The organism is Actinomadura rifamycini DSM 43936 (genome assembly GCF_000425065.1).
GTDB classification, from domain to species: Bacteria; Actinomycetota; Actinomycetes; order Streptosporangiales; family Streptosporangiaceae; genus Spirillospora; species Spirillospora rifamycini.
The window spans coordinates 1-56,254 of sequence record NZ_AULB01000021.1; the positions used below are offsets into that span (position 1 = coordinate 1).

At 74.6% G+C, this 56,254-nt stretch carries 51 protein-coding genes, 1 tRNA gene and 1 pseudogene (1 of these 53 cut by a window edge); 17 read left to right on the forward strand and 36 right to left on the reverse strand.

All coding sequences use genetic code 11. The features are described 5' to 3' along the window. Together H505_RS50645 and H505_RS0120425 are read left to right on the forward strand one after the other, a co-directional pair. Positions 1-652 (forward strand): annotated as a pseudogene (locus tag H505_RS50645) (aminopeptidase); the annotation flags it as partial. 507 nt (positions 653-1,159) lie between these two features. Beyond that, complete coding sequence (locus tag H505_RS0120425; protein WP_026403462.1) at positions 1,160-1,378, forward strand: DUF2277 domain-containing protein; 219 nt, start codon at positions 1,160-1,162, stop codon at positions 1,376-1,378. A gap of 54 nt (positions 1,379-1,432) precedes the next feature. On the opposite strand, the gene H505_RS0120430 is transcribed toward H505_RS0120425, so the two are convergent. The 9 genes from H505_RS0120430 to H505_RS0120470 all read right to left on the reverse strand — a co-directional run bounded on the left by H505_RS0120430 (position 1,433) and on the right by H505_RS0120470 (position 15,128). Continuing rightward, positions 1,433-2,458, reverse strand: coding sequence for an aspartate-semialdehyde dehydrogenase (locus tag H505_RS0120430; RefSeq protein WP_026403463.1), 1,026 nt, complete (start codon positions 2,456-2,458; stop codon positions 1,433-1,435). 79 nt (positions 2,459-2,537) lie between these two features. After that, positions 2,538-3,509, reverse strand: a complete 972-nt coding sequence (locus H505_RS0120435; RefSeq protein WP_026403464.1) for a coiled-coil domain-containing protein — start codon at positions 3,507-3,509, stop codon at positions 2,538-2,540. Further along, entirely contained in the window at positions 3,506-4,744 is a 1,239-nt protein-coding gene (locus H505_RS0120440) for a hypothetical protein (RefSeq protein WP_026403465.1), read from the reverse strand. The genes H505_RS0120435 and H505_RS0120440 overlap by 4 nt, the downstream gene beginning before the upstream one ends. Beyond that, entirely contained in the window at positions 4,741-7,497 is a 2,757-nt protein-coding gene (locus H505_RS0120445) for a hypothetical protein (protein ID WP_157433069.1), read from the reverse strand. Before H505_RS0120445 ends, H505_RS0120440 begins: the two co-directional genes overlap by 4 nt. A 91-nt stretch (positions 7,498-7,588) precedes the next feature. Then, positions 7,589-8,596 (reverse strand): hypothetical protein, encoded by a 1,008-nt coding sequence (locus tag H505_RS0120450; protein WP_157433070.1) that lies wholly within the window; start codon positions 8,594-8,596, stop codon positions 7,589-7,591. Positions 8,597-8,676: 80 nt separating this feature from the next. Next, the gene (locus H505_RS0120455) at positions 8,677-10,485 is read right to left on the reverse strand and encodes a serine/threonine-protein kinase (protein WP_026403468.1); all 1,809 of its coding nucleotides are present in this window, start codon (positions 10,483-10,485) and stop codon (positions 8,677-8,679) included. Beyond that, positions 10,475-13,012, reverse strand: a complete 2,538-nt coding sequence (locus H505_RS0120460) for an AAA family ATPase (protein WP_026403469.1) — start codon at positions 13,010-13,012, stop codon at positions 10,475-10,477. The genes H505_RS0120455 and H505_RS0120460 overlap by 11 nt, the downstream gene beginning before the upstream one ends. After that, positions 13,009-14,409 (reverse strand): hypothetical protein, encoded by a 1,401-nt coding sequence (locus tag H505_RS43270; protein ID WP_157433071.1) that lies wholly within the window; start codon positions 14,407-14,409, stop codon positions 13,009-13,011. The genes H505_RS0120460 and H505_RS43270 overlap by 4 nt, the downstream gene beginning before the upstream one ends. Further along, complete coding sequence (locus tag H505_RS0120470) at positions 14,406-15,128, reverse strand: 4Fe-4S single cluster domain-containing protein (protein WP_026403470.1); 723 nt, start codon at positions 15,126-15,128, stop codon at positions 14,406-14,408. The genes H505_RS43270 and H505_RS0120470 overlap by 4 nt, the downstream gene beginning before the upstream one ends. 631 nt (positions 15,129-15,759) lie before the next feature. Here H505_RS0120470 and H505_RS47870 point away from each other — a divergent pair. Together H505_RS47870 and H505_RS43280 are read left to right on the forward strand one after the other, a co-directional pair. Next, on the forward strand, positions 15,760-17,223 hold the full coding sequence (locus tag H505_RS47870; RefSeq protein ID WP_084550569.1) for a DUF4407 domain-containing protein: 1,464 nt from the start codon (positions 15,760-15,762) through the stop codon (positions 17,221-17,223). A 58-nt stretch (positions 17,224-17,281) separates the two neighbouring features. Beyond that, on the forward strand, positions 17,282-17,599 hold the full coding sequence (locus H505_RS43280; protein WP_245592585.1) for a PspC domain-containing protein: 318 nt from the start codon (positions 17,282-17,284) through the stop codon (positions 17,597-17,599). Here H505_RS43280 and H505_RS43285 read toward each other — a convergent pair. Both H505_RS43285 and H505_RS0120495 read right to left on the reverse strand, forming a co-directional pair. After that, positions 17,596-18,912 (reverse strand): MFS transporter, encoded by a 1,317-nt coding sequence (locus tag H505_RS43285; protein ID WP_051300950.1) that lies wholly within the window; start codon positions 18,910-18,912, stop codon positions 17,596-17,598. The genes H505_RS43280 and H505_RS43285 overlap by 4 nt on opposite strands. Positions 18,913-19,018: 106 nt before the next feature. Continuing rightward, positions 19,019-19,360, reverse strand: a complete 342-nt coding sequence (locus H505_RS0120495; protein WP_026403474.1) for a metallopeptidase family protein — start codon at positions 19,358-19,360, stop codon at positions 19,019-19,021. A 53-nt stretch (positions 19,361-19,413) separates the two neighbouring features. Between H505_RS0120495 and H505_RS0120500 the strand changes: the two genes are divergently transcribed. Both H505_RS0120500 and H505_RS0120505 read left to right on the forward strand, forming a co-directional pair. Further along, positions 19,414-21,105 carry a metallophosphoesterase family protein gene (locus tag H505_RS0120500; RefSeq protein WP_084550610.1) on the forward strand — a complete coding sequence of 564 codons (1,692 nt, stop codon included), beginning with the start codon at positions 19,414-19,416 and terminating at the stop codon, positions 21,103-21,105. Positions 21,106-21,176: 71 nt separating this feature from the next. Beyond that, positions 21,177-21,252 (forward strand) — tRNA-Glu (locus H505_RS0120505). 287 nt (positions 21,253-21,539) lie between these two features. On the opposite strand, the gene H505_RS0120510 is transcribed toward H505_RS0120505, so the two are convergent. Continuing rightward, complete coding sequence (locus tag H505_RS0120510) at positions 21,540-22,454, reverse strand: GntR family transcriptional regulator (RefSeq protein WP_026403476.1); 915 nt, start codon at positions 22,452-22,454, stop codon at positions 21,540-21,542. A 134-nt stretch (positions 22,455-22,588) separates the two neighbouring features. On the opposite strand from H505_RS0120510, the gene H505_RS43290 reads away from it, so the two are divergent. Beyond that, a complete protein-coding gene (locus tag H505_RS43290) occupies positions 22,589-24,001 on the forward strand; it encodes an amidohydrolase family protein (protein WP_051300951.1) in 1,413 nt (470 codons plus the stop codon). Then, positions 23,998-24,552, forward strand: coding sequence for a GNAT family N-acetyltransferase (locus H505_RS0120520; protein WP_026403477.1), 555 nt, complete (start codon positions 23,998-24,000; stop codon positions 24,550-24,552). The genes H505_RS43290 and H505_RS0120520 overlap by 4 nt, the downstream gene beginning before the upstream one ends. 24 nt (positions 24,553-24,576) lie before the next feature. Here the strand turns inward: H505_RS0120520 and H505_RS0120525 are convergent, their stop codons facing one another. After that, positions 24,577-25,305, reverse strand: a complete 729-nt coding sequence (locus tag H505_RS0120525; protein ID WP_026403478.1) for a hypothetical protein — start codon at positions 25,303-25,305, stop codon at positions 24,577-24,579. A gap of 340 nt (positions 25,306-25,645) precedes the next feature. Here H505_RS0120525 and H505_RS0120530 point away from each other — a divergent pair, with 340 nt between their 5' ends. Then, positions 25,646-25,843, forward strand: coding sequence for a hypothetical protein (locus H505_RS0120530; RefSeq protein WP_026403479.1), 198 nt, complete (start codon positions 25,646-25,648; stop codon positions 25,841-25,843). Positions 25,844-25,871: 28 nt separating this feature from the next. Here the strand turns inward: H505_RS0120530 and H505_RS0120535 are convergent, their stop codons facing one another. The 12 genes from H505_RS0120535 to H505_RS0120590 form a co-directional block, all read right to left on the reverse strand. Then, positions 25,872-26,351 (reverse strand): hypothetical protein, encoded by a 480-nt coding sequence (locus H505_RS0120535; RefSeq protein ID WP_026403480.1) that lies wholly within the window; start codon positions 26,349-26,351, stop codon positions 25,872-25,874. Between the two features lie 230 nt (positions 26,352-26,581). Next, positions 26,582-30,031, reverse strand: a complete 3,450-nt coding sequence (locus H505_RS43295) for a phosphodiester glycosidase family protein (protein ID WP_051300952.1) — start codon at positions 30,029-30,031, stop codon at positions 26,582-26,584. A 131-nt stretch (positions 30,032-30,162) separates the two neighbouring features. Then, complete coding sequence (locus H505_RS0120545; RefSeq protein WP_026403481.1) at positions 30,163-31,773, reverse strand: class I adenylate-forming enzyme family protein; 1,611 nt, start codon at positions 31,771-31,773, stop codon at positions 30,163-30,165. Then, a complete protein-coding gene (locus tag H505_RS43300; RefSeq protein WP_064743683.1) occupies positions 31,770-32,555 on the reverse strand; it encodes an ABC transporter ATP-binding protein in 786 nt (261 codons plus the stop codon). Before H505_RS43300 ends, H505_RS0120545 begins: the two co-directional genes overlap by 4 nt. A gap of 25 nt (positions 32,556-32,580) precedes the next feature. Next, positions 32,581-33,393 carry an ABC transporter ATP-binding protein gene (locus H505_RS0120555; RefSeq protein ID WP_051300953.1) on the reverse strand — a complete coding sequence of 271 codons (813 nt, stop codon included), beginning with the start codon at positions 33,391-33,393 and terminating at the stop codon, positions 32,581-32,583. After that, a complete protein-coding gene (locus tag H505_RS0120560; protein WP_026403483.1) occupies positions 33,390-34,286 on the reverse strand; it encodes a branched-chain amino acid ABC transporter permease in 897 nt (298 codons plus the stop codon). The genes H505_RS0120555 and H505_RS0120560 overlap by 4 nt, the downstream gene beginning before the upstream one ends. Continuing rightward, positions 34,286-35,170 carry a branched-chain amino acid ABC transporter permease gene (locus tag H505_RS0120565; protein ID WP_026403484.1) on the reverse strand — a complete coding sequence of 295 codons (885 nt, stop codon included), beginning with the start codon at positions 35,168-35,170 and terminating at the stop codon, positions 34,286-34,288. The genes H505_RS0120560 and H505_RS0120565 overlap by 1 nt, the downstream gene beginning before the upstream one ends. 18 nt (positions 35,171-35,188) lie before the next feature. Further along, positions 35,189-36,361, reverse strand: a complete 1,173-nt coding sequence (locus H505_RS0120570; RefSeq protein WP_026403485.1) for an ABC transporter substrate-binding protein — start codon at positions 36,359-36,361, stop codon at positions 35,189-35,191. Positions 36,362-36,389: 28 nt separating this feature from the next. Next, entirely contained in the window at positions 36,390-38,060 is a 1,671-nt protein-coding gene (locus H505_RS0120575; protein ID WP_026403486.1) for an alpha/beta fold hydrolase, read from the reverse strand. A gap of 1 nt (position 38,061) precedes the next feature. Continuing rightward, positions 38,062-38,613 carry a LeuD/DmdB family oxidoreductase small subunit gene (locus tag H505_RS0120580; RefSeq protein WP_233618059.1) on the reverse strand — a complete coding sequence of 184 codons (552 nt, stop codon included), beginning with the start codon at positions 38,611-38,613 and terminating at the stop codon, positions 38,062-38,064. Then, complete coding sequence (locus H505_RS0120585) at positions 38,610-39,995, reverse strand: 3-isopropylmalate dehydratase large subunit (RefSeq protein WP_211238521.1); 1,386 nt, start codon at positions 39,993-39,995, stop codon at positions 38,610-38,612. Before H505_RS0120585 ends, H505_RS0120580 begins: the two co-directional genes overlap by 4 nt. 13 nt (positions 39,996-40,008) lie before the next feature. After that, entirely contained in the window at positions 40,009-40,875 is an 867-nt protein-coding gene (locus H505_RS0120590) for an isocitrate lyase/PEP mutase family protein (RefSeq protein ID WP_026403489.1), read from the reverse strand. 259 nt (positions 40,876-41,134) lie between these two features. On the opposite strand from H505_RS0120590, the gene H505_RS0120600 reads away from it, so the two are divergent. From H505_RS0120600 to H505_RS0120610, 3 genes are read left to right on the forward strand one after another with little or no spacing between them, the layout of a single operon-like run. Beyond that, on the forward strand, positions 41,135-42,778 hold the full coding sequence (locus H505_RS0120600; RefSeq protein WP_084550578.1) for an FAD-binding protein: 1,644 nt from the start codon (positions 41,135-41,137) through the stop codon (positions 42,776-42,778). A gap of 42 nt (positions 42,779-42,820) precedes the next feature. After that, the gene (locus H505_RS0120605; protein ID WP_026403491.1) at positions 42,821-43,600 is read left to right on the forward strand and encodes an IclR family transcriptional regulator; all 780 of its coding nucleotides are present in this window, start codon (positions 42,821-42,823) and stop codon (positions 43,598-43,600) included. 58 nt (positions 43,601-43,658) lie between these two features. Next, on the forward strand, positions 43,659-44,066 hold the full coding sequence (locus tag H505_RS0120610) for an organic hydroperoxide resistance protein (protein WP_026403492.1): 408 nt from the start codon (positions 43,659-43,661) through the stop codon (positions 44,064-44,066). Here H505_RS0120610 and arsB read toward each other — a convergent pair. After that, positions 44,056-45,147: an ACR3 family arsenite efflux transporter gene (arsB, locus tag H505_RS0120615; RefSeq protein WP_026403493.1), complete on the reverse strand. Its 1,092-nt coding sequence runs from the start codon at positions 45,145-45,147 to the stop codon at positions 44,056-44,058. The two genes, H505_RS0120610 and arsB, sit on opposite strands and share 11 nt — an antisense overlap. After that, positions 45,144-45,458 carry an ArsR/SmtB family transcription factor gene (locus tag H505_RS0120620; protein ID WP_026403494.1) on the reverse strand — a complete coding sequence of 105 codons (315 nt, stop codon included), beginning with the start codon at positions 45,456-45,458 and terminating at the stop codon, positions 45,144-45,146. Before H505_RS0120620 ends, arsB begins: the two co-directional genes overlap by 4 nt. Before the next feature lie 64 nt (positions 45,459-45,522). Between H505_RS0120620 and H505_RS0120625 the strand changes: the two genes are divergently transcribed. Beyond that, positions 45,523-45,945, forward strand: coding sequence for an arsenate reductase ArsC (locus H505_RS0120625; RefSeq protein WP_026403495.1), 423 nt, complete (start codon positions 45,523-45,525; stop codon positions 45,943-45,945). Between the two features lie 27 nt (positions 45,946-45,972). Here the strand turns inward: H505_RS0120625 and H505_RS43305 are convergent, their stop codons facing one another. After that, positions 45,973-46,335, reverse strand: a complete 363-nt coding sequence (locus tag H505_RS43305; RefSeq protein ID WP_233617960.1) for an ArsR/SmtB family transcription factor — start codon at positions 46,333-46,335, stop codon at positions 45,973-45,975. Between the two features lie 94 nt (positions 46,336-46,429). On the opposite strand from H505_RS43305, the gene H505_RS0120635 reads away from it, so the two are divergent. Then, positions 46,430-47,491 (forward strand): flavin-containing monooxygenase, encoded by a 1,062-nt coding sequence (locus tag H505_RS0120635; protein ID WP_034518999.1) that lies wholly within the window; start codon positions 46,430-46,432, stop codon positions 47,489-47,491. Between the two features lie 12 nt (positions 47,492-47,503). Here the strand turns inward: H505_RS0120635 and H505_RS0120640 are convergent, their stop codons facing one another. Continuing rightward, positions 47,504-47,878: an ArsR/SmtB family transcription factor gene (locus H505_RS0120640; RefSeq protein ID WP_026403497.1), complete on the reverse strand. Its 375-nt coding sequence runs from the start codon at positions 47,876-47,878 to the stop codon at positions 47,504-47,506. Positions 47,879-47,971: 93 nt separating this feature from the next. Here H505_RS0120640 and H505_RS43310 point away from each other — a divergent pair, with 93 nt between their 5' ends. Continuing rightward, positions 47,972-49,438, forward strand: a complete 1,467-nt coding sequence (locus H505_RS43310) for an FAD-dependent oxidoreductase (RefSeq protein WP_084550579.1) — start codon at positions 47,972-47,974, stop codon at positions 49,436-49,438. Between the two features lie 18 nt (positions 49,439-49,456). Here the strand turns inward: H505_RS43310 and H505_RS0120650 are convergent, their stop codons facing one another. The 7 genes from H505_RS0120650 to H505_RS0120680 all read right to left on the reverse strand — a co-directional run bounded on the left by H505_RS0120650 (position 49,457) and on the right by H505_RS0120680 (position 54,833). Next, positions 49,457-50,605: a sulfotransferase family protein gene (locus tag H505_RS0120650; RefSeq protein ID WP_026403498.1), complete on the reverse strand. Its 1,149-nt coding sequence runs from the start codon at positions 50,603-50,605 to the stop codon at positions 49,457-49,459. Between the two features lie 11 nt (positions 50,606-50,616). Beyond that, on the reverse strand, positions 50,617-51,414 hold the full coding sequence (locus tag H505_RS0120655) for an SDR family oxidoreductase (protein WP_051300954.1): 798 nt from the start codon (positions 51,412-51,414) through the stop codon (positions 50,617-50,619). Further along, complete coding sequence (locus H505_RS43315; RefSeq protein ID WP_245592586.1) at positions 51,414-52,676, reverse strand: hypothetical protein; 1,263 nt, start codon at positions 52,674-52,676, stop codon at positions 51,414-51,416. Before H505_RS43315 ends, H505_RS0120655 begins: the two co-directional genes overlap by 1 nt. Before the next feature lie 124 nt (positions 52,677-52,800). Beyond that, on the reverse strand, positions 52,801-53,274 hold the full coding sequence (locus H505_RS0120665; protein ID WP_026403500.1) for a nuclear transport factor 2 family protein: 474 nt from the start codon (positions 53,272-53,274) through the stop codon (positions 52,801-52,803). 97 nt (positions 53,275-53,371) lie between these two features. Continuing rightward, positions 53,372-53,863 (reverse strand): WXG100-like domain-containing protein, encoded by a 492-nt coding sequence (locus H505_RS0120670; RefSeq protein ID WP_026403501.1) that lies wholly within the window; start codon positions 53,861-53,863, stop codon positions 53,372-53,374. Between the two features lie 30 nt (positions 53,864-53,893). Then, on the reverse strand, positions 53,894-54,319 hold the full coding sequence (locus tag H505_RS43320) for a YbaB/EbfC family nucleoid-associated protein (protein WP_026403502.1): 426 nt from the start codon (positions 54,317-54,319) through the stop codon (positions 53,894-53,896). Between the two features lie 181 nt (positions 54,320-54,500). After that, positions 54,501-54,833, reverse strand: a complete 333-nt coding sequence (locus tag H505_RS0120680) for a WXG100 family type VII secretion target (RefSeq protein ID WP_026403503.1) — start codon at positions 54,831-54,833, stop codon at positions 54,501-54,503. A 388-nt stretch (positions 54,834-55,221) separates the two neighbouring features. Between H505_RS0120680 and H505_RS0120685 the strand changes: the two genes are divergently transcribed. Both H505_RS0120685 and H505_RS0120690 read left to right on the forward strand, forming a co-directional pair. Further along, a complete protein-coding gene (locus tag H505_RS0120685) occupies positions 55,222-55,839 on the forward strand; it encodes a nucleic acid/nucleotide deaminase domain-containing protein (protein WP_026403504.1) in 618 nt (205 codons plus the stop codon). 21 nt (positions 55,840-55,860) lie between these two features. Next, positions 55,861-56,254: the 5' portion of an SUKH-4 family immunity protein gene (locus tag H505_RS0120690; RefSeq protein ID WP_026403505.1), read on the forward strand. It continues 260 nt past the right edge of the window; the window shows 394 of its 654 coding nt (coding positions 1-394); it begins with the start codon at positions 55,861-55,863; the stop codon falls past the right edge of the window.

Below are 56,254 nucleotides of genomic sequence, written 5' to 3' on the forward strand. Positions count from 1 at the left end.
CTACCACGCGTACTGCGACACCACCGCGAACATCGACGACACCGCCCTCGACCGCAACGCCGACGCCATCGCCCACGCCGTCTGGACCCTCGCCGGCACCGGCGGCCCGCCCGACGGCGAGATCGTCCACGCCGACGACCTCGAAACCGACCAGGGCTGGACCGTCGACCCGGACGGCACCGACACCGCCACGTCCGGCGCGTTCGAGCGCGGCACCCCGCAACCCACCTCCTGGTCCGGCGTGAACCTCCAGCTCGGCGCCGCCGGCGGGTCGAACGCCCTCGTCACCGGCGCCGCCGCCGGACCCGACACGGGCGCGAACGACCTCGACGGCGGCACCACGACCGTCCGGTCCGGCCCGATCGCGCTCCCCGCGGGCACCCGCACCCTCGCGCTCACCTGGTACCTCGCGCACCTGAACAACGCCTCGTCCGACGACCGCCTGCGCGTCGCCGTCGTCGGCCCGAACGGATCCACGACCGTCCTCGACCGGCGCGCGGCGGCCGCGAACGCCCCCGGCGCCTGGACCCCGCACACCGCCGACGTGTCCGCGCACGCCGGCACGACCGTCCGCGTCGTCGTCACCGCCGCCGACGCCGGCGCCGCCAGCCTCGTCGAGGCGGGCGTCGACGACCTCGCCTTCACCAAGTAGCCGCAGGTCGGCCCACGGTTTCAGTAGTTTCAGAAGCTTGTTTCACAAGGATTGAAAATCCAACACCGACTGGACTCGTTGACACCGGGCACGTCCCCGCGATGTCCTTTTTGGGACGCCCTTCCCGGTCCCGGCGCACATCGCGAGGACCCGGGTCGGGTCCGACCGCACGTTCCCCCCGCTCCGAACGTGCGCGGAGCGCGGCCGACCCCCGCCCGGCCGCGCGGCGAGCCCCCTGTGTGCAGGGCTCGCCTCAGGAAGGCCGTACGGGACGACTCTCGGCCCGTCCCGTACGGCCTCTTGCTTATTTGCAAGGCCCTCGGCGTCAGGCCGCGAGGCGGCCTTCCTTCAACGGGCCTTGCGTGCGATTGCTGCATCGCTCCGACTCGCCCCAGGGGGCTCGCTGCGCGATCAAGTTCTCGCTTCGCTCGAACTTGGCTTCGCTCGCAATCGCAGCGGTACCGGCCCGCTCTGGCGGGCTTTGGTGGGGGGTGATGCAATGGAGGTATGTGCCGCAGCATTAAGACGCTTCGCCCGCCGTTTACCGAGGACGCCACCGACGAGGATGTGCGGGCGGCCGCGCTCCAGTACGTGCGGAAGATCTCCGGGTTCCGTGCTCCGGCCGCGCACAACGCCGAGGCGTTCGACCGGGCCGTCGAGGAGATCGCCGCCAGCACGGCCCGCCTCCTGGAGACGCTGGAGGTCCGGGGCGCGCGCAGCGCCTGACGGAACGCCGACGGCCCGCGCACACATGGTGCACGGGCCGTGTCGACCTGCGCGTCAGCTCTTCTCGGCGGCGATGAGTTCGGCGATCTGGACTGTGTTGAGGGCGGCGCCCTTGCGGAGGTTGTCGCCCGAGCAGAACAGCGACAGCCCGTTCTCCACCGTCTCGTCGCGGCGGATGCGGCCCACGAAGGTCGGGTCCTTGCCGGCGGCCTGGAGGGGGGTGGGGACGTCGCTCAGCTCGACGCCCGGGGCGGCGGCGAGCAGCTCGGCGGCGCGCTCCGGCGTGATCGGGCGCGCGAAGCGGGCGTTGACCTGCAGGGAGTGGCCGGTGAAGACCGGCACCCGGACGCAGGTGCCCGAGACCTTGAGGTCCGGGATCTCGAGGATCTTGCGGCTCTCGTTGCGGAGCTTCTGCTCCTCGTCGGTCTCGTTCAGCCCGTCGTCCACGATCGACCCGGCCATCGCCAGGACGTTGAACGCGATCGGGCGGACGTACACGTCCGGCTCGGGGAACTGCACCGCGGAGCCGTCGTGGGTGAGCTTGTCGGCGTTCTCGACGACCTTGCGGCTCTGCTCGTGCAGTTCCGACACGCCCGCGAGGCCGCTGCCCGACACCGCCTGGTACGTCGAGACGACCAGGGCTTCCAGGCCCGCCTCGGCGTGCAGGGGGCGCAGCACCGGCATCGCGGCCATCGTGGTGCAGTTCGGGTTGGCGATGATGCCCTTCGGCCGGTTCGCGGCGGCGTGCGGGTTCACCTCGGACACCACCAGGGGGACGTCCGGGTCGAGCCGCCAGGCGGACGAGTTGTCGACGACGACGGCCCCGGCGGCGGCGACCTTCGGCGCGAGTTCCTTCGAGGAGCCCTTGCCCGCGGAGAACAGGACGATGTCGAGGCCCGCGTAGTCCGCGGCGGCGGCGTCCTCGACCGTGACCTCGCCGTCCCCCCACGGCAGCTTGCGTCCCGCGGACCGCGCGGACGCGAACAGGCGCAGCTCGTCGACCGGGAAGGCGCGTTCCGCGAGGATCTCCCGCATCACGCTCCCGACCTGGCCGGTGGCCCCGACGATCCCGATTCTCATGCGACTCCCTACGATCGCTTGACCTGCGTCTCTGCCGTTCACCCTACGCAACGCCGCAAAGCGGCGGTCAAGCCGGGCGTCAGCCCGTCCAGCCGAGGACGGCCCGGGCGCCCTCCTGGGCGCGGGCGTGCTCGTCGAGCGCGCGGCCGAGGGCGGCGTCGATCGCGTCGAGCCGGTCCTCGAGATCGGCGAGGTCGCGGTCGGCACGGTCGAGCCCCGATTCCTTGATCAGGGAGGGCGGGCCGCCGGAGGCGGCGGCGAGTCCCGCGGCGAGCGCGCGGTCGGCGCGCAGGTAGGCGCGGAGGGGGCCGCGGACCCGGTCGCGGAGGTCCGAGAGCCGCTCGAATCCGCGTTCCGCCTCGGCGAGCCGGGCGCGTTCGCGCTCGGTCGTCCCCTCGGCGTCGTCGAGCCGTTCGCGCAGGCCGGCCAGTTCGGCCGTCGTGTCGGCGGCCTCGCGGAGGGCGTCCCGGACGCGCGGTCGCAGCAGTTCGAGCTGCTCGCGGGTGAGCCGGACGACGCCGTCGGCCGCGTCGCCGACGGCCCGTTCGGCCGCGGCCGACTCGGCGAGGGCGGCCTGGCGGGTCTCGAGCGCGTCCCGCTGGGCGCGCAGGTCGTCGACCTCGTCGGCGAGGCGGCGGAGGCGGCGCAGCTCGGCCACCCGGTCGCGGAGCCGCTCGTGCTCGTCGGCGAGGCCGGCGAGTTCGTCCCGCACCTGGCCGAGCTCGGCGAGGACGGCCCGGTCGGCGGCGAGGTCCGCCCGGGCGGCGGCCAGCGCGGCGTGCCGCTCCCGCAGGTGGTCGCGGACGGGCGCGCCCGGCGCGGCCGCCTGGACCAGGGCGGGGACGCCGCGTTCCAGTTCGGTGATCCGGTCGAGCGCGTCGTCGAGTTCGGCCACCGCCCGGAACGCGGACACGTCGTCGTCCGGGGCGGTGCCGAGGGCGCGGGCCGACCAGTCGGCGGCGAGGCGGAGCGCGGTCAGCGCGGCGACGGGCCCGTCGTCGGCGAGGACGGCGGCGAGGCGGGTCTTGAGGTCGTCCGTGGCTTGGGTCATCGGGCGGCTCCGTCGGTCACGGGGGCGGGCGGAATCGGGCAGGGGCGGGGCTCCCCGGCACCGCCCGCCGGATACAGCACGAGGGCGCCCGGCCCCGCGTGGGACGGGCGCAGCCCCAGCAGGTACTCGCCGGGCGGGACGTCCGGCGGCGGGAGGGCGACGTCGCGGCCGTCCACCCGGACGTGGAACGGCGCGGTGCCCCGGTCGGGGATCTCCACCCGGACGGGCCGGCCCTCGTGCCGGGCGATGTCGGCGCCCGGGTCGAGCGGCACCTCCCGGACCTCCAGCAGCCCGCGGCGCAGGCGGTGCAGCGGCAGCGTCACGGCCGGGCGCGCGGGCGGGGCGGCGGTGACCGCGCCCGCCGCGATCAGCAGCGCGCCGCGCACCGCCGCCGCCGGGCCGAGCCGGGACGGGTCGGGGAGCCCGAACGTGTCCGCGAGCACCCGTCCCGCCAGCGGGAACATGCCGAAGCCGCCCGCGAGCGCGACCCCGGCGGGCGTCCCGTCCAGCACCCGGCGGACGACGTCGGTGAGCGCCTCGGCGGTGTCGGTGAACGCGCCGACGAGCGTCCCGGCGGTGATCTCCGCGTCGCCCAGCCGGTAGACGGGCGCCTCCCGGTAGCGGGGGTGCGTCCACGCGCGGGACAGGACGGCCGCCGCGCGGCGCGCCTGCCGGGTGCGGGCCTCGGCGAACAGCGCGTCGAAGGCGGGCACGGGGGTCGCGGCGGCGACGGCCTCGGCGAACGCCCGCCCGGCGACCCGGTGCCGGTCGGCGACCGCGACGGCGTCGGCCCGCACGGTCCCGGGGCCGGCCGCGCAGCGCGCCGCGGCGATCGTCCGGGCGCCGAGGTCGCAGACGAGCAGCGGGCCCTGGACGGACGGCGCGGCGCGGCCGTCGTGGGAGGCGGCGGCGGCGATGCAGTCCACCTGGTCGAGCCAGGTCACCTGCCCCCAGCCCAGCTCGGCGAGCAGGACGCGGCGCAGCCGCTCGTGCGCGCGGACGCCCTCGGCCGTCCCGTCCAGCCAGCGGGCGGGCATCGTGACGGCGATGTCGCCGAGCGCGCCGGGCGCCCGCTCGCGTCCGGTGGCGAGCAGCTTGGACAGGAAGACGGGCAGGTCGGCGGGGTCCGGGGTCGGCTCCACGACGGTCGCGAGGGGGCGCCCGCCGGGGCCGCCGACGGCGAGCGCGGTGGTGGCCGAGCCGACGTCCAGCGCGACCGTCAGCTCCCCGCTCATCCGTCGCCCGACCTGCGCTTGCCGCGTCCGAGGCCGGGCAGTCTCTTCCCGCGCCCCCGCTTCGCCACGTGGTCGATCCGGTCCTTGGCCTCGTCGAGCCGGACCCGGACGGGTTCGGTGGGCTGCCACGCCTCGTCGCCGAGCGCCGCCGTCTCCAGCAGCAGCGCCCGGCGCGAGATCTGCGCGCTGAGCGCGTCCGCGAGCGCGTCCCGGAACTCCGCGGCCGCGGCGGGACCCGGGGCGCCGTCGAGGACCGCCCGGACGAGCTGTTCGACCCGGCTCGCGGCTTGCGCGGCGTCGTAGCGGCCGCCGACCTCGTATTCGACCCGCCGCGCCAGTTCGAGGATCTCGCGCGTGGTGAGGGGCCGGCCGAGGTCGGCGAGGTGGCGGAGCGCGTCCGGGGCCGAGCCGCCGACGAGCACGCTGGCGAGGTAGGCGGCGGCGACGTCGTCCATCCCGGAGTCCGCCCTGATCCGCCCGAAGGCGCCCTCGGTGGACGGCGGGGCGGTGCCGTTGCCCTGCCCGTACAGCGGCGCTATGGCCGGGCCGGGGGCGGGGCCGTGTTCCGCCATCGGGTCGCCCGCGCTCGGAGGCGGCGTGAACTGGACGGCGCCGTGCCCGCGCGGGGCGGCGTGCTCGGCCCCACCGAAGGCGGACGGTGCGCCCCCTCGCGCCGCCGGATGGGCGGCCTCGTCCGGCACCAGCAGCGCGCGGAGCGGGCGGTACGCGGGACGGTGCGCGAGCAGTTCGTCCGGCGGTTCGGTGGCCAGCACCGTGGCCAGCGGATCCCAGTCCCGGTCGACGCCGCCGACCAGGTGCCGGGCGAGGTTGAGCACGTTGTCGGCGCCGGCGGTTCCGGCACCGGCCCAGGGGCGCATCCGGAGCGCGTGGGTGAGCCCCACCACCAGCTGCTGCTCCATGCCCGGCGTCGGGCGGTGCCGCCACGCCTCAAGGAACCCGTCCTCGTAGCCCCGGAAGTCGGCGTGGCCCACCGTGTCGGCCAGGAAGCGCGCGGACGACCCCAGCATGAGGAGCACGGCGTCCGACGCGCCCTGCGCCCACGGGTCGGGCGGCTCGGCCCGGTTCAGCGTGGCGGCGGCGAACTCGCAGGCCGCGCGGGACGGCTCGCCGTGCCGCCCGAGCCAGTCGACCAGTGCGGGGAGGACGCACCGGAGCCGCTCCAGCCGCGCCGCCACCCAGACGAGCGCCGCCACCATCGTCCGCTCGGTCTGCGCCATCCCCCCGATGGTCTCGACGGTGACCTGCCGACCGTCGAGCACCGTCCGGAACGGGTCCATCAGGTCGCCCCGCACGTTCTCGAGCCAGGCCACCCAGGCCGCGACGCGCCGCTCCCCCGCGGTCTCCCCGATCAGCAGCGCGGCGGCCACCCCGCGATCCTCGACCACGTTCACGACGAGCGGGGAGAAGATCTCCTCCGGCCGGAACGGGTCCACGGCGTCCCGGATCAGGTCGGCGACCATCGTGCGCGCGGCCCGGTACTCGGGGCCCTGGAGGTCGGGGTCCGCCCCCCACCGGACGAGTTCCGCGAGGAACTCCCCGGCGAAGCGACGGCGCCGGGCGACCTCGAGGTACCGCGAGATCCGCCCGTCCGGCTGCTCCCGCCACAGCAGCACGGCCGCCGCCTCCACCAGCGCCGCCAGCGGGTCGCCGGGGCCGCCCGGCGGGGCCAGGTCGTCCCAGCGCCGCTCGATCAGTTCGAGGTCGTCGGGGTCGGCGGCCCGGACGAGGTGGTCGAACACGCGGGGCCGGTCGGCGGGGTGGAGTTCGTGGATGCGCTGCCCCCGCACGAGCCGCCGCACGTCGTGCAGGTTCGCCCGGCCCGCCCGGACGGCCGCGGCGACCTCGCTCGGCCATTCCACGTCGGCGAGGCTGCGCAGCGCGTGCCCGGGGTCGCTGAACTCGCAGGGCGTCCCGTCCGACGCGAGGTAGGAGACCAGGCCCGCGAGGTCCGGGAAGCGGTGGTTCAGCAGCTTGTGCAGGTGCCGCAGGTAGTCGGTGGCGGTCGGGGAGAGGCGGACCGGTTCGTCCGGACCGTGCCAGGACAGTTCGCGGTTGCCGCCGCGCGCGCGCCGGGTGAACAGCAGGCGGATGTTGGGCGCCGGGCCCGTCGCCCAGGTCGCCCCGGTGAACCCGGCGCGGTACCCGTACGGGAGGAGGGCGGCGACGGCGTCCAGGAACGCGAGCCGGTCCCACAGGGTGGCGTCGCCCGCCTGGACGACGTCGACGTTCCCGTCGAGCAGCATCGCGGCGGCCCGCATCACCCGCTCGGTGCCGAACCGCTCGATGTCGCGGGCCGGCGCGACCGGGTCGTACTGCGGCAGGGTCAGCTCGACGCCGCCGGTCGGGCCGCCGTCCATCGGCAGGTCGAGCCGCTGCACCTCCCGGAACAGCGCCGTGTACGAGACGGGCTCGGCCTGCACCTGCCGGTACGGGACGCACACGTACTTCGTGAACGCGACCTGGCGGCCGGCGCCGTCGCGGTGCTCGCTCCACGTCTCCACGGAGATGCCGAGGTACCGGTCGGGCTGCTCGCCGACCCAGCTCACCGCGACCCACGGCAGCGCCCCTTCGCCCGCCGTGTGCGCGGGCGGGGTGCCGAGGGCGTAGCGGTGCAGGATCTTCCCGTAGGACGCCCGGTCGTACGGCTCCCGGCTGAAGTTCAGCACCCCGTAGTCGTCGCTGCTGCCGGGGCGCTTGCCGACCAGCGCCCAGCCCGCGGTCACCCGTGCCATCGCTGCCGGCCTCCCGTCTCCCGGTGTCCCGTCCCCGTGCGTCCCGTCCCCGTGCGTCCCGCCGCCGGACGTTCCGGACTCGTCGCCACGGTCAGTGCCCGGTGCCGTTCGCCGCGCCGTCCAGCCGCCGGCCGAGCCACAGCACCGGCTCGACCACGTTGATCGGCCACACCTTGCCGCGGATCTCTATGCCGCCGTCGGCGTTCTTGGCGACGTTGCTGTAGTCCTTCTCGGTGAACCGGTCCGAGTCGCCGAGGTAGAACCCGACCGCGGACGTGGCGAAGTACCGCACCCGGTCCGGATGAAAGTACTTCTGGATGCTGCTCAGCACCAGGTCCGCGTTGCCGACCTCGGAGTCGCGGCACAGCTCGGCGAAGAAGTGCCCGGCGGAGTCCTCCCGGACGCGCGGCAGCATCTGCGGCGAGTCGTCGTAGGTGAGGTACCCGCCGACCCGCGCCTTCCGGTACACCTCGGGCGCGTCGAACTTCGTGACGCACACGGCGAGGTGCTGCGGCAGCCGGTCGTCCACCGAGCCGCGGTCCCGGAACACCTGCCGGGACAGCTTCAGCAGCGTCCGCTGGAAGTAGCTGTAGGAGTCGCCGCGGCGGCGCTCGCGGGTCGGGTCGAACAGGTAGACGATCCCGTCGCAGCCCGCGAGGTGCTCGATGACGTCGTCCTCCTCGATCTCGGACGGGCGCTCGTCGGGTTCGTCGAAGCCGAGGTTGTCGCCGCCGCCCGCCATCGCCTCGCCGGGGACGCCCTTGCTGGCGAAGACGGCGCCGGGCGTGTCGACGAGGTCGATGTTGAACTCCATCGGGACGGCCTTGGTGCGGCGGCCGAACCTCTTGCCCGTCTCGACGGTGGTGGTGCCGCGCAGCGTCCAGCTCAGCGGGTTGGAGAAGCGGGTCGCGGGCGGGAACTGGCGGTGCTGGGTGAGCATGCTGGTCTGGGTGTCGAGGAAGTCGTTGGACTCCTCGTTGACCCCGAACAGCATCCACTGCTCGGGGCTGCGCAGCACCGCGACCTGGAGCGCCGCGAGGAACGTCGTCTTGCCGCTCTCCGGCGCGCCCCACAGGCCGATGCGGCGCAGCTCCCGCACCGGCCGCTCCACCCGGGGCGGGTTCGGGCCGGGGCCGTTGGGCCCACCCTGCGGGGGTGGGGCAAATTGGGAGGATTCGGTCACCGGGCACCTCGTTCCGGATCGGCCAGCGGAAGGTCGAGCGTCTGCGGCGCGGACGGCAGCAGGCCGAGGCCCGCACCGAGCCGCGTCGTGTCGGTGTCGTCGAGATCATGCCGGAGGAGCGCGCCGAGCTCCGCCCACGCCCGGTGGTCCGGGTCGGGGGCGCGGGCCGCGTCCACGACGGCCGCGCACTCCACCCCCGCGCGGACGAGCCCGCCGAGCGCCGTCCGCCAGGACAGCTCGAACTGGCACGGCAGCACGTCGTCGTCGCCCTGCACCGCCGGGTGCGGGGGGCGGGCGCCGACCGTGAGCAGGACGGTCCGGGCCGCGCGCGCCGCCGGGGGCGGGAGCCGGCCGGCGACCTCGTGCAGGACGTCCTCGACGGGCGCGGCCTCCGGGTAGGCGACCGGCGACGCCCGCAGGCCCGACAGGGCCCGGAGGGCTTCGGCGGGCGCGGCGAGCCAGGCGCCGGACACGGTCTTGCGGCGCTCCCGGCCGCGCCCGTAGGCGTGGTCGCCGTAGCCGAACACCGCCGCCCGGACCAGGCCCGGCCGGGGGCGGGACCCGTAGCGGAGGTCGAGTTCGGCCAGCAGGTCGCGCAGGAGGGCGAGGCGCCGCGCGACGGCGGCGCCCGGGCCGCCCAGCTCCACCGCGCAGATCAGGTCGACCGGTTCGGTGAGGATTTCCAGCCTGTCGGGCACCCCGGCGAGCAGGTCGGGGAGCCGGGCGGTGACGGGGCTCAGCGGGCCGGGGGCGGTGAACCGGACGGCGCCCGGTCCGTCCAGGACGGCCCGCACGTCGGTACGTCCGGCGGCGGGCAGCTTCGCGGCGCCCGCGGTGAGGACGGTCCAGCCGTCCGGGGCGGCGGCGACGGCCGCGAGGACGGTCGAGTCGGCGTCCCCGGGCGGACGGGCGAGCGGCACCGCGCTCTCCGCGCCCGCCCGGCTCCCCGCCGGGAACAGCGGGAGCAGCCGCGGGCGGAGGCGGCGGGTGCCCGGCTCGACGCCCACCGCGAGGAGGCCGATGTCGTGGGGGGACGGGAGGGCGGCGAGGAGCGGGGCCAGCAGGTCCGACACCGTCCGGGACCCGGCGGGGACGACCCGGGCGCGGCCGTTGGCGCGCCGCAGGATCCGCACCGTCCGGTCCGGGACGGGCCAGCCGATGTCGCGGTGCACGAGCAGGACGTCGTCGCCCGGGTCGCCGAGCCGCGCCGGGAGCGCCTCCCGCAGCGCCCGCCACAGCATGTCGCGGTCGACGTCCGCGAGGCCGCCCGCGAGCTGGAAGCGCCGCTCGTCCGGGTCCCGCGACAGCATCGGCAGCGCCGCCTCCCAGGCCAGCGCGGTGTCCGCCGCCGGGGGCACGCGCGGGACGCCGAGCGCGTCCGGCTCGATCCGGACGACCGTCAGCCCGACGTCCGCGCCGACCTCGGCGACGACCAGGGCGCGCCCCCGGCGCGGCGGCTCCAGCGCGGCCGCGAGCTGCGCCGCCAGGGCGTCGTCCGACACCGGCGGCGCCGCCGCGATCCGGGCCGCCTCCGCCCACTCCCGCTCGGTCGGCTCCCCGCCCCGCACGAACGGCGCCGCGGACCGCCCGGCGCGGACCGCCGCCCGCAGGTCCCGTTCGCGGCGCGCCGCGGCGAGGCGCGCCTCGAAGTCGCGGACGTCGCCGGCGCCGGGCGCCCCGAGCCGCCACCCGCCGTGCAGCGGCCACCGGCACTCGGCGCACAGCGTCTCCTCGTGCGCGATCGGGCACCCGCAGACCGGGCACCCCGGCCGCCCCCGCGCCTCCGCCGGCCGGTCAGCACGCATCGGGCACGTCCTCGGGGAGGAAGGTGTCCACGTCGGCGTCGTGCGCGTCGGCGGTGCGGGCCGCGAGCCGCGCCTCCATCGCGGGCAGCAGCCGCTCCCGGACGGCCCGCGCGTTGCCGAAGTCGCCCGGGCTGGCGCGGCGCTCCGCGGCGAGCCACGCCATCGCCCGCACCCGGGTCGCGGACGGGACGCGGTACCCCTCGTCCGACGCCATCGCGTCCAGGATCCGCACCAGCTCCTCCGGGGAGTAGTCGGGGAACTCGACCTCCTGCGTGAACCGGGACCGCAGACCGGTGTTCGCCGCCAGGAACCCCCGCATCTCGCCCGGGTACCCGGCGGCGATCACCGTGAGGCGGCCGCGCAGGTTCTCCATCTCCTGCGTCAGCGTGTCGAGCGCCTCGCGGCCGAAGTCGCGGCCGTCGTCGCCGCGCGCCAGCGCGTACGCCTCGTCGACGAACAGCACGCCGTCCAGCGCCTCCTGGACCTTCTCGCGCGTCCGCGGCGCGGTGTGCCCGATGTACTGCCCGACGAGGTCGGCGCGGCCCGTCTCCACCACGTGCCCCTTCGCGAGCAGCCCGAGGTCGCGGAAGATGCTCCCGATGAGCCGCGCCACGGTCGTCTTGCCCGTGCCCGGCGGGCCGAGGAACAGCAGGTGCGGCGCGACCACCTCGCCCTTCCCGCGCCGCTGCTTCAACCGGATCTGCTGGACCAGCGACCGGACCGTCCGCTTCACCGGGACGAGCCCCACCATCGCGTCCAGCTCGGCGAGCAGCGCCTCCAGGCGGGGGACGTCCGGGCGCAGGTGCGTCCGGAGCCGCTCGGGCAGGTCGGCGGACTCCAGCGGGCGGTCCACGGCGGCGCGCGTCCGGACCGCCCACCGGCGCTTCAGCTCGTCGGCCAGGTTGCGCATCTCGCCCGCGTTGCCGAATCCGGGGCCGCGCGTGCGGTGCATCCCCTCGACCGCGCGGCGGACGTCGGCGTCGAACCCGTCCGTCCAGTCCAGGCCCTGTTCGCGCAGCCGCCCGAGGACGATCCCGGCGAGCGTCGCCGCGTCGTAGTCGGGGAACGTGATGATGTTCGCCTCGGGGAAGCGGCGGCGCAGGCCGGGGTTCGCGTCGAGGAACTCCGCCATCCGGTCCGGGTAGCCGGCGGCGATCACGACGAGCCGGTCGCGGTCGTTCTCCATCCGGGTCAGCAGCGTGCCGATCGCCTCCCCGCCGAACCCGTCGCGCTGGTCGGCCAGCTCGTACGCCTCGTCGATGAACAGGACGCCGTCGAGCGCGCTGTCGATGACGGCGCCGGTCTTCTGCTTCGTCTCGCCCACGAACTGCCCGACGAGCGCCGCCGCGCTCGCCTCCACGAGCTGCCCGCGCCGCAGCACCCCCAGCTCCCGGTACATCTCGCCGACCAGCCGCGCCACCGTCGTCTTGCCCGTCCCCGGATTCCCCGCGAACACCAGGTGGTGCGCGGCGGGCTCGGCGGCGCCGCGGCCCTGCTCCCGCATCCGCGCCTCCGCCTCGATCAGCAGCCGCATCTCGGCGAGGCGCTCCTTGACGGCGTCCAGCCCAGCGAGCGCGTCGAGCCGCCGCCACACGTCGCCGCCGCGCCCGGCGGCGGACACGATCCAGCCGCGCTCGCGCAGCACCGCCGCGTCCAGCGGGACGCCGTCGGCGGCGAGCCGCCGCAGCCGCCGCTCCCACACCCGCACCGGCTCCCCGGCCGCCGCCATGGCCCGCACGACCTGCCCGAGCCCGGCCCAGTCCCCGATCCGCAGCCGGCCCCCGCCGCCGGTCAGGCGGACCGCGTGGACGAGGCGGGCGAGTTCCGTCTCGTCCGGTTCGCCGACCCGTCCGGGACGGTCGCCGCGGGCCGCGAGGCGCCGGATGTTCTCCTCCAGCGTCGGGAACCGCCGGAGGTCGCGGACGAACTCGCGCAGTTCGTCCAGCGACGCCCGCCCCGACACCAGCACGCACTTGTTCTGCGCGCTGCCCCGGTAGGCGACCCATTCGGCGAACACCGTGGCCAGGGCGCGGCCCGCGCCGGTGTGGCTCAGCACCTCCTCCGCGTGCAGCACCACGACCGCCGTGCGGACGGCGTCCTGCCGCATGAGGTGGTCGAGGGTCATGACGGCGTGCGCGTCCGTCATCCCGGACGGCGCGGACGGCGCGGACGGCGCGTCCGGTTCGGGCGCCGCGTCCGTGACCACGCGGTCGCCGAGCGGCCCGGCGAACCCGGGACGCATCCGGCGCTTCCCCCGCGCGCCCGCGGCACCGCCGTCCCCCGGACGGGCGAGGCGGCGCGACTCGGCGTCGCGGAAGTAGAGCTTGCGCTGCAGCGAGTAGAAGACGATCCGCTCGTATCCGGCCGCGTGCAGGGCCTCCCACAGGGCGATCTCGATGCCGTACGCGCGGTGGGCCTCGTCGACGAACGCGTCGTCCGCGCAGGGGCCGTGCACGATCGTCACCGGGTCGCCGTCCGCCGCCGTCCCGCGCAGCGCGGCGAGCCGTTCGCCGGGCGCCGCGCTCACCGCCGCCCGTCCGTGCGGGAACGCTCCGCCTCGGCGGCGCCGCCGGCGCGGGCGGTGAGGCCGTCGGCGCGGACGGCGTCGAAGTCGGCGAGGGCCGGGTCGGGGCGGGACGCGTCGGCCGCGGGGTCGCCGACCGGCAGCCCCCGCTCGCGCAGCCCCGTGGCGATCTCCCGCGCGCGCTCCGCCAGCTCCTCCTCCGAGGCGGTGTCGCGGTCGAACGACAGGATCCGGACCGACAGCTCCCCCGGCCCGCCGTCGTCGTCGGCGTGCGCGACCTCGATGACGATCTCGTTGTCGTTGAGGTGCCGCAGTTTGCTGTAGAACGCGGCGCGCTCGTCGTCGCCCGCGTACGTGTTCTCCGCCCAGGCGAACCCGGTGGCCTCCTCGACGGCGTCCACGACCTGCTCGGCGACGTTCACCCGGGCCTGCGACGCCAGCAGCGCGGCGGACGCGCGCACCACGACCGCGTCGAGGCGGCGCTCCAGCTCCGGCGCCTCCCGCCGGACGACCTCGCGCAGCTCGTCCGTCCCGGGCGGCTCGCCGGTGTCGCGCAGCGCCTCCGCGCGGGCCTCGATCTCCGCGCCGAGGCGGGACAGGTCGCCCTCCGACCAGTGGTCCACGTCGAACGTGACACCGTCGAGGAGTTCGCCGGCCGCGCCCGGCGCGGGAAGCGTCGCCGCGAACCTGACCCGTTCGGCGGCGATCGTCAGGGCGTCCAGCGCCGCCACCCGGGCCGCCTGCCACTCCTGCTCCAGCAGCACCAGCTCCGCGCGCAGGTCGGACAGGTCGAGGAACGTCTCCTGGAGCAGGCTCAGCGACTCGCCCGCGAGCCCGCCCGCGACGTTCGCCTCGGCCGTCGACAGCCGCCGGTCCAGCGCGTCGAGCCGGCCGGGCGCGAACCGCTCGTGGGGCAGCTCGGCGCGGATCACGTCCCGCATCAGCCGCGCGTCGTCGAGGACTTGCCGCGCGGCCGCCGCGGCGCGGTCGCGGTCGGCGCGCAGCTCCTCCAGGCCGCGGGCCAGCTCGGCGTTCTGCGCGCGCCGCTCCGCCCGCTCCGCCGCGACGGCCGCGCGGACGCTCTCGGCCTGCTCGGCGCGCAGGTCCGCGACGGCCTCGGCCATCCGGCCGCGCATCCGGTCGGCGTGCTCGCGGAGCCGCCGCGCCGTCCGCCGCTCGGCCTCCTTCGCCTGCTCGCTCAGCCCGCCGAGCGCCGCCTCCACCCGCTCCTGGCGGCCGGCGACCTCCCCGAACGCCCGGTCCAGCTCGGCCCGATGCTCCCGCCGGACGGCGTCCAGCAGTTGCGGCACGTCCCGCCGGACGGCGTTCAGCCGGGCCGCCGCCCGGTTCGCCTCGCGCCACGCCCGCTCGTCCACCGTGATCCGCTTCGCACCGCTCACCGCGCGCTCCTCTCCCCGCCGTCGCACCGCCCGGACGGCCCGGCCCACTCGGATGTGACGCCGGACGCGGCCGGGGTGTTCACCGCTCGTGCGGGCGGCGCGACGCCCGGTGGGTCCGGGTCCGGGTACGCCGCCGCGATCGCCCTGCTCGGCACCCCCACGTACAGGGCCGCGCGGTCGCGGACGCGCACCTCGACGCGGCGCGGGCCGTCCGCGAGCGCCGCCGCGTGCTCCCGCAGCCGCCCGGTCAGGTGGTGGACGCGCTGGTTCGCGCTGCCGCGCAGCCCCCGGTCGTCGTTGCGGCCCGCGACGTACAGGCCGTCGATCAGCACGTCGGCCGCCGCGAGCAGCTCCGCCACGCCCGGCCCGGGCGGGCGGTCGCGCAGCCGCTCCAGCCGGTACCCGGTGAAGCAGATCAGCGTCAGGTCCGGGCGGACGGCGCGGGCCGCCCGGACGGCCTCGGCCAGCCCGGCCGCCTGCGCCATCGGCTCGCCGCCGGAGAACGTCAGCCCGGTCACCGCCGGGTCGGCGAGCAGCTCCGCCGCCAGGTCCGCGGGGGACACCCGCCGGGCCGGACGGTCCGGGATCCACTCGGGGGCCAGGCAGCCCGGGCAGCGGAACGGGCAGCCCTGCACCCAGACCGCCGACCGCGTGCCGGGCCCGAGCGCGCGGGTGCCCACGCACGTCTCCGCGACGTTGAGCGGCTGGTGAGGGGGCATGGGCGACCGTCCGGTGAGGGGCGACCGGATGACGAGCAACCGGAAGGGGCCGTTCGGGGGAAAGACGCGGATCAGGACCTGTGGCCGGATTGTACGGGAGCGCCGGATGGCTTCTTCATGGCACAGGACACAGAACTCCGATCGCCGGTCGGATATTTTCAAGCCCGATGTCCGAATGCGGACACCTTAACGCAATGTGATCAACGCGGCACGGGCTTGTCGCGATTGGCACGCTATTCTGCCCCCCTGACCCTCTGGCCCCCGCAGCCGGTCGTCACCGACTCTCCTCGTCGCCCCCTCGTCCGAATGAAGAGGAACGGCCCCGACATGATCCCCGCCCCAGAGGATCCCCCGCGCCCGCCGACGCCCCGCGCCCCGCGCATCGCGGACGGACGCGCGCCGCGCGCCGCGCTCGGCCGGGCCGCGTTCGACCGCCGGGACACCGCCCTGCGGGGCGTCCTGCGCGCCCTGCGGGCCCGCGCCGGCCGCGTCACGGCCGGCCTGTCCGCGCGGCGGCCGCAGCCGCCGCGCGTCCCGTCCCCACCCGGCGGGCCCCGGCCGTCCCCGCCCGTCCCGGCGACGCCTTTCCTCCGTTCGGGCATCGCTCCGAACGTCTCCGAAAGGGCCGTGCATGACCGATAACCGGCAGAAAGCCCGTTTCAGCGTGCTGATCTGGCTGTCCGGCGCACAACCCGAAATCCTCCGGCAGTGCCCCACGGAACGCGCCAAGTACCAGGGCATCGGCGCCGCGGTGCTGATCACCGCCGGAATGGCCGCGGTGTCGATGGCGTTCGCGCTGTCCATGGCGGTCAAGGCGCCGCTGCCCGTCGCGCTCGTGTTCGCGGCGCTGTGGGGCGTCGCGATCATGCTGCTGGACCGCTGGCTCGTCACCACGATCCAGCGGCAGGAGCGCAAGCGCCACGCGTTCTACCTCGCCGCGCCGCGCGTCCTGTTCGCCCTGCTCATCGGCTTCGTGATCTCCACCCCGCTGGTCCTGCAGATCTTCAAGCCGGAGATCGACGTCGAGTTGCAGCGGATGAAGGCGTCCGCCGCCGACAGCAACGCCCGGGCGGCCGAGTCCGGCGACCTCGGCAAGCGCATCGCCGAACTCGACGCCGAGGCCAAGCGGCTGGAGGGCGTCATCGCCAGCGGCGGCGACGCCGGCACCGATGTGAACAGCGACCCCACCATCGCCGGCCTGCGCAAGCAGGAGGCGGCCGCGCTGAAGCGCGTCACCGAGGCCCGCGAGGAGCTCATGTGCGAGCTGAGCGGGCGCGGCGAGTGCCAGGCGGGCGACGGGCCGCTCGCGGAGCAGCGCAAACGGCAGCTCGCCGACGCGGAGGAGCAGCTCGCGACCGTCCGCCGGCAGATCACCGAACGGCAGGAGGCGCTGAAGCGGCAGGGCGCGACGGCCCGCGAGGAGAACGTCGCCGCCGCGAAGGAGCGGCTGCCGCGCGTCCGCGCGCAGCTCTCCGCCGCGCAGGAGCAGCGCGACGCCCTCGACAGGGGGTTCGCGTCCACCAACGCCGAGTCCGACGGGCTACTGCTGCGGCTCAAGGCCCTCAACCAGCTCACCGAGGACGACGGGACGCTCGCCGCCGCGCACCTCCTGCTGTTCCTGCTGTTCACGTCGATCGAATGCCTGCCGATCTTCGTGAAGCTGCTCCTCGTGCTCGTCCCCAAGCGGAGCCTGTACGAGGAGATCCTGGAGATCGAGGAGCGGCGGCGGATGCGGGTCGCGGCGGAGACGGCGCGCCGCGAGCAGAACGCGCAGATCCTCGCGGCGGAGGACATCATCTCCCAGGCCCGGCTGCTGCGCGAGGCCCGCGACGCCGCGATCCCCCGCATGGTGGAGCAGACCGTCCGCGTGGAGATGGAGGTCGCCGAGGCCGTCCTCACCGAGTGGCGGAACCGGGAGATGCGCAACGTCCCCGGCAACCTCGACACCTACATCGCCGCGGACGCGTTCCCGCACGCCGACGTCCGCCCCTACCCGGCGCAGAACGGCAACGGCCGGCCCCCGTCGGGCCCGCCCCCGGCAGGACGGGGCCCCGCCGGGCCTCCCCCTACCGGACCAGGGGGGTCTCAGGGGTGAATCAGGGCGAATCCCGGATGTCAGGCACGGCCTCGGCGGGCATGCTCAAGGTATGGACATGGAGAAGACCACCGCAAGCAAGTCGCTGAGACGCGTCCACGAGGGGCGCCTGGTCGCGGGCGTCTGCGCGGGCACCGGACGGTTCCTCGGCGTGGACCCCAACATCGTCAGGCTCGGCCTCGCCGTCTTCACGCTGTTCGGCGGCGCCGGCATCGCCCTCTACGTGATCGGCTGGCTGCTGATGCCCGACGAGGGCGCGCCGAAGTCGATCGCCGAGGACCTCGCGAAGAAGGCCGGCGACTCCCCGGCGTTCCAGGACGCCTTCCAGAAGGCGAAGGACGCCGTGAACAGCAAGCGGGACAAGACCTCCGTCTAGGAGGCGGGGGCCGATCTGCGGGCGTCGTCGCCCGCCTTGGCGACGACGACGGACGCGGCGTCCGTGAACGCCGTACCGCGGATCTGGTGCCACGACAGGGCGAGCGCCGCCGCGGCCGACAGGCCGAGGGCGCCCGCCAGCGCCACGACCGTCTCCGGGCCGAGCACCTCGGCGACGGCCCCGCCGACCAGGATGCCCAGGCCCTGGCCCGCCAGGATGCCCGACTGCGCGAGGCCGAACGCCTGGCCGCGTCCGCTCGGCGGCACCGCCGCGACGAACGCCGCGTTGGCCGCGAGCTGGTACGCGCTGCCCACGCCCGACAGCGCCCACAGCAGCAGCACCGCCCACAGCGGCGGCTGCAGCCCCGACCCGACGAGCGGCACGCACGCCAGCATCGCCATCCACCCCATCGACCGCAGCCGGTTCGCCGGACGGACGAACCGGCTGTACAGGAACGCGCCGACCACCATGCCCGTCGGCATCGCCGACATCAGCAGCCCGACCGTCACCGCGCTGTCGTCGAACGTCGCCGCGTACGGGGCGGCGAGCCCCTCCGGGATCGTGTAGAAGGCGCACAGCCACGCGAACGACACCAGGGACCGCAGGGTCGGGTCCCCGAACACGAGGCGGGCGCCGTCCCGCATGCCGCGCCACAGGCCGAGCGACTGGGCGTCCCGCTCCTTGGGCGCCGGGCGGCGCCGCAGCCCCCCGACCAGGATCACCGCGGACGCGCCGAACGTCAGCGCGTTCAGGGCGAGCGCCTCCCGGGCGCCGACCGCCGCGACGACCGCCCCGCCCGCCAGGAACCCCAGCATCTGCGTGACCTGGTGGGTGATGTTGTTGATCGCCGTCCCGGCGACGAACCGGTCGCCCTCCAGGACGTCCGGGAGCACCGCCGCGCGCGCCGCCGTGAACGGCGTCCCCAGCAGCACCGTGAGGAACACCAGGACGCACAGCGCCCCCAACGGCAGCGCCAGCACGGCCATCACCGCGACCAGCACCGCCCGGACGACGTCGCAGACGATCATCACGGTGCGGCGGGGGAACACGTCGGCGAGGCCCGACAGCAGGGGGCCGCCGACGATCGGCGGCAGGTACGTCAGCGCGTAGGTGGCGGCGGTGAGCAGGGCGTTGCCGGTGCGCTCGTACACCAGGACGGCCAGCGCCACCTGCGCGAGCTGGTCGCCGATGAACGACAGCGCCTGCGCCAGCCAGAGGGCGCGGAACTCCCGCACCGCGAACACCTCGCGGTAGGTCGCCTGCGCCTCCGGCGGGCGCCGGTGCCTGCCGGTCCGTCTCTGCCTACCCGCCACGCGCGCTCCAGGTCGGGCCGCCCCGGGTTGGGCGACACTCCTATTAACTCACGCTGCGTGGCAGTTATGTGACCTACAGTGCCCGATTGCCGTGACTTATTCGCGATCAGTAGCCCAGCTCGTGCAGTCTGTCATCGTCGATTCCGAAATGGTGGGCGATCTCATGGACCACGGTGATCCGCACTTCGTCCACCACGTCCTCCTCCGTCTCGCAGATCCGGAGGATCTCCCGACGGTAGATCGATATGTGATCGGGCAGGACACCGCCGTACCAGTCACCGCGTTCGGTTAGGGGTACGCCTTGGTAAAGACCGAGCAGGCCGTCCTCGGGCGCGTCATCCTCGACCACGATGACGACGTTGCGCATGTGGGCGGTCAGCTCGGGCGGGATGCTGTCGAGGGCCTCGCCCACCAGGTCCTCGAACGCCTCGCGCGTCAACTCGATCACACCGGCCATTCTGCTCGACAGGAAGGGGACCCGTGCCCAAGGTCCGCGCCTCGATGGCCCAGACCCGTTCCCGGCTCGGCACCGGCCTGCGCCGCCTCGGCGGCTCCCCCGCCGCCCGCCGCGCCCGCACCGCCCCCGCCCCCGCCGCCCGCCGCACCGCCGCGGGCGCCCGACGCACCGGCCGCGTGCTGCGCAGCCGCCCGTCCCGCGTCGTGTACGTCGTCCTCGCCGGCCTCGCCGCCGGCTACGTCGGCCTCCTCCTCGGCGGCCGCGTCGTCACCCCCGTCGGCCCCACCAACGTGCAGCTCAGCCTCCAGCCGTCCCTGCACGGCGGGACGGCCCTCGAACTGCCGCCCATCGGGGCGCTGCGCCTCGACACCCACTGGGGGCCGCTCGCGCTCGAGGCCAAGCTCACCGAGGTCCGCCCCGACGAGGCGCAGCGGCTCATCGAGGACGACGTCGAACTCGCCCGGGTCACCGACAGCATCGCCGGCGAACTCCGCGACGGCGTCAAGGACCTCCTCGTCCGCGCCGCCGCCCTCGCCCTCGCCGCGAGCTTCCTCGCCACGCTCGTCCTGTTCCGGTCGTGGCGGCGGGCCCTGCTCGGCATGGGCTCCGCGGCCGCCGGCGTCGCCGCCGTCCTCGTCCTGACGTGGACGACGTTCAACCCGCGCGCCATCAGCGAGCCCCGCTACACCGGCCTGCTCGCGAACGCGCCCCAGGTCGTCGGCGACGCGCAGAACCTCGTCGACCGGTTCTCCGCGTACCGCGAGCAGCTCGCCAAACTCGTCGGCAACGTCTCCGAGCTGTACGCGACGACCTCCACCCTGCCCGTGTACGAGCCCGACCCGTCCACGATCCGGGTCCTGCACGTGTCCGACGTCCACCTCAACCCGGCCGCCTGGAGCGTGATCGACTCCGTCGCGACGCAGTTCCAGGTCAAGTTCATCATCGACAGCGGCGACATGATGGACCACGGCAGCGAGGCCGAGAACGAGTTCGCGAACTCCATCGAGGACCTCGACGTCCCCTACGTCTACGTCCGCGGCAACCACGACTCCGAGGGGACCGCCGAAGCCGTCGCCGAGCAGGACAACGCGATCGTCCTCGACGACGAGACCCGCGAGATCGAGGGCCTGCGCGTCTACGGCGTCGGCGACCCCCGCTTCACCCCCGACAAGTCCACCCGCGACGACGGCGTCGGCGCCGAGCAGCTCTACGCGCAGGGCGCCGTCCTCGCCGAGAACCTGCGCGAGACCCGCGCCAACCCCGACATCGCCGTCGTCCACGACCCCACCGAGGGCAAGGCGTTCTCCGGGCTGACCCCGCTCGTCCTGTCCGGCCACACCCACACGCGCAAGACCGAACTCCTGCCGACCGGCACCCGCCTGTTCGTCCAGGGCTCCACCGGCGCCGCCGGCCTGCGCGGCCTCGAGCACGAGGAGCCGACGCCGTTCGAACTGTCCGTCCTGTACTTCAACCGCTCCAGCAAGCGCCTGCAGGGCTGGGACGACCTGCGCCTCGGCGGCCTCGGCCTCACCTCGGCCCACATCGAGCGCCAGCTCGAACCCGAACCCGACCGCGCGATCTCGCCGCGCCCGCCCGCGATCGCGCCGCCGTCCTCCCCGACCTCCCCGTTCCCGTCCGAGTGGCCGTCCGACTGGCCGTCCCGCACCCCGTCCCCGCCGCCCTCGCCGACCCCGTTCGGCGCCTCCCCCCGCGCGTCCGCGTCGGAAGGGGGATAACCGTTTGTGCGGGCGCCCACGTTGTCCCCTACACTTGTCACGGTCGAGTGGCGTGCACGCCACGGCACCGGGCCCCCTTCGTCTAGCGGCCTAGGACGCCGCCCTTTCAAGGCGGTAGCGCCGGTTCGAATCCGGTAGGGGGTACCACACACCTGGCTGCGGGCCGGGGAGCTCTCCTTCGCCGCTCAGGCTCACCTGCTGGTTGCAGCGGCGCCTTCCGTCCCTCTGGCCGCACGCATGCGCCCCGCCGGGGTCCTGCGGGCTGGAGGACTCCGGCGGGGCTCGGTTATGCGGAACTTCGCGCTCCGAACGGCACGGCGATTGGGGATGTCGCCGACCGCCCGTCCAGTCTCCCCGGACGGGTCACGCCGGCCAAGGGAGCATTGATCGGAATGCGCGGCGGATTGATCGGCGGCGCCGGATCAATCCGCCCGTCACCCCGCGCTCGCGCGTTTCGCTAGGCCGTCGAGGTAGCGCGTGAGGGAGTGCTCGAACAGGTCGTCCAGATCGTCCGCGACCACGATCTCCTCCACGGCCGAGAGGTAGGGGAAGCACCCGGACCGGAAGTGCCGCCGCGCCTCGACCTCCATCGCCGCCCACCAGTCGGTCGTGCGCATGCGCGTCTCGTGCGCCATGCGCAGCTCGTCCGCCGCGGTCAGGGCGAGGCCGCGCACGAGCGCGGGGAGGGCGACGGCGGCCCGCCACCGCTCGGCCCCCGCCAGCCCGAGCCGCGCGAGCGCCCGGAGGGTGCGTTCGCTGTGCTCCATCGCCTCGGGCACGTACGGCGGCCTCATCGGCGACAGGAACCCGGCCAGCCACGGGTGGCGGCGGTAGAGGCGCCACTGCAGCCGGTAGACCTCCTCCAGCTGCGCGCGCCACCCCTCGGGCGCGACGTTGGCCAGCGGTTCGGTGCGGAACACCGCGCGGATCATCAGCAGTTCGAGCTCGTCCCGGCCCGCGACGTGGTGGTACAGGGACATCGGCGTCACGCCGAGCCTGCCCGCGAGGCCGCGCATGGAGACCGCGTCCGTCCCCTCCCGGTCGGCGAGCGCGACGGCGGCCGCGACGATCCTCGCCCGCGTCAGGTCGCGCGGCGCGAGCCGCGGAGCGGGCGGCGGGCGCCGCTCGGCGGCCCTGACCACGCTGCCCGAACCGGGCGTCGTGACGATCAGCCCCTCCTCGCGCAGCCGGGCGAGCGCGCGGCTCGCGGTCGCCATCGCGACGCCGAAGTCGCGCACGATCCGGCGGGTCGAGGGCACGCGGTCGCCGGGGCGCAGCTCGCCGTCGGCGATCCGCCGGCGCAGCTCGTCCGCGACACGCCGCGCCGGTCGTCCGTCCTCCGCGTCCATGCCGCAGACTGTACTAGTACGGTCGGCGGCGCGGTGTAGGCACAGGGCGCCTTTTCCTGCCATGCGGGCAGTACGGCTGGGGAAGTGTACTCGCGTGACGGGCTCGCGGTTCAGCTCGTCCATACGGTGTACAAATGAGCTTCGACGACAGAGCCCTGGCGCTCACCGATGTCACCGTGATCGACGTCACCGGCGGACCGTCCCTGCCCGGCCGGACCGTCCTCGTGGCGAACCGGACGATCACGACGGTCGGTCCCGCGTCCGAGGTCGCGATCCCGCCCGGCGCCCGCGTCCACCACCTCCCCGGGCGGTACGTGATGCCGGGCCTGACCGACATGCATGTGCACAGCGACACCGACGCGTCCCTCGAACGGCTGTTCCCCGCGCTCTACATCGCCGGCGGGGTGACGACGGTCCGCGAGATGTGGGGGAAGCCGCAGCTGCACGAGTGGCGGAGACGGACGGCCGCCGGAAAGATGATCGGGCCGCGTTCGGTCATCGCAAGCCCGATCGTCGACGGCGCGCCGACCCTGTGGCAGGACATCCCCGTCGACTCGCCGATCGCCGCGGTCACCACCGGGCCGGACGCCAGGCGCGCGGTGGGCGAGGCGAAGGACGGCGGCGCGGACTTCGTCAAGGTGTACTCCCGGTTGGAGCGGGAGCCGTACTTCGCGCTGCTCGACGAGGCGGCCCGGCTCGACATGCCCGTGGTCGGGCACCGCTCCGACCGGGTGCCGTTCGGCGAGCAGATCGGCGCGGGCCAGCGCTCGTTCGAGCACGTCCACGGGCTGTGGCCGGCGACCTCCGCCGACGCGGACCGGCTGGAGGCCGCGATGGCGCGGATCTCCACGCGGGACGGGTCCCACTACGCCGACTGGTTCAGGCAGGTCACCGACGTGGAGTGGGAGTCGCTGAACCGCTACAGCCGCGCATCGGCCGCGTCGCTGTTCGAGCGCATGGCCGCCGCCGACGTCGCCTACTGCCCGACGCTCGTCATGCACGCGACGATCGAGCTGGCGGAGTGGATCCGCCTGGACGACGAGCGGTTCGCGTACATGCCCCCGGACACGCGGGACATGTGGGCGTTCGTCCGGGACGAGATCTTCCACGGCGGGGGGCGCAGCACCGAGGAGGCCGCGAGGCGGCGCACGATGTTCGACCACCGGCGGGCGGCGGTCGCCGCGATGGAGGAGGCGGGCGTGCGGCTGCTCGCCGGCACCGACACCGGAGGCCCCGGCCTGTTCCCCGGCTTCGCGCTGCACGAGGAGCTCGAGTTCCTCGCGAGCGCCGGGCTGACGCGGCTGCGCGCCCTCCAGGCGGCGACGATCGAGCCCGCCCGGTTCCTCGGCCGCGAGCGGACCTCCGGGTCGGTCGAGCCGGGCCGGCTGGCCGACCTGCTGGTCCTGGACGCGGACCCGCTGGCGGACATCCGGAACACGCGGCGCATCCACGCGGTCGTCGCCGACGGCCGCTACATCGGCCCGGACGAGCGCCGCCGCCTCTTCGACGACGCGGCCGCGGACGTGAAGGAGGCGCAGGGCGCGTGACGAACGACGCTTCGCCGCGGACCGACCGCGCCGTCCGCGTGCTCCTGGCCGCGTTCCGCGACGACGACGTCATGACGTGGCTCACGACCGACGTCTCGGCCCGGCTGTTCGAGTTCGTGGTGACCGAGTCGGCCGCGGCCGGGGGCCTCGACGTCCTGGACGACACCGCGGTCGCGGTCTGGTTCCCCTCCCCCGCACCGGACGCCGAGGAGCCGCCGCCGGGGCTGCCGGACAGGCTCCGGGCGTTCCTGGAGACCACGGCCGCGCGCCATCCGGTGGACCGCCCGCACTCCTACCTGCAGTTCCTCGGCGTGCACCCGGCCCACCAGGGCCGCGGCACCGGCTCCGCACTGCTCGCCCGCGGCCTCGCGCGTGCCGACGCCGCGGGCCTGCCCGCGTACCTGGAGGCGACGTCGCCGCAGAACCGCGGCCTGTACGAACGCCACGGTTTCGCGCCGTTCGGCGCCCCGATCGTCCTGCCCGACGGCCCCGCCATCTGGCCGATGTGGCGAGAGCCCCTGGCCCCGCCCTCGAACCCGGCGAACGAATGACTCGACGCCTTGCGGCTCCGAGGGTCAGCCCTGCGGGCTCTCGGAGCCCGACGTTGCGTCGGGCATCGGCAACGGCCATGACTCCGGAGCCGGGCCGAAGGCGCGACGGCTGGACCTGACGGTCAGAGAGCCGATGGCGGCGTTGGCTCCGCCACCGATCACGGCGCCGATACCGAACGGCGCCACCCGACCGAGAACGATGATCCCCTGCTTGGTCCCGTACTTCGTGATGAAGTTCTTGCCCAAGATCTTGTTGATCTGACGCAGTGTCTCGACGGGCACCTTGGCGACGATCTGACGTCCCCAGTGCTGCCCCGTACGCTCGGCGACCTTGGAGATGGTGGCGGAGCCGGACCCGCCGAGCATGATGCCCATCACGATCGTCCGGCGGCGCTCGATCTCGTCGATGGGGACTCCGTGGACTTCGGCGACCGAGAGCGCGAACAGCGCGCTCAGCTCGAGGGACGAGAAGGTCTCGCCCGCCGTCAGCGCCAGCGCGACACCCGTGCCGACGCCGGGCGCGGCCGCGGTGCCTCCGACCGCGGCACCCGTGCCGGTCAAGGCGCTGACGTACATGCGCTCCAGAGACCGGATCACCTGTGCCGGCGTCGCCTCCGGGTTCCGCTGGCGAGCCCGGGCGATGTTCTTGCGCACCAGGGCGCTCTGGGCGTCGATCGCCTTGTCGAGGAGGTCGAGGACCCGCTGCCCTTGTCCGCCTGACGCCGGAACCGGGTCGAGGGCGTCTGCGGTCATGCCTTGATCTCCTTCGGTCGTCACATCCCGGCCGAGTCTCCCACTCGACCGGCCGCCCGGACCTCGCGGCGAATGGAGGAGGCCACCTCCGGACAGGAGGTGAACCTCGTCTCCGCACCTCGGCCGAGCCGAGCCCGCTCAGGCGATCTGGAGCCGGCACTGACTTCCACAGCGTCGACCCCCGTCAGCCCGACTTCGTCGCTCGTTCGTCCCGGACTGCGGGACGTACGCCGAGCCGGGTGCCCGTAGCCGGTGGTCGGGCTGGCCGGTGGGGGCGAAGTCAGGCTTGGGGTTCTCGCTTGGGGAGGGGCTGTCGGCCTTGGGGGTTCGGCTGACCGCAATGCTGTCGGCGCTGGGGGAAGCGGGCCGGCGGGCGGAGCGGGAGCGCAAGGAGGACGTCGAGGCCGCGCGCCGGGAACTCGCACCGGTCTTCGAGGCCGTCGTCGCCGCCGGCGGCGGGGACCGGGAGGCGCGCGGCGCCCTTGAGGACATCTGCCCGCTCCTCAAGGAACTGCGCCCGCCCGGTCTGTCCCTCTGAGCGCGGCACGTGCGGTGGGCACGGTGGGTCAGCCGCAGTACCTCCACTGGGTGGTGGTCGTCCCGATGATCCCGCCGCCGTAGATCGCCTTGATGGAGCCCGTCCACCGGATGCAGGTGCCCGGGGCGTAGCCGCTGACCGCCGCGTAGTGCGCGTAGCTCCCCTCGTCCGTGAGCGTCGCCTTGCCCTGGCGCTCCAGGACGGCCTCCGTGTAAGTGGCGACGCCGTGCGCCCGTCCGACCCGCAGGGTGACCACGCAGTTCTCCTGGTACGTGCCGTTCCAGAGCACGTAGACCTCGCCCAGGGGCATGTTGTTGCGGTCGTCCCAGAGGTCTTCTCTGGTGAGGATGCGGTAGTCGCCGTTCGGCCAGCCGCATCCTTGCTCCGATACGACGGCCTGCCCGATGGTGTGGGCCGACGCGGGCGAGGCCGCGAACGTGAGTGCGGCGAGCACAAGGCCGAAGGCCGAAGCGATGCGCACGAGCATGCGCCGGTACGTCCGGGTCATGGCTGTTCCTCTCCGGTGCATCCGGCAGGAGCCGCCCGGCCACCCTTGCGGCGAGCCGAACCCCCGCCGGCTCGACTCCAGCAGGCTAGGACGCACGCGCGCGCGGCCCTTGATGCTGCGTGCACACGTGCTTGACGCCCCCTCCACATCCGGGACGGCGCCCTATCGGCCTGCTCGTGCCCGCCGCCGGGCAGGCCCGGGCGGGCGCCCCGCCCGGGCTCGGCCGCGGGTCAGGGGGCCGCGCCGGTGACGGTGACCGGGGTCGCGCGGGCGACGCCGTTGACCTCGACCGCGAGCGTCGCCGTGCCGGGACGCAGGCCCGTGAGCTTCCCGGTGGACGGGTCGAACGCGGCGACGTGCCACCGGCGGGCGTCGTCCGGGTCGCCGATGTGCAGGGACGGCGACCCGGTCCAGTCGGCGCTCATCGGGTAGGCCAGCGGCAGGTCCCGGTCGTTCTGCCGTACGGTGACCGCGACGCCGGCGGTCGAGCCGTCCGGGACGGTGCGGGGCGCCGCGAGCGTCAGCCCGTCCACGTGCGGGCGCACCTCGGCCCGGAGCCACTGCGGGCCGGCGGCGTACGGGTCGCGGCGGGTGCGGGCGATGTCGGGCCGGGACGGCGGGGTCGCGCCGAACATCGTCCAGCCGGTGAAGCCGCCGTCGGCGGGGGACGCCGCCGCGTTCTTGCCCGAGTTGCCGTTGATGAACGACGGGACGCCGTCCACCCGGGACGCGTGGAACACGCCGACGTGGGCGTTCACGACGGCCGCGCCCTTGCCCGTCCGGGCCCGGAACTCGGCGAGCCACTCTTCGAGCATCGCCGCCTCCTTCCGGTCGGAGAGCCGGCTGTTCTTGGCGGGCAGCGGGTCGCGGGACGGGTGGTGGCCGAACACGACGACGGAGCGGACGGACGGGTCGCGGCGGGCGTCGTCCAGGGCGGTCCGCAGCATGCGGATCTGGTCGAACGAGCTTGTGCGGTACGTGCCGGTGGACGAGTCCAGCAGGACGAACCGGGTGCCCTTGTGATCGAACGTGCGGGACGGCTCGCCGAACGCCTTCCGGAAGTTGCCGATGGTGCCGGGGCCGTAGATCTCGTGGTTGCCCGGGACGTAGTGGTACGGCAGCTTCCCGCCGAGTTCCTCGTCGAGGATCCGCCGGGCGAGCGCGAAGTCGGCCTCGGTGCCGGTGTCGACGAAGTCGCCGTTGATGACGAGGAAGTCCGGCTCGGCGGCGAGCACCTCGCGGAGGGTGCGGCGGGCGCGCCGCACGTGGGCGCTGTCGGGGTCCGCCGCGACGAACTGGGCGTCCGACAGCACCGCGAACCGGTACCGGGCGCCGTCGACGGTGCCGTCCCGGACCACCATCGGGTCGGGGGGCCGCCGCTGCGCGGGCGGCGTCTCCACCGACGGCGGCACCTTCGCGACGAAGTCGTCGATGAGCACCTCCCCCGTGTACTGACGGTCCGCGGACGTCTCGATGGTGTAGAAGCGGTTCACCTTGATCGGGTACGCGACGGAGGCGGGCACCTGCATCTCCAGGTAGCGCCACCCCTCCCAGGTGATGTACGGGCCGTACAGCGAGTACGTCTGGTCGTTGGCGTCGGTGATGGTGAACGCCGTCCACTCGCCCTTGCCCTGGCCGCGGACCCAGGCGCCGAGGGCCTGCGGCTGCCCCTCGATCTCGATGGGCCGCGGCGGGTACGCGTACGCGGTGCGGGTCGCGGTCGACCGGGTGAAGTCGTACGACAGCCGCAGCCCGGCGCCGGTGCGGCCCTCGGCGACCGGTTCGACGGCGCCGGACCCCCGCGCGGTGCCGAACCGCCAGTCGGCGGCGTCGTCGAACGCCGCGATCGTCCGCCGGTCGAGGCCGACGCCGACCGGCACGGTCGTCCGGTGGCCCCGCACCTCGACCGTGACGAGCGCGGACCCGGACGCCTTGCGCGGCGTGACCGTGAACGCGCCGCCCGCGCCGGGCGCGATGTCCAGCAGGGACGTGTCGTAGGTCAGCTTCGTGTCGGACGGTTCGATGGGCGCGGTGAAGCCCTGCCCGTCGAAGCCGACGACGCCGAAGGAACCGGTGCCGTCCGGGCCGGGGATCGTCACCCGGTCGGTGGTGGCGCCGACGCGGGCGAGGTCGCCGAGCACGGTGAGCGTGGCCTTGCCGCGGGCGCGCCCGTCGACGGCGTGCACCGTGACGGTGCCGGAGCGGCGGGCTCGGAACACGCCGTCGCGGGTCACCCGGCCCTGCGGCCCGGCCGCGATCCAGCGCGGGTCGCCGTCGGCGGGGCCCTGGGCCTCGTCGTGGCCGCGCGCGACGAGGCGGCGGGTCAGCCCGGGGAACACCCGGTCGGGACGGCCGCCGCGGGTCGGGCCCGTGCCGGGCGCGTCGGCGGGGTCGGCGGCGGGCTCCACCCGGAAGCCCCGCAGCTTCCCGCTGCCCTCGGCGAACAGCCCGATGCCGTTCGGGGTGGGGCGCTCCGCCCCGTCGGACGGCCGGTTCTCCACCTGGCCGCGGGCCTGGCCGGGCTCGCGGGCCAGCAGCGTGGAGGAGCCGCCGCCGTCGAGGTTGACGGCGTTGTGGGCGCCGGCCTCCTTCATCAGCGCGCCCATCTCCGCCAGCGTCACGCCGCGGCTGTCGATCTGGCGGCCGTCCACGGTCATGAGGATCATGCGGCGGCCGTCCGCGCTGAAGCCCACGGCGGTGCGGGGGTGGACCGCCGGGTCGCCGATCGCGGGGACCTTCCCGTCCCGGACGAGGACCTGGTTGCCGCCGACGGCGAACTCCGCGTCCGTCCCGGACGAGCGGGCCTTGGCGGCCATCGCCACCGGGTCGCCGGGCTTCAGCGTGCGCAGCAGGTCGCCGCCCGCCTCCCGGCCGAGCAGGACGAACCCGCCGTCCGGGATCGCGCCCTCGCCGGGGGTGTCGCCGACCGACACGACCCGGCCGTCCACGACCAGGACCTCGGCGACCCGCCGGGCGCCGTCGGCGAGGGACCGGCCGCGGGTGGCGGTGCCCCACGCCGGGGTGAACGCGCCGATGCCGTCCTTCTTCACCCGGTAGGCGTTGAACTGGTCGAGCGGCGCCGTGCGGCCGCCGGGCAGGGTGAGCTCGCCCTCCAGCAGCATGTCGGCGATCTGGCCGAGCCCGTCGGCGCCGACCCCGGCGGTCGCGGTGGACCAGCCCGGGACGGCCGACTTCACCAGCTTCCCGTCGTCCACGGCGGCGCCGTTGGCGGAGCCGGTGTTGTTGATGTCGAAGAAGTCGCCGTTCACCCCGGCGATGGCGCCCGCCCGTCCGGCCTGCTCGGACAGCGGCGCGGTGGCGGCGACCGGGCCCGGGGACAGGTAGTCCGCCCGGACGGGCGCGGCGAGGTCGACGTCGATCTGGTCGGCGCGCAGCCAGCCCTTGGCGTCCAGCCGGTCGAACGAGGTCAGGACGGTGCCGGGCGCGACCGGGCGCCGCATCCGCTCGGTCTCGAGCGCCTCCCCGGCGGGCGCGGCGCGGCCGTCCGGCAGGAGCAGCCGGTCCACCTCGCGGACGAGCGGCGAGGCCGGGTCGGGCGGCGCGCCGGTCCGGGGCGGCGGCCCCGGCGGCGCGGCGAGCGACGGCGCCGCCGTCCCCGCGACGAGCGCGGCGGCGGCCGCGAGCACGGCGACCGGCCGTCTGCGGTGATGGACCTTCAATGCTGTCTCCTGGCGGCGCGGGGCGGCTGGCCGCCCAAGCCAACCCGCCCCGCGCGGCGCCCCGCGGTGGAGCGGGTGACCGCCGGGCCAACTGCTCCCGAACGATCATGCCGCGCCGGCGGGGCGGCCGCTCACCCGTCCGGTCCGCGCAGTTCGCGGCGGAGGATCTTGCCGGAGACGCTCTTCGGCAGTTCGTTCTCGATGAGCACCCGCGCCGGTGCTTTGTAGACGGCCAGCCGCGCGCGGCAGTGCTCGCGCAGCTCGTCGCCCGTAACGGCGGCGCCCGGTCGGAGGCTGACGTGGGCGCGCACGGTTTCGCCGCGGTAGGGGTCGGGGACGCCGACGACGGCCGCCTCCCGCACGGCCGGATGCTCGTACAGGACGTCCTCGACCTCGCGCGGCCAGATCTTGTAACCCGCGGCGACGATCATGTCCTTCTTGCGGTCGACGAGGTAGACCCAGCCCGCGGCGTCCATGAAGCCGACGTCGCCGGTGAGGAGCGTGCCGCCGGGGAAGGATGCCCGCGTCTGCTCCGGGTTCCGCCAGTAGCCCGCGGCGACCTGCGGGCCCGCGATCGACAGTTCGCCCACCTCCCCCGGCGGCAGCGGCTCGCCCCGCTCGCCGCGGATCTCGACCCGGACGCTCGGCAGCGGCACACCGATCGAGAGGCTCCCGGACGCCTCGTCGACCGGCGCCCGCGCACCGAGCGGCACGGCCACGGCGGCCGACGTCGTCTCGGTGAGCCCGTAGGCGTTGTGCACGTAGACGCCGAAGGCGTCGGCGAAGCGGCGCACGGTCGCGGACGGGACGGGCGCGCCGCCGCTGAGCACCCTGGTCAGCGAGCCGAGGTCGTGCTCGCGGGTCGCGGGCTCGTCAAGGAGCGCGATGAACGCGGTGATGGACCCGATGGTGAACGTCGGCCGGTAGCGCTCGACCAGCGCGGCGGCCGTCACGGGCTCGAACCGGTAGGTCAGGACGAGCGGCAGGCCGGCGCCGAGGCCGAGCGCCAGGTGCATCGCGAGGCCGGTGATGTGGAACAGCGGCGCGATCGTGAGGATCGAGTCGCTCTCCCCCAGCCCGATCCAGGTGCGGCACGCGGCCACCTGGTAGGCGAGGTTGCGGTGGGTGTTGACCGCGCCCTTCGCCGGCCCGGTGGTGCCGGACGTGTAGCTGAGCAGGGCGGGCTCGTCCGGTCCGGGAGCGGCGGCGGCGCTGGGCGTGCCGCCCTCGTCGAGGATCGCCTGCACGTCGTCGGGCCGGTCGCCGTCCGGCCAGGGGCCGGAGGCGTCGGCCGCGAGGGCGCCGTCGCGGGAGTAGAGGACGTGCTCGGGGGCCTCCGGCAGCGCCGCGACCGCGGGGGCCGCGGCGGGGTGCGCGATCAGCACGCGGGCCCCGGAGTCGGCGAGCAGGTGGGCCAGCTCGCGCTCCTTGTACATCGGGTTTACCGGGACGACCGTCGCGCGCAGCTTCCACACCGCGAGGACGGCCAAGACGCAGACCGGCGTGTTCTGCAAGGCGATCGCGACGCGGTCGCCCGCCCCGACGCCGCGCCGTTCGAGCCCCGCCGCGAGGGCGTCGCTGAGCCGGTCGGTGGCCGCGCGGTCGAGGGTGGTCCCGAAGTAGTGCAACTGCGGGGCGTCCGGACGTTCGGCCGTGCGGATCCGGAACAGCTCGAGAACGCTTCCCGCGTCGGGGGCGATCTCGTCCGGCACACCGGCGCCGTACAGCTCGCGCCAGTTCACGTGCTCGCTCCCCTCCGGCCGCGGTCCTCGCCCGGCGCGGCGTCCCGCGCGGGTTCCCGTGCGGCGTCCCGTGCGGGCTCCTCGTCGATGCCGAGGTGCCGGGCGATCGTCGCGGGGTCCTTCTCCAGCTCGTCCGGTGTGCCCTCGGCGACGATGGCGCCGCGCTGGATCAGGCAGGCGTGGTCGGCGAGCGGGAAGGCGAGCGCGGCGTTCTGCTCGACGAGCAGCATCGTCATCCCGGCGGACCGGATCTCGGCGATCGCCCCGAAGACCGTGTCGACGAGCGCCGGGGACAGCCCCATCGACGGCTCGTCCAGCAGCAGCAGGGACGGGGCGGTCATCAGGGCGCGGCCGATGGCGAGCATCTGCTGCTCGCCGCCCGACATGAGCGCCGCCGTCTGCCGGCGGCGCTCGGCCAGCCGCGGGAACAGGTCGTAGACGTCGTCGGCGAGGGCCTTGCGGCGCCGCCCGCGCGCGTAGGCCGACAGGTCGAGGTTCTCCTGGACGGTCAGGCAGCCGACGACCATCCGCCCCTCCGGCACCAGGGCGAGGCCGTGCCGGGCGACGCGGTGCGCGGGCATGCCGGTGATGTCGGCGCCGTCGAACAGGACGCGCCCGCCGGACGGGCGGAGCAGCCCGCCGACGGCCTTCATCGTGCTCGACTTGCCCGCGCCGTTGGCGCCCAGCAGCGCGCCGACCCGGCCCCGGTCGAGGGCGAGGTCGAGCCGGGCCACGGCGCGGATCGACCCGTAGGCGACCTCGAGCGACTCGACGGTCAGCATGGTGGTTCTCCTTCCGTCCCCGGGCTCATTTGCCGAAGTACGCCTTGCGCACCTCGGGGCGGCGCAGGCACCGCGCCGGCACGTCGCAGGCGATGACCTCGCCGGACGCGAGCACGGCGACCTGGTCGCAGACCTCCTGGATCAGCCGCATGTTGTGCTCGACGACGACGACCGCGGTGCCGGACCGCCGGAGCCCGGCCACGAGTTCGCCGATCCCCGCCCAGTCGGCGGCGTTCATCCCGGCGGTCGGCTCGTCGAGCAGCAGCAGCCGGGGCCGCGACATCAGCGCCCGCGCGATCTCCAGCCGCCGCTGGTCGCCGTAGGGCAGCGTCTCGGCGAGCCGTCCGGCGGCGTCCGCCAGGCCGACCGACTCCAGCACCTCCATGGCCCGCTCCCGCAGGTCGCGCTGCTCGGCGCGGGCGCGCGGGGTACCGGCCAGGCCGCGGGCGGCGCCGACCCGCCGGAGCCGGTACCCGCCCGCCATGACCTGCTCGGCGACGGTGAGGCCGCGCAGCAGCCGGATGTTCTGGAAGGTGCGGGCCACGCCCATCCGGGCCAGCGCCGTGGCGCGGAGATGGTGGCAGGGCTCGCCGAACAGGGTGATCGTCCCGGCGTCGGCGGGCAGCAGCCCGCTGATGATGTTGAGCAGGGTCGTCTTCCCGGCCCCGTTCGGCCCGGCGACGCCGAAGACGGCGTCGCGCGGGACGGTCAGCGCGACCGAGCCGAGCACGCTCAGCCCGCCGAACCGCTTGGCCAGCCCGTCGATGACGAGCGCGTCGCCGCCGCTGTGTCCGCCGCTCTGTCCGCCGCTCTGTCCGCCGCTCTGTCCGCCGCTCATGACCGCACCTCCGCGACCTCGCGCGCGGCACCGGCCGGGGACGCGGCGGCCCGCCGCTCCCGCAGCCGCCGCCAGCGCAGCGGGTCGATCAGGCCGCCGGGCACCCAGATCATGATGACCAGCAGCAGGACGCCGTTGATGATGGACTGGCCCTGGCCGATGAACTGGTTCACGTACACCGGCAGCCCGGTGAACACGATCGCGCCGATGACGGACCCGAACCAGTGGTAGGCGCCGCCGAGCACGACGCACGCGATGACGGTGACGGCCAGGTCGATGTAGAAGCTGTCGGGGTCGATGTAGCGCAGCAGCCCGGCCTGGAGGACGCCGCCGATCCCGCCGATGACGCCGCTGATCGCGAACGCGGCCGTCTGGACGCGGCGGACCGGGACGCCCATCGTCGCGGCGGCCGTCGGGTCCTCGCGGGTGGCGACGGCCGCGGTGCCGAACCGGGACCGTGCGAGCCGCGCCAGGAACAGGCACACGAGCCCGAGCACCAGCACGAGCTGCCACAGCTCCACCTTGACCGGGACGATCCGGCCCTCCGAGCCGCCGGTGAGGTCGCCGAGGTTCACCACGACCACGCGGGTGACGAGGATGAGCGCGACGGTCGCGAGCGCCAGCCAGTGGCTGTCCAGCCGGATGAGCAGCAGCCCTGCGGCGGCGGCCAGCACGCCGCCGCCGAGACCGCCCGCCGCGAGCGCGGCCCACAGCCCGAACCCGGCCTCCGACATCAGGTGCGTCGCGGTGAACGCGCCGGTCGCCGCGAAGCTGACCGTGGCGAAGCTGAGCAGCCCGGCCCACAGCGTCACGTAGGTGCTGAGGGCGAGGATCGCGCCGACGAGCGCGAACTCGATCGCGCTGAACAGCAGGGCGAGTTGGGTCGCCGCCATCATGCTCTCCCTAGCTCGACGGTGCGGAACAGGCCGCGCGGGCGCGCGACGAGGACGGCGAGCAGGAGGCCGAACGTGATGGCGTCCTGGAAGGAGGCGGAGATGTACTGCGCCGACAGCACCTGGATCACGCCGATCAGGAAGCCGCCGAACGCGGCGCCCCGGACGTCGCCCATGCCGCCGATGACGACCGCCGCGAAGCCGTGCAGGAGCAGCCCGTCGCCGAGGCCGAACGTGAAGGTCTGCCCCGCGGCGAAGAACACGCCCGCCAGTCCGGTCGCGGCGCCCGCCAGCGCCGCGGCGGTGAGGATCGCGACGTGCGGGTCGACCCCGCCGAGCATCGCGGCGCCCCGGTCGTGCCCGACGGCCCGGATCGCCGCGCCGAGCCTCGTGCGGCGCAGGACGAGGTGGATCGCCGCGGTCACCGCGACCGCGCACACGATCGCGAGGAGCTGCGTCATCAGCACCCGGACGCCGCCCACGTGCAGCAGCCCGTCCGGCACGGTGCCGGGCGGGAACCCGAGCGGCGCGGCGCCGGTGGCGAGGCTCGCCGCCTCCCGGAGCGCGATCCACAGCGCGACGCTGGTGATGATGGTGCCGAGGAGCTGGTCGCCGCCGCGCGAGCGCAGCGGCTGGAAGGCGATCTGGTCGACCGCGACGGCGGTCACCGCGCCGGCCGCCGCGCCCGCGAGGACGGCCACCGCGAACGGCAGCCCCGCCTCGGTGACCGTCCAGTAGGCGAAGAGCGCGCCCCAGGTGGCGTAGACGCCCTGGGCCAGGTTCAGGATCCGCATGGTGGAGAACACGACGCCGAACCCGACCGCGAAGAGCGCGTACACGGCGCCGAGCGAGATCCCGTTGACTAGTTGCTGGAGGAACAGCATGGTCCGCTCACCCGCCCGTCACGCGGCGCCCGCGCCCGCGGGTGCCCACTCGCGCTGCCGCCCGTCCTTCGTCCACGTGACGTGGACGATGCTGTCCGGGGCGTACAGCTGGCCGTCGCGGAACTGGACGGTGCCGTAGATCGTGTCGTCGAGCCGCTCGATGTCCGACAGCGCCTTCGTGACGCTCTCGCGGGTGGGGTTCGCGCCCGCGTTCCGGACGGCGGTGGCCATCATGAACGCGGCCATGTACCCCTGGGCGGCGTAGGCGTCGGGGTCGGTGCCGTACTCGGCCCGGTAGCTGCGGGCGAACTCCTGTCCGGCGGGGCCCGCCTTCCCGGCGTAGAAGTACACCGGGAACGGGACGTCGGCCAGGGTGGCGCCCGCGGCCTTGAACGCGCCGGGGCTGCCGACCACCTCGGTGGTGACGAGCAGGCCCCGGTAGCCGCGGCTGCGCAGCGCCTTGACCAGGGAGATCGTGGACTGCTGGAGCGTCGAGATGACGATGGCCTCCGGGTTCTTCGCCATGAGCTGCCCGGCGGCGCCGCTGAAGTCGGTCTGCGCCGCGAGCGTGTCGACCGTCCCGAGGTCCCGGACGCCCGTCCCGGCGAAGCCCTCCTGGAAGGACTTCAGCTGGGACATCCACCCGGAGTTGTCCTGGGTGACCACGTAGGCCACCGAGGCGGGCCGGGCGTCCTCCGCCACCTTCCGCGCCAGCCGCTTGTTGGCCTCCTGCGGCAGGGTGGTGGTGCGGACGACGTACGGCGGGTCCTGGAGGCCGAGGTCGGTGGCGCCGTAGATGTTCAGCGGCAGTTCCGCGTCGGACGTGACGACCTTCACCGCGCCCGCCACCGGGGACAGGATGCAGCAGAGGGCGCCGACGACGCTCTGGTCGACGGAGAGCTGCCGCGCCTGGTCGACGGCCTGCGACGGCTTCTCGGCGCCCTCCTTCTTCACCAGCGTGATCCGGCGGCCGCCGCCGAGGTACCCCTCGCGGTTGACCTGGTCGACCGCCAGCTCGATGCCGTTGGCGAAGGTCTGCCCGGCGAAGGCCACCGGCCCGGTGAGCGCGGTGATGAAGCCGATTTTCACTTCGCCCTCCTTGGTCCCGCCGGTGCACGCGCCGGCCAGCGTGGCGGCGGCGATGGCCGCGGCGAGCGCGGCCAGTGACCGGCGGCGCAGTGTTGGTGGCATGGCGTCTCCTCGGACGGTGCGCGCGCCCTCAGCGGGCGGCGAGGAACTCGGTGTAGCGCCGGACGGTCGCGTGGACCGCGGCGGGATCCTGGTCGGGGTACCAGCAGGTCGCGGGGGTGGACTCGATGCGGACGCCGTCCGGTGCGGCGGCGCGCAGGGCCGGGAGGTTGTCGGCCAGCATGTCGTCCGGGCCCGCGCAGATCAGCGCGGGGACGGCGAGCTCGGGCAGCCGCTCCTTCGTGGGGTAGCGGAACGCGGCGGCGTAGCTGAGGTGGTAGGTCGTGCCGCTCTGCAGCAGCCCGACCGTCCAGTCGTGCAGTTCGCGGGGGCGCGGGACGCGCAGCGGGCGGGACGCGGCGACGCGGTCGCGGTACCACGGCCAGAACAGGAACATGTCGCGCCGCATCCCCCACGCCCGGACGAGGTGGGAGCCGAACCGGTCCGCGCGCAGCGGCGGCAGGTAGTGCTCCAGGATGTCGGAGGTGAGGTCGGGCGGCAGGAGCGGCGGCGCCTCCAGGACGGCGCGCCGCACCAGGTCGGGACGGCGCACGGCCAGTTCGAGCGCGATCACGGCCCCGGTGTGGGTGCCCCACAGGTGCACCGGCCCGGCGGCGCGCCGCTCGGCGACCTCCGCGACTGCGTCGGCGAGCCGCCCGATGTCGACGGCGTCGCGCCACGGCTTGTCCGACTCCCCGTTCCCGGGGTAGTCGGGCGCGATCACGTGGAAGTCGTCCGACAGGCCGCGCATCAGCGGTTCGAGCAGCCCGGCGGATCCGGGCGCCGAGTGCAGCGCGACCAGCGGCGGCGCCGCCGGGTCCCCGGCCACGCGCACGTGGACCTGCCCGAGCGAGGTCGTGACGAACTCCCGCCGCACCCCCGTGGCGCGCGCGGCCGGGCTTCCGGCCGGGGCGCCGGACGCGGCGTCCGCCAGCGGCAGCGCCCTGCGCGGCGCGGGCGGCGCGGGCGCGGCCGCCGGGGCGGCGGGGGCGGGCGGGCGGCCGTGGGCGCGGGACAGGCGGCCGAGCCACCGGGAGACCGGGGACGGGCCGGTGCCGTCGGACCCGACGACCGCGGTGGGCGGCATCGCCCCGGCGAAGGGGTCCTCCGCCGCCCGGCACCACGCCTGCCACAGGGCCGCGAAGCCCTCGGGGTGCTCGGCGAACGCGACGACCGTCCGGTCGAGCGCCGCCGGGGACGGCAGCTCCGCCCGTCCCGGGACGGCCGCGCGGGCCGCGCCGGGCGGGAACAGGTGCGCGTCCCGGACGAGCTGCCACAGCCGCGGCAGGTGGGAGCCGTCCGCGCGGGGGACGAGGTCGGGCGGCGGCGTCTCGCGGGCGGCCGCGAGGTAGCCGGGGTCGACCTGGACGAGTTCCCGGCAGCCCGGCACCCGGCCCGCCACGGCGGCGGCGAGGGCGCAGGCCATGTCCAGCCCGACGACGGTGTGCACGCCCAGCGCGGCCGCGACCTCGGCGAGCGCGTCGGCCGCCGGTCCGGGGCCGGCCGCGGCGCCGGGCGCCGATCCGCCGACGCCCGGGAGGTCCGCGACGGCGACGGGCCGGTCGGGCGCCTCCAGCACGATCTCCTCGGCCAGCGGACGTCCCGACCAGCGGATCCCCGGCAGCACGAGCACGCCCGGACGGTCGCCGGTGAGCCACGCCCGGACCTGCCCGCGGGCGGTGTCGAAGTGGTCGCCGCGCATGTCAGCCCGCCGCGGTCCGGCGCCCGTGCTCGCGCAGCAGCAGCTTCAGGCTGCCGCCCGCCTCCAGCACCTGGATCGTCCGGTCGCTCGGCGGGTCGCCCGCGAGCGTCCCGCCGTCCGGGAGCCGGACCGCCGCGCGGCGCCAGTCGACCTCCACCGGGTCGAAGCGCCGGACGGCCGACGCGATGCCCGGCACGGCCACCAGCGGCATCCCGTTGTAGGTCTCGCCGCGCCAGAAGCCGGGCGAGAACGACTCGGCGACGACGGCGCTGATCCCGAGGTTCCGCAGCGCGACGAGCGGCGGGTAGTGCGGGTGGCCGTAGCCGAAGTTGCGCCCGCCCACCACGACGTCGCCCGGCTCGACCCGGTCGGCGAAGTCGGGGTCGAAGGCTTTCATGCAGACCGCGCGCAGCTTGTCCGGGTCGTAGTACTTGATGTTCTCCACGCCGATGATCAGGTCGACGTCGAAGTCGTCGCCGAAGATCCACGCGACGCGGCCGCGCAGGACGTCCGGCAGCGCGGAGGTCCCGGGCCCGGTCTCGGTGCCGGTCACGACACCACCTCCCGCGGGTCGGCGATGCGCCCGGCGACGGCGCTGGCCGCGACGGTGTACGCCGACCCCATGTAGATGTCGGCGCCGGTGCTGCCCATCCGGCCGGAGATGTTGAGGACGCCGGTGGAGATGCAGTTCTCGCCGTCCCGCAGCGGGCGCGCGTAGCCGAAGCAGAAGTCGCAGCTGGAGATGGCGATGTCGGCGCCCGCCTCGCGCAGCACGTCCAGCAGCCCCTCCTCCTCGGCCTGCCGGTGGATCACCTGCGAGGTCGGGACGACGTTGAGCTGGACCCCGGGCGCGACCCGGCGGCCCCGCAGGATCTCGGCCGCGGCGCGGATGTCCTCGATGCGGCCGCTCGCGCACGAGCCGATGAACGCCCGCGTGATGGGCGTCCCGGCGGCCTCGTCCACGCCGAGCGTGTTGGCGGCGCGCGCCGACCCGGGCAGGACGACCCGGGGCCGCAGTTCGTCGAGGTCGATCGCGTGGGTCGCGGTGTAGCTCGCGTCGGCGTCGCTGTACAGCGGTTCGAACCCGCTGCGGGCGACCCGCCGGGCGTACTCCAGCGCGCGGTCGTCGGGGTTGAAGATCGCCGAGACGGCTCCCGTGAACATCGCCATGCCGCACAGTCCCTGGCGGCGTCCGATGCTCATCGCCTCGGCGCCGGGGCCGGTGAACTCCATGACCTGGTGCGCGCAGCCGTCCGCGCCGACGCGGGCGATGATCTCGTGGATGAGGTCGCGGTTGTCGACGCCCGGCGCGAACGTCCCGGTGAGGTGGAAGCGGGTCGACGCCGGCACGTCGAGGAAGATCCGCCCGCTGACCCACGCCTCCAGCAGGTCGCGCCGCACGCCCCAGCCGAGCGCGCCGAACGCGCCGAGGCCGCTGATGTGCCCGTCGAAGTGGATGAGGAACCTGCCGGGGAGCGCGTACCCGAGTTCGGCCGCCACCTGGTGCCCGATGCCGCGGCCCTCGTGCACGGTGATGCCGTAGAACTCGCCCCACTTCCGGGTGACGTCGTGGACCTCGCGCTCGCGGCCGTCGCCGTTGGAGAGCATGTGGTCGATGAAGACGAGGTAGCGCTCGGGGTCGTCGACCTCGGTGATGCCGAAGTCGTCGTGCATCTGCTTGAACATCAGGTCGGTGTAGCCGGGGAAGTCGTAGGCGACCATGTGGTCGGGGCGGAACGGGTGGTTCTGCCCGGCCCGCACGTCGTCGAGGCCGCCGGCGCGGGCCAGGATCTTCTCCGTGATCGTCCGGCCGCCGGTCGCGGCCGGGCCGGGGCCGGCGGGGCCGTGCGACGCAGCCGGCGCCAGGACCCGGTCGGCGATCGTCCCGTCGTCGCCGGACGCGGCCGGGCCGGGGCCGGTGCTGGTCGAAGTCATCCTCGAACCTCTTTCAGGCGGTGGCGGCGGGCAGGTAGGTCTCCTGCGCCTTCTCCACGTCGGCGAAGCCGATCAGGTCGACGAAGTCGTGGTGCGGCAGCGCGTCGGCGCTGACGTGGGCGGGGGGCTCGCCGGACCGCAGCCGCCGCAGGGTGTCCCGCATGGCGCCGGTCGCCGAGAGCAGGATCTGCGTGGGCAGCAGCGCCAGCCGGACGCCGACCTCGCGCAGCACCTCGGGGGTGAGGTCGCGCTCCACCCAGGTGGAGGCGGTGAGGGTGGCCATCAGGGGGACGCCGGTCCGCTCGCGGCACTCGCGCCACTCCGCCGCCGTGCCGAACGTCTTGGTCACCGGCATGATCATTTCGGCGCCGGCGGCGGCGTAGGTCTCCGCGCGCTCCAGGGCCTCCCGTCCGACGGTGTCGGTCCGGGCGATCACGACGAGGCGGTCGCCGACCGCGTCGCGGACCGCCCGGATCTTGCCGGCGGCCTCCTCGACGCCGATCACCGGGACGGGGTCGCCGACGCAGATCGGGCAGCGCTTGGGCGACTCCTGGTCCTCCATGAACACCGCGGCCACGCCCGCGTCGGCGAAGCGGCGCGCGGTGCGGGCGGCGTTGACCGCGTTGCCGTAGCCGGTGTCGATGTCGGCGATGACCGGCAGGTCGCTGGCCTCGAGGATGCGGCGGACCGCGTCGAGGTTCTCCGACATCGTGTAGAGCTCCGCGTCCGGGAGCCCGAGCGCCGCGGAGATCGCGAAGCCGGACGCGCAGAGGGCGGGGAAGCCGGCCTGCTGGGCCAGCCGGGCGGTCAGCCCGTCCCAGACGCCCGGGGCGTACACCACGTCGTCGGCCATGAGGTCGCGCAGACGGGTCGCTGTCATGGGAGCACCTTTCCGCATTCCGGAATAGATTCCGCCACGACAGTAGATTTGGTTCCTGCGACTGTCAACGGGTTCACATCCGCAAAATCTTCTGCAAGAGTTGCAGGTCAACGGATTGCGGACGGAACCGCCGCCGTGATTCGGGCCGTCCGCTCGCCCGCTCCGAACGGTCCGCGATACGGAACGCCTTTCACACGACCGTCGAGCCGGTGAGCGCGACGCCCGCGGCGGTGCCCGCACGGCGTCCCAGGGAGGGAACATGGACCGCGTCGTCGATCTGCTCTGCGTGGGAGGCGGCCTCGGCGGCCTCGCCGCCGCCGTCCGCGCGCACGACCTGGGCGCCGACGTCCTGGTCGCGGAACGGTCCGGCATGGTGGGCGGGGTGGCCGCCTACAGCGGCGGCTTCGTCTGGGTCGGGGCGTCCGGCCTGCCGGGCGGTGAGGCGGACGGCTCCCTGGCGGCGACCGAGTCCTACCTCGACCACGTGCAGGGCGAGGGCCGTCCGGTCGACCGCGACGCCCGCCGCGCCTACCTGCGCCGCGCGGTGGAGGCGACCCGCTGGTACCGCGAGGCCGGGATCCCGTTCGAGGTCATCCCCGGCTGCCCCGACCTCTACCACCCCGCGCCCGGCTCGACCGGGGAGGGCCGCCTGCTGGAGTGCGCCGTCCCCGGCGCGTCCCTCGGCGCCTGGCGGGACCGGCTCCGCCCCAGCCCGTACTACGAGACGGGCGTCGCCCGCCGCGACCTGTACTCGCCCCGCGCCCGCACGGAGCCGGACCGGCTCCGCCGCGACGGCGCCGAGCGCGACCTGCTCACCCACGGCCTCGGCCTCGCGGGCGCGTTCGTCCGGGCGGCGCTGACGGAGCGCGGCGTCGACTGCCTGCTGCACCACCGCGCCGTGGAGCTGCTGATGGACGGCGACGCCGTCGCGGGCGCCGTCCTGGAGGGGCCGGACGGACGGGTCGCGGTGCGGGCCCGGCGCGGCGTCCTGATCGCGGCGGGCGGGTACGGCGGCGCGCCGGACGCCGCCGAGCTGGAGGACGTGCCGGCGCTGGTCGAGTCGGCCCCGCCCGTGGTCGACGGCGACGGCCTGCTGCTGGCGCAGCGGGCCGGCGCGGCCACCGTGCGCGGCGCCGACCCGTTCTTCAGCGTCGGTTTCCGCTTCCCTGGCGAGACCCACCCGGGCGAGCCCGGACCGGACGGCGGCGTCCCGCTGCACCGGCCGCTGCTGGAGCACCTCGGGCTGCCGCACTCGATGATCGTCAACCGGGACGGGCAGCGCTTCGGCGACGAGAGCTACTACGGCGCGCTGATCGGCGCGCTGCGCCGCTACGACGGGCGCCGGAAGCGCTGGGCGAACCACCCGTGCTGGTTCGTCGCCGACGACGCGTTCCGCCGCCGCTACCGGCTCGGCCCGTACGGGCCCGGCGAGCCGTGGCCGGACGCGATCGTCCGGGCCGGTTCGCCGCGCGAGCTGGCCGAGGCCGCCGGGATCGACCCCGACGGGCTCGCGGCCACCGTCGCCGCCTTCAACGAGGGCGCCGAGCGCGGGACGGACGACGCGTTCGGCCGCGGCACGCTGCCGTTCATCCGCCGCGCCTACGGCGACCCGGACCGCGTCCCGAACCCGAACCTCGGGCCGGTGGCGACCCCGCCGTTCTACGCGCTTCCGCTGTCGATCGTCGGGTTCGGCATGGGCACCCTCGGCCTGTGGATCGACGGCGACGCGCGGGTGCTGCGCCGGGACGGCCGGGCGGTGGCGGGCCTGTACGCCACCGGCAACGCCGCCGCCACCAAGGAGCTGAAGGGCTACGTCACCGGTCTCGCCAACGCCCGCAACCACACCTACGCCTACGCGGCCGCGACGCATGCCCTGACCGAGCGATCCGCGACCGGTCGGTAGGATCCGGAACATGTACCGGATTACGGAACGGTGGGAGGGCCCATGATCCCTGACGACCAGGAGGGCGGCGAGAACAAGAACATCGTCGGCTCGGTCCTCAAGGCGTGCCAGCTCATGGAGTGCTTCACCCGGGAGACGCCCGCCCTCACGCTGAACGCCATGACGTCGGCCACCGGCATGAACAAGACGACCGTCCACCGGCTGGCCGCGACGCTGATCCGGGCGGGCTGGCTGACCCGGGGCGACGGCGGCACCTACCGGCTCACGATGAAGCCCTTCCGGGTCGGCGCCGTCGCGCTCGCGGACCTCAGCCTCCGCGACGAGGCCGAGCCGTTCCTGCGCCACCTGGCCGACCGGTTCGGCGACACCGCCTACCTGATGATCCCCGGCGCGGAGGGGGCCGTCTGCGTCGAGCGGGCGCAGGGCAACAACCCGGTCGTCGTCAACTCCGTGGGCGTCGGCACCGTCCTGCCGTACCACACCGCCGCCGGACCGGTCGTCCTGCTCGCCCACTCCGACGAGCTGCGCGAGCGCTGGCTCGGCCGCGACCTCGACCAGTACACGTCCCACACGCTGACCGACCGCACGTCGCTCGCCGCCCGGCTCGACGCCGTGCTCCGCGACGGCTACGCGATCAGCGAGGAGGACTACCTGTACGGCGTCGGCGCCGTCGCCGCCCCGGTCCGGGACGCGCAGGACGACGTCGTCGCCACGCTGAGCCTCGGCGGCGTGAACGCCGGATTCCGGGGCCGCCGGCTCCTGGAGATCATCGAGGAGGTCACCACCGCCGCCCGCGACCTGTCCACCCGCCTCGGGCACTGACCGCCCCCCACGGCACGCCCCCGCCCACCGGTTCCCCCGCAACGCAAGGAGCGCACCCATGGACGTCCGCTACACCGCAGTCGCCACCGCCAACGGCCGCGACGGCCGCGCCGTCACCTCCGACGGCCGCCTCGACGTGTCCCTCGCCCCGCCGCGCGAGATGGGCGGCAGCGGTGACGGCACCAACCCCGAGCAGCTGTTCGCCGCCGGCTACGCGGCGTGCTTCGCGAGCGCCCTCGGCGCCGTCGCGCGCAAGAACCGCCAGGACGTCCGCGACGTGTCGGTGACCGCCGAGGTCGGCCTCGGCGGGGACGCCGAGAAGGGCTTCGGCCTCACCGTCGTCCTGCGCGTCGAACTGCCCGACGACCTGGCGAACGGCCGCGACCTGGTCGAGCGCGCGCACCAGATCTGCCCCTACTCCAACGCCACCCGCGGCAACGTCCCGGTCGACCTGGTCATCGAGTAACCCCGCGCGGGTGCCCGCGGCGGCGCAGCCACAGCGACACGTACACGAGGGCGACGAGAACGGGCACCTCGATGAGCGGTCCGACGACGCCGGAGAGGGCCTGCCCGGACGTGACGCCGAACGTGCCGATCGCGACCGCGATGGCCAGCTCGAAGTTGTTGCCCGCGGCGGTGAAGGCGAGCGTGGCGGTGCGGTCGTAGGGCAGGCCGACGCCGCGCCCGAGGGCGTAGGAGCCGCCCCACATCAGCGCGAAGTACACCAGCAGCGGCAGCGCGATGCGCGCCACGTCGACGGGCCGCGAGGTGATCGTCTCGCCTTGGAGGGCGAACAGGACCACGATCGTGAACAGCAGCCCGTACAGCGCGACGGGACCGATGCGCGGCAGGAACCGGGCCTCGTACCAGTCGCGGCCCTTGGCCTTTTCCCCGAAGCGGCGGGTGAGGTAGCCCGCCAGGAGCGGGACGCCGAGGAAGACGAGCACGTTGACGATGATCTTGCCGGTGGAGAAGTGCGGGTCGTCCTCGGCGAGGCCGAGCCATCCGGGAAGGATCCGGAGGTAGAACCAGCCGAGAGCGCCGAAGGCGATCACCTGGAAGAGGGAGTTGAGGGCGACCAGGACGGCGGCGGCCTCGCGGTCGCCGCAGGCCAGGTCGTTCCAGATGACGACCATCGCGATGCAGCGGGCCAGCCCGACGATGATCAGCCCGGTGCGGTACTCGGGCAGGTCGGGCAGGAAGATCCACGCGAGCGCGAACATCACCGCCGGGCCGATGATCCAGTTGAGGACGATCGACGCGGCCATCAGCCGCCGGTCGCCGGTGACGGCGCCGAGGCGGTCGTAGCGGACCTTCGCCAGCACCGGGTACATCATGACCAGCAGGCCGAGAGCGATGGGCAGCGAGATGCCGCCGGTCTCGACCGCCGACAGTGCGTCGTCCATGCCGGGGACGGCGCGGCCGAGGAGGAGCCCGGCGGCCATCGCGGCGACGATCCACACCGGGAGGAGCCGGTCGAGGGTGGACAGCCGGCCGGGCGGGCCGGTCTCCGGCGCGGACGTGCGGGCGGCGGGGGTGCTCGTCACGGGCAGGGCCGCTTCCGGGTCTGAGCGCGGGCGGCCTCGGCGGCACCGGCCAGCTCGTCCAGCCGGGCGGACGCCGCCCGCAGCGGCTCGGGCCGGAGCCGGTAGTAGGTGAACCGGCCGCACGGCTCGGTCTCCACCAGTCCCGCCTCGCGCAGCGCCCGCAGGTGGTTGGAGACGTTGCTCTGCCGGGCGCCGGTCTCCTCGACCAGGTGGCACACGCACAGCGCCTCAACGGCCAGCAGCTCGACGATGCGGGCGCGCAGCGGATCGGCGAGCATCCGCGACACATCAGTCTTGGGTGATATCAGCATAGGCTGATACGTTACCGCGACCGGTCACCGGACCGGGCAGCGTGCCACGGGAAGGGAAGCCCGCATGACCGACACACCCGGCACCTCCGCGCGGCCGAGCGTCCTGTTCGTGTGCGTGCACAATGCCGGACGGTCGCAGATGGCGGCCGCCTACCTCGCCCACCTGGCCGGGGACGCCGTCGAGGTGCGCTCCGCCGGGTCCGAGCCGGCCGACCGGGTGAACCCGGCGGTGGTGGCGGCGATGGCCGAGGAGGGCATCGACGTCTCCGCCGCGACGCCCCAGGTTTTGACGGCCGACGCGGTGCGGGCGTCCGACGTGGTCATCACCATGGGCTGCGGCGACGCGTGCCCCGTGTTCCCCGGCAGGCGCTACCTCGACTGGACGCTCGACGACCCGGCCGGGCGGGGCGTCGAGGCGGTCCGGCCGATCCGCGACGAGATCCGGAGGCGCGTCGAGGCGCTGGTCGCCGAACTGACCGGCCGCTGACCGCGCCGCCGCCCGCGCCCCGCCCCGTCAGCCGGGCGGTCCGGGCTCCGGCGGCGGGCAGCAGGCGTGCAGGTACGTCCGCAACTCGGCGAGGGAAGCGTCGACGGCGGCGGAGTCGATGCGGTAGCGGACCTGCTTGCCGACCCGGCGGGAGGCGAGCAGCCCGCCCCGGCGCAGGACGGCGAGCTGCTGGGACGCCGTCGGCTGCGCGATGCCGAGCCGTTCGGCGACCGCGCCCACGGTGATCTCGACGCCGCCGGTGAACAGCTCGAGCATCTGCTGCCGCTGCTCGCTCGCGAGCGCCCTGAGGAACTCCCGCGCGCCGGGCCCGAGCCGGACCGGCTCCGCCCCGCACTCCGCCGCGTCCCCGGCGGGCACCGGCTCGACCACCGCTCCCCCTTCCGTCCCGCGTCACGCCGTCGCCGCGATCCTACGTCGAGTATTGTCGTATTGACATATAAGAAAATGACAATAAGTTTGGCCCATGAGCAGCGACACCGCATCCGTCGTCATCATCGGTGCCGGCCAGGCCGGACTGGCCGCCGCGCGGGCCGCCCGCGCGCTCGGGCTCGACCCGCTGGTGCTGGAGGCGTCCGGCAAGGCGGGCGGATCCTGGCGGCACTACTACGACAGCCTCACCCTGTTCTCCCCGGCCTCCCGCAGCGCCCTGCCCGGCGCCCCGTTCCCCGGCGACCCCGACGGCTACCCGACCCGCGACGAGGTCGTCGCCTACCTGGCCGACTACGCGGGGCGGCTCGACGCGGACGTCCGCACGGGCCGGCGGGTCGAGCGCGTGGCGGCGGACGGCCGCGGCCTGCGGGTCGCCACGGCGGGCGGTGCGGAGTTCGCGGCGCCGCTGGTGGTCGCGGCGTCCGGCGGGTTCGGCCGCCCCCACCGTCCGCCGCTGCCGGGCCTGGACGCCTTCCCGGGGACGGTGCTGCACTCGTCCGACTACCGGCGGCCCGAGCCGTTCGCGGGGAAGCGGATCGTGATCGCGGGCGGCGGGAACTCGGCGGTGCAGATCGGCGTCGAGCTGGCCGGGGTCGCGGACGTCACGCTGGCGACCCGGCACCCGCTGCGCTTCGTGCCGCAGCGCATCGCCGGGCGGGACGTGCACGTCTGGCTGCGGCGCACCGGCCTGGACACCGCCGGGTGGGCCAGGCCGCTGCTGACCGGCGGCAAGGGCACCCCGGTCATGGACACCGGCACCTACCGCGCCGCCATCGCGACCGGCAACCCCGACCGCCGCCCGATGTTCACGCGCCTGGACGGTGATCAGGTCGTCTGGGACGACGGCACGCGCGAGCACGTCGACGTGGTGCTCCTGGCGACGGGCTACCGGCCCGGCGTGGACTATCTGGCCGGCCTCGGCGCCCTGGACGATGACGGGCTGCCGCGCCATCGCGGCGGCGTCTCGACCACCCACCCGGGGCTGGGGTACGTCGGGCTGGAGTGGCAGCGGTCGTTCGCCTCGGCGACGCTGCGGGGCGTGGGCGCCGACGCCCGCCACGTCCTGGCCCGGCTCCTCGCCCGGACGCGCGGATGAGCGGGTGAGCGGTCAGGCGGCCCCGGCCCCGGACGGGACGGGCGCGGCGAACAGGCCGGACAGGCGGGTCAGCCGGTCCTCGACGACCCGGTAGTAGACCCATGTCCCGCGCCGCTCGCCGTCGATGAGACCGGCCGTGCGCAGCACCTTGAGATGGTGGGAGATCGTGGGCGCGGCCAGCGCGAACGCTCCGGTCAGGTCGCACACGCAGATCTCCCCGCCCGCGGCCGACGCGATCATGTTCAGCAGCCGGAGCCGGACCGGGTCGGCCAGCGCCTTGAACACCCCGGCCAGCTCCGCGGCGTCGGCCTCGCCCAAGGGCGGGCCGCCGAGCGGGGCGCAGCAGTCCCGGGCGGCGGTGTCCACGTCATCCCCCGATTTCGACATACATCTAATTTGACACCCATCGATCCAGCGAGGCAAACTCGACACTGTTTAGATGAGCGTCGAATCAACCTCGGGACGCGAAGGAGCGAGCCGATGAGCACCCAGGACGGCGGCTGCTGCGGAGTGAACGCCTGCTGTACCGACGCCGAGCGCCCCACCGACCCGGGCGTCACCGCCCGCGAGGCCAAGGCCGACGCCGGCTGCGGCTGCGTGGACAGCCGGACGGACGCGCCGGTCGTGGTGATCGGAGCCGGGCCGGTCGGGCTGGCCGCCGCCGCGCACCTGGCCGAACGCGGCCTCGACTTCCTCGTGCTCGAAGCGGGCGGCGAGGTCGGCGCGGCGGTCCGCGACTGGGGCCACGTCCGGCTGTTCTCGCCGTGGCGGTACGACACCGACGCCGCCGCCCGCCGCCTGCTGGAGCCCACCGGCTGGTCGCTCCCCGACCCCGACCACCTGCCCACCGGCGCCGAACTCGTCGACCGCTACCTCCTCCCCCTCTCCCGCGTGCCCGAGCTGGACGGACGCGTCCGCACCGGCGCCCGCGTCCTCGCCGTCTCCCGCCGCGGCGCGGACGCCACCCGGACGATCGGCCGCGACGAGCGCCCGCTGCTCGTGCGGGTCCGGGAGGCGGGCGGGACGGTCCGCGACATCAACGCCCGCGCCGTCATCGACGCGTCCGGCACCTGGGGCGGCCGCAACCCGCTCGGGCACTCCGGCCTGCCCGCGCCCGGCGAGGACGCGGCCGCCGCGCACATCACCGGGCCGCTCCCCGACGTCCTCGGCCGCGACCGCGACCGCTTCGCCGGACGGCGCGCCCTCGTCGTCGGCATGGGCCACTCGGCCGCCAACACGCTGCTGGCCCTCGCCGAACTCGCCGGCGCCGAACCGGGCACCCGCGTCACGTGGGCCGTCCGCGGCGACTCCGTCGCCCGCCTGTACGGGGGCGGCGACGCGGACGGTCTCCCCGCCCGGGGCGCGCTCGGCACCCGCCTCCGGGAGGCCGTCGAGGCCGGGAGGATCGAGCTGGTCCGCGGCTTCGCCGTCACCCGCCTGGACGGCGACGGCCCGGTCGCCGTGACCGGCACCGCCCCGGACGGCGAGCGCACCCTCACCGCCGACACGATCGTCGCCGCCACCGGGTTCCGCCCCGACCTGAACATGCTCCGCGAGGTCCGCGTCGAGCTCGACCCGGCGACCGAAGCCCCGGTCAAGCTCGCGCCGATGATCGACCCGAACGTCCACTCCTGCGGCACCGTCCCGCCGCACGGCGAGCGCGACCTCGCCCACCCCGAGACCGGCTTCTACCTGGCCGGGATGAAGAGCTACGGCCGCGCCCCGACGTTCCTCATGGCCACCGGGTACGAGCAGGTCCGCTCCATCGCCGCCGCGCTCGCCGGGGACCGCGAGGCCGCCGACGCCGTCCACCTCGACCTGCCCGAGACCGGCGTCTGCTCCACCGACCTCGCCCCGCCGGACGGCGCCGAACCCGCCTCGTCCTGCTGCGGCGCGCCCGGACCCGTCGCCGTCGGGATCGCCGCCCCCGGACCGGCGGGCGGCTGACGGCGCCGTCCGCGCGGGTTACGGCAGGAGGCCGGTGAAGCGCTCGTCGACCTCTTCCGGGGCGAGACCGAAGTCGGCGAGGGAGTAGCGGTGCGACGGGCGGGCGGCGCCGCCGGTGCTCTCGGCCTGGATCCGCTCCATCGCCGACCGCGCGTCGTCGCCGAACGGCAGGCCGAAGCGGGCGTAGACCGACTCGACCGTCCCGATCGGGTCGCGGACGAAGTCGTCGTAGTGGACGTCCGCGAACCGCGCGGGGTCGTGCCGGGCGCGCTCGGCGCGGAACGCGGCGAGGCCCCGGCTCCACAGGTCGAGCTGGTCGCGGCCGATCGTCGCGCCGGTGAAGGCGTCCGACCAGCCGGCGGTGGCGTGCGCGGCGAGGCTGCACATGGACGCCATCGCGGTGCGCGGCTCCCGGTGCGTCTGCACGATCAGCGCGTCCGGGTAGACCTCGAGGAGCGCGTCGAGGGCGAACAGGTGGCTCGGGTTCTTCAGCACCCAGCGCCGGTCCGGGTCGTTCATCCCGATCAGCCGCAGGTTGCGGCGGTGCCTGCGGTACGCGGGCGTCCAGTCCTGCCCGGCGAGCCAGGCGGAGTAGGACGGGACGTGCGCGAGGCACTCGAACGAGATCGACCGCATGCTCTGGCGGAGGAGCTGCCAGCACTCCTCGACGGTGTCCGCCGCGATGTAGTGGACGCCCATGAACTCGGGGTTGTCGACGTGGTGCCGCCGGTAGCTCTCGTCGATCGCCCGGTAGACCGGGTCGTCCGCCCACGCGCCGCGGGGCGGGCGCGGCTGCGCCACCCCCGCCAGCCACACCTCCAGGCCCTGGTGGGCGGGGTCGGCGGTGAGCAGCCGGTGCAGCGCGGTGGTGCCGGTGCGCGGCAGCCCGGTGACGAAGATCGGACGGTCGAGCGGGACGTCCGCGTGCCCGGGGTGCCGCCGCCACGCGGCCTCCGACCACAGCCGGGCCGCGAGGGCGCCGCGCAGGAGGGCGCGCTGCGCCTTGTTCCCGGCCGGGGTGAGCGCCGCCTCGCGGGCGCAGGAGTCGAGCAGCACGTCGAGGCCGTCGGAGTAGTCGTCGGCGCCGAAGTCGTCCAGGCCGGTGATCTTGCGGGCGGAGGCGTGCAGGTCCTCGGCGGTGCCGAGGGTCGCGCGTCCGGACGCCATCGGTGCTCCTCTCAGTGGTGCCACTCGCCGCAGTTGACGTCCAGGCACTGCCCGGTGACGGCGCGGGCGAGCGGGGACAGCAGGAACATCACGGTGTCGGCGATCTCGTCGGGTTCGGGCAGCCGGCCCAGGTCGGTGGTCGCCGCGGCCTCCTCGTAGACCGTCCGCGTCGGGACGTCCCGCGCGCGGGCGAGCTGCTTGAAGTACCACTTCAGGTTGGGCGCCCAGATGTAGCCGGGGGCGACGGTGTTGACGCGGACGCCCTGCGGCCCGAGTTCGGTGGCGAGGCTCTGCGCCATCGACAGCAGCGCCGACTTCGCCATCTTGTAGGCGCCGTAGGTGCGGCGGGAGTGCCGCAGCACCGCCGAGTTGATCATGACGACGGAGCCGTCCCGGTCGGCGAGCGCGGGCGCCAGCAGCCGGGTGAGCCGCAGCGCGGCCAGCACGTTCGTCTCGAAGCCCGCGCGGACGGCGTCCAGGTCGACCGTCGCGAGGTCCTCCAGCGGCGGCGTCGCGAACGCGTTGTTCACCAGCCCGTCGACCCGCCCGAACTCCTCCAGGGCGGTGTCGGCGAGCCGCGCGCACGCCGCCGCGTCGGTGATGTCGGTCGGGACGGCCAGCGCGCGGCGCCCGAGGCCCTCGACGTCCGCGGCGACCTCGGCGAGGCGGTCCCCGTTCCGCGCGGCGAGCACCAGGTCGGCGCCCGCCGCCGCGCAGCGGACGGCGAGGGCGCGGCCCAGGCCGGGGCCGACGCCCGACACCACGACGACCCGGTCCGCGAGCGGCGCGGCGAGCAGCGGGTCCGCCATCAGCCGAGCATCCGCCGCGCGACGGCGGTCTGCCGGGCCGCGATCCGGTCGCGCCACTCGTCCGGGCTGACGCGCTGGTGCCCGTGGTGCGGCAGCCGGTCGGGCAGCGCGTCGAACGGCATCACCTCGACGGACGGGCCGTCGGCCGGGGTGAGGTCGCGGGCGAGGCGCTGCCAGCGGAACTGCAGGTAGCCGCGCCGGTGGCCGGTGGTCTCGATCCAGTTCGCCAGGCCGGGATCGCGCTCGCCGACGACGTACCGGATCATGCCGTCGGGGTCGATGCGGGCCTGGTCGGCGGTGAGGCTCGTCTGGTGGTTGATGTAGTCGAGCGACACGTACCACATGCTCCCGAGCTGGAAGCCCTGGTAGGGCGCGACCGCCTTGTCGGCGGCCGGCACGGTGATCACCATGACCTCGTCGTCCGCCAGGTCGTAGTGCCCGACGGACGAGTACTGCGTGGCGAGCCCGCCCGGGGTGAGGCGCGGCTCGGTCAGCGTGTTGACGGGCAGCCGCAGGTAGTGCCACTCGGGGAACGCCAGGAACGTCCGGATCCGGGCCACGAGCATCCGCCCCGCCACGTCGAACCGGCGGGCCATCGCGGCGGCCGGCACCGGCGGCGGGGACGTCCCGAGCGTGTCGGCGCGGTGGATGCGGATCTCGCCGGGCCGCTCGGCCGCCCAGTCGCCGAACACCTCGCGGACGATCAGCATCGCCGAGCCGGGCGCGAGCGCGAAGTACCCCGGGCCCGCGTCCGGGCGCGGCGGCCCGAACCGCACCCGGTACCCGCCGTCCGGGCCGATGTCCAGCTCGCGGTCGTCGAAGGCGGTGAGGCTGTCGGGCGACGCGGTCGGCGAGTAGTCGCCGTTCATCACCTGGAAGCTGAGGTCGGCGGTGGTGCCGCGGCGGCCCGTCACCACGTACTCGGCGTCGTCGCGGATGTAGGCGTGGAAGTAGAGCGTGTCGGGGTTGTCGAGGCCCAGCTTGCTGTAGGGGCCGGTCGACGCGGCGAAGTACGGGAAGTCCTTCTGGTAGGCGCCCACCATGTGCAGGGACGCCTTGATGCTGCCGGCGAGGTAGTCGAGCCCCTCGGCGAGGTCCTGGTCGGTCCGGACGTGCGGGGCGGCGCGGATCACCCGTTCCGCCTCGGCGACCGCGGCGGCGAACCCGCGGGTGGCGGCGGTGTCCGGGTCGGGGTCCTTGGGGGCGGCGCCGCCCGGGGCGGGCGCGGGCGATTCGGCTGACTGGGGCGGTTCGGTGGTCACCGGGCTCCTCGGGTTGGCGGCACGGCCCGCGCCGGCGCACGGCGGATCATCGGCTGCAGGCCGGATACTAGAACGCGTTCTACCTGGGGTCAACGGGTCCGTGCGGCGCGGCCGCACGGCGGCGTCACGCGGCGCCCGGCACCGGGGTGGTGAACTTCAGGCTCGGCACGTCGTCCAGCGACACCGTGTACTCGTAGGTGCGCCGGTGCCCGGTGCGCTCGACCCGCCACCGGCCGTCCTCCCCGCGCACGTAGGCGTCGGTGTAGTGCGCCGCGCCCCGGATCAGCAGCCGCGCCTCGGGGATGAGGACCGAGTCGTCCAGCGCCCAGATGCCGGTGGCCCGATCGCCGTCCACATCGATCTCGGGCTGCCCCGCCGTGTGCGTGGTGATGCTCCCCGGCCCGAGGTTCTTCCGCATGTACGCGACGATGGCGTCCCGCCCCTCCAGCCGCAGCGTGCGGCCCAGCACCGGGGTGTCGTACTCGGCGACGGCGTCCGGGGTGAAGACCTCGGCGAACTCGTCCCACAGCTTGAGGTCGACGCAGCGCAGGTAGCGGTGCTTCAACCGGCGGATCTCTTCCAGCGCGACCAAATCCATGTGCACAGCCTGCTCGCCGCACGCGGATTAAGCAATAACAGGTTCTACTTCTCGGACGGCGCCGGCCCGCGGAGGGGGGTGGGGGACGGTCGGCCGGTCAGCCGAGGAGGGCGCTGATCGCCTGGTCGATCAGCAGGTCGATCGCGAGCCGGACGATCTCCTTGAAGATCGGGATCTCCGCCAGCGAGGCCCCGAACGTCACGACGGCCGTCGCGATCGCCTGCGCGATGGCGATCGCCAGCATGATCAGCTGGATGATGACGTTGATCTTCAACGCGAGCACGATGCCCGCGCACAGGAAGAACGCCGCGCCGACGAGCGTCGCGCCCGTCGCGGCGTCCTCCAGGACCGACTTCGGCGAGTCCTCCTCGCCCCACGCCTTGCGGAACGCCTCGATGTCGTCGCCCTTGTTCGCCGACATCACCTGCTGCGCCGCGCCGTCCGCCTCGGACACCACGCTCCGGACCTTCCCGGAGAAGTCCATCCAGGTGGACCCGAGGTCGAACAGCTTCGTCTCGTCCGCCTCGGGCCAGGTGTAGCCCAGCATGCCCAGCAGCGAGATCAGCTCGCCCGGAAGCTGCAGTCCCATGTCACCTCACCGGGTCGTGCCGCCGAACGGTCACTTGCGGCCGCCGCCGGCCTTGGAGATGGCGTCGTTGAACGCCTGGCTGATCATCGTCATCTGGCGCAGGCTCTCGTTCTGGATCTCCTCGACCTGCTGGTTCAGCCGGTCGATGTCCACCGCCGGGCCCGCCGCGTCGGCGGCGTTGCTCCGCAGGTCGTCCAGCGCGGCGTTCGCGGCCGTCACCAGGTGCTCGCCCAGCTCCTCCGCCGGCAGCCGCATCGCGCGCGGGTTGATCTCGACCTTCTTGAGCCGGCCGCCGGACACCGCGGTGACCTTGACCCGGCCGTCGTCGGCCTCACCGACGCCCTCGACGGTCTCGGCGCCGCCCGTCCCGGGCGCGGCCTTGCCCTGCCGCATCGACTCCAGCGCCTTGCGGGCCTCGGTCAGCATGCGGTCGAGGTCGTTGCTCGCAGAGTCCACGGAACCGCACCTTCCTTGATCAGCCCATCGAGCAGGATCCTAACCACCGAGGGCCCCGTGTGCGACATATGGCGGTCAATCACCGCAACGACCGGTCATGGCGTCGGTCACGGCATAGGTCACGGCCGGCGCGCCTTTCGGCGTCCCGCCCGGCCCCGGACGGTCGCGCCCGCCGGACGCCTCAGCCGTTCAGCGCCGCCGAGATCGACGTGACCTCGCCGACCATCTGCTGTTCGGCCTTCTCGTGGTTGTCGGCCATCGCGATCAGCTTCTCGCCGAATCCCGACAGTTCCTCGGCCGACCCGGCGAACGACTCGTCCGCCTGCGCCTCAATGGCGGTATAGGACTCCCCGATCAGCATGCCGATGTCGTCGGCGCCCCACGGCTGCCCCATGCCCTGCACCGTCGACTTCAGGCCCGACCACTCCTGGTCGAGCCGGTCGCCCGCCGCCGACAGGGCCTTCGCCGCGCTGCGCAGCGTCTCCGGACGGACCTCGTACCCGTTTACCGTCATCCTCTGCCCCGATCCCGTGATCCGGCACCGTTCCCGACGTCCGCAACAGAATACGCGGCCCGCCGAACACCGGAACAGTCCCGCGGGTCTCCGCGCGAAGCCGCACGCCCAGCGGCCCCGGGAGAACGCCTGTTTATACTCCCGGGCGAACAACTCAATCCTGAGGGGTGATCCCACTGAGCCGGCGGAAAACCCGTACCCCACCGCAACTGCGCACCGGCCCCCCGCACGCCGACCCCGGGCACCGCGAAGCCGTGCGCCCGCACCCTTCGCTCCCCCTGCGGACCACCCGCTTCCGTACGCGCACGGCCACACGGGGCGTCCGCGGATGAGCCCCCCGAGGAAAGGGAACGACAAGCTCGGAGTCGGCACCGGCAGAGCAGCCGGTGTGTTCGGCAACGTCGCCGGCAAATTGTTCATCGTCCCGAACCGCAAAGGGAAAGTCGCCGTCCTCGACCCCAAATCGATCGACAGCAACACCCGGGCCCGGTGGCGCCGCGAACGGAAAGGCGGAGGCGGCCAGACCGTCCAGAGCCGCAAGGTGGATCCGAACGACCCCAACCTGGACGCCCGCGACCGCGAAATGCTCGACGCCATCGCCAAGGCGCGCCTCAACGCCGGCGACGACAACCCCGGGGTGAACTACAATGCCATCCGATACATCGACGGAAACGGCGACGAGCGGATTCTCGTGTCCCGCAGCGACGGCGTACACTCCGAACGATTCGCCGCGAACTTTCTCCTCGACGACAATGTCCGCAAGGAGGATATTAAAGATCTGGTGACAGAAAGAGGCCCCTGCGTCAAGAATCCATCATGCTCGCAATGGGTCCTCCGAAATACCGCGGACCAGGACGGCAGCGGAGCCTACAATAATCCCGCGAGCGTCGCCCATGTGGCGGACTACCAGGCGGGCAGCAATCTCAACAACAATCGACAGGCCACGAAAGACGTGAAAGAGTGGGTGGACAGCGTCTTCGCCCCGAATTCACCGTGGCGGTTGTAGCACTGGACACCGAGGACCGGCATGGCACCCGAACTGACCTTTGAAACACTGCGCGACACCTTCGCGGAGACCGAGATCCTGCGACCCGCCGCGGAATCGATCCCCGGCGAGATCACGCACCCGGAGACCCGTGACTTCCTTTCCCGCACGGGCCTTCCCAGGACACTGCGGAACGGCGCGGTCGACATCGACGACATCGGCGACGGCGGCTGGCAGACCCTCGGCGCCCTGTGGGAGGAAATCCGCCCCCACGGCTGGACCTGGACCATGCCGGAACACCCCGAGCGCTGGTTCTCCCTGGGCGGCATCTTCGGTTTGGGACTCCTCGTCCTGAACGGGGAGACCGGGCAGGTCTGGATCATCCCGGAAAACGACGACGAAGACCTGACGCCCGTCCACAGCGGCGTCGACACGC

Coding starts and splice junctions, on each gene's coding strand:
- H505_RS0120430 (WP_026403463.1), bottom strand. CDS start 2,458: ATGAGAATCGGGATCGTCGGGGCCACCGGCCAGGTCGGGAGCGTGATG.
- H505_RS0120640 (WP_026403497.1), bottom strand. CDS start 47,878: ATGTCGAAATCGGGGGATGACGTGGACACCGCCGCCCGGGACTGCTGC.
- H505_RS0120455 (WP_026403468.1), bottom strand. CDS start 10,485: ATGCGTGCTGACCGGCCGGCGGAGGCGCGGGGGCGGCCGGGGTGCCCG.
- H505_RS0120665 (WP_026403500.1), bottom strand. CDS start 53,274: ATGGATTTGGTCGCGCTGGAAGAGATCCGCCGGTTGAAGCACCGCTAC.
- H505_RS0120470 (WP_026403470.1), bottom strand. CDS start 15,128: ATGCCCCCTCACCAGCCGCTCAACGTCGCGGAGACGTGCGTGGGCACC.
- H505_RS43300 (WP_064743683.1), bottom strand. CDS start 32,555: ATGCTGACCGTCGAGTCGCTCGAGGTCGCCTACGGGTCGATCCGCGCC.
- H505_RS0120440 (WP_026403465.1), bottom strand. CDS start 4,744: ATGAGCGGGGAGCTGACGGTCGCGCTGGACGTCGGCTCGGCCACCACC.
- H505_RS0120530 (WP_026403479.1), top strand. CDS start 25,646: ATGCTGTCGGCGCTGGGGGAAGCGGGCCGGCGGGCGGAGCGGGAGCGC.
- H505_RS0120575 (WP_026403486.1), bottom strand. CDS start 38,060: ATGCGCGGCGACCACTTCGACACCGCCCGCGGGCAGGTCCGGGCGTGG.
- H505_RS0120655 (WP_051300954.1), bottom strand. CDS start 51,414: ATGGCGGACCCGCTGCTCGCCGCGCCGCTCGCGGACCGGGTCGTCGTG.
- H505_RS0120535 (WP_026403480.1), bottom strand. CDS start 26,351: ATGACCCGGACGTACCGGCGCATGCTCGTGCGCATCGCTTCGGCCTTC.
- H505_RS0120525 (WP_026403478.1), bottom strand. CDS start 25,305: ATGACCGCAGACGCCCTCGACCCGGTTCCGGCGTCAGGCGGACAAGGG.
- H505_RS0120620 (WP_026403494.1), bottom strand. CDS start 45,458: ATGCTGATATCACCCAAGACTGATGTGTCGCGGATGCTCGCCGATCCG.
- H505_RS0120445 (WP_157433069.1), bottom strand. CDS start 7,497: ATGGCACGGGTGACCGCGGGCTGGGCGCTGGTCGGCAAGCGCCCCGGC.
- H505_RS0120510 (WP_026403476.1), bottom strand. CDS start 22,454: ATGGACGCGGAGGACGGACGACCGGCGCGGCGTGTCGCGGACGAGCTG.
- H505_RS43290 (WP_051300951.1), top strand. CDS start 22,589: ATGAGCTTCGACGACAGAGCCCTGGCGCTCACCGATGTCACCGTGATC.
- H505_RS0120610 (WP_026403492.1), top strand. CDS start 43,659: ATGGACGTCCGCTACACCGCAGTCGCCACCGCCAACGGCCGCGACGGC.
- H505_RS0120565 (WP_026403484.1), bottom strand. CDS start 35,170: ATGCTGTTCCTCCAGCAACTAGTCAACGGGATCTCGCTCGGCGCCGTG.
- H505_RS0120670 (WP_026403501.1), bottom strand. CDS start 53,863: ATGGGACTGCAGCTTCCGGGCGAGCTGATCTCGCTGCTGGGCATGCTG.
- H505_RS0120560 (WP_026403483.1), bottom strand. CDS start 34,286: ATGGCGGCGACCCAACTCGCCCTGCTGTTCAGCGCGATCGAGTTCGCG.
- H505_RS0120590 (WP_026403489.1), bottom strand. CDS start 40,875: ATGACAGCGACCCGTCTGCGCGACCTCATGGCCGACGACGTGGTGTAC.
- H505_RS0120555 (WP_051300953.1), bottom strand. CDS start 33,393: ATGAGCGGCGGACAGAGCGGCGGACAGAGCGGCGGACAGAGCGGCGGA.
- H505_RS0120680 (WP_026403503.1), bottom strand. CDS start 54,833: ATGACGGTAAACGGGTACGAGGTCCGTCCGGAGACGCTGCGCAGCGCG.
- H505_RS0120605 (WP_026403491.1), top strand. CDS start 42,821: ATGATCCCTGACGACCAGGAGGGCGGCGAGAACAAGAACATCGTCGGC.
- H505_RS43310 (WP_084550579.1), top strand. CDS start 47,972: ATGAGCACCCAGGACGGCGGCTGCTGCGGAGTGAACGCCTGCTGTACC.
- H505_RS0120585 (WP_211238521.1), bottom strand. CDS start 39,995: ATGACTTCGACCAGCACCGGCCCCGGCCCGGCCGCGTCCGGCGACGAC.
- H505_RS0120425 (WP_026403462.1), top strand. CDS start 1,160: ATGTGCCGCAGCATTAAGACGCTTCGCCCGCCGTTTACCGAGGACGCC.
- H505_RS47870 (WP_084550569.1), top strand. CDS start 15,760: ATGACCGATAACCGGCAGAAAGCCCGTTTCAGCGTGCTGATCTGGCTG.
- H505_RS0120650 (WP_026403498.1), bottom strand. CDS start 50,605: ATGGCGTCCGGACGCGCGACCCTCGGCACCGCCGAGGACCTGCACGCC.
- H505_RS0120570 (WP_026403485.1), bottom strand. CDS start 36,361: ATGCCACCAACACTGCGCCGCCGGTCACTGGCCGCGCTCGCCGCGGCC.
- H505_RS0120600 (WP_084550578.1), top strand. CDS start 41,135: ATGGACCGCGTCGTCGATCTGCTCTGCGTGGGAGGCGGCCTCGGCGGC.
- H505_RS0120435 (WP_026403464.1), bottom strand. CDS start 3,509: ATGACCCAAGCCACGGACGACCTCAAGACCCGCCTCGCCGCCGTCCTC.
- H505_RS0120625 (WP_026403495.1), top strand. CDS start 45,523: ATGACCGACACACCCGGCACCTCCGCGCGGCCGAGCGTCCTGTTCGTG.
- H505_RS0120635 (WP_034518999.1), top strand. CDS start 46,430: ATGAGCAGCGACACCGCATCCGTCGTCATCATCGGTGCCGGCCAGGCC.
- H505_RS0120500 (WP_084550610.1), top strand. CDS start 19,414: ATGGCCCAGACCCGTTCCCGGCTCGGCACCGGCCTGCGCCGCCTCGGC.
- H505_RS43280 (WP_245592585.1), top strand. CDS start 17,282: ATGGAGAAGACCACCGCAAGCAAGTCGCTGAGACGCGTCCACGAGGGG.